The organism is Actinoallomurus sp. NBC_01490 (assembly GCF_036227085.1).
GTDB lineage: Bacteria > Actinomycetota > Actinomycetes > Streptosporangiales > Streptosporangiaceae > Actinoallomurus > Actinoallomurus oryzae.
Window position 1 is genome coordinate 7,496,776 of sequence record NZ_CP109433.1, and the last position, 57,438, is coordinate 7,554,213.

Here is a 57,438-nt window from a genome sequence, read left to right on the forward strand (position 1 = left end):
CCTTAATAGGATTCTTGTAGCCTGCCCGCCAACAATGCACGACGGGTAGCCAGTTCACCCAACTTGCCATGCGGCAGGCCATTGACCCGACAGTTGTTGTTGTGGACGAATACCAGTTTATCACCCACCGAAACATAGAAAGTGTGGAAGTCGGCGACCGTTAGGTCGCGAACTACAGGGTGTCCAGGTCGCCGAGACACATGGATGACCCGGACGACCTTACCGACGGGCGTCCTCAACTTCACACCCGAAGTCAACTGATCGGCGCGCACCCAGACGTGACGCTGCACATCCCAAAAGAGATGGTGTTCCGTGGCGACGACGACACCAGAATCGCCACCCTGCCGGCCATCCGTATCTACAACTACTCTGACGAGATGATCGTGGTGGTCTTGGAGACAGTTCGGTCGAGTGGGTCGTAGGTGTACTTCGTCGCGATCAGGGCGCCGGTCGAGTTCTGCTGCTCATCTTCGGCGATGCGGTCGAAGCCGTCGTAGGTGTTGCGTTCGATGACCTTGCCAGCGGCGGTGACGGTGTCGAGGCGGCCGAATGGGTCATAGTTATAGTTCTCGGTCGTGCCACCCGTGATGGAGGTGAGGAGCCGGTTTCGGTCGTAATTGAATGCTGTCGTGACACCCTTGATGGTTTGGGAGACGACATCGTTGTTGGCGTCATGGATATAGGTTTCGGTTTCGGTGTCGTCGCCGGTTTTGGTGACCTGGGCGATGCGGTCGAGGGGGTCGTAGGTGTAGTTGGTGGTGGTGTTGAGGTACGCCGCATGATTGTCGGCGTTCATTTTCTTGGTGACGTCTTGGGTTTTGTTTCCGTTCGGGTCGTAGCTGTAGGTGTGCTCCGACACGAGCGTGCCGTAGGGCTGTGGACTTTTAATCCGCAGCTTCGTTACCCCAGGACCTCCCAGAGAGTCGCAGGTCAGGACGCCCTGCGGGTGGGTGCGGCTTCGTCCGGGCGATTCTCACTGCCGCCCTCGCTGAGCAAGCAACGGTCGTCCGGCTCCGGAGGCGGAGGCTGCTTCGTCGCGACGCGGCTCCAAAGACCTGCCCATCTTGCTGGCCAGCAGGACAGACATGGATGCCGCAACGACCATCCCATCCACACTGAGCGCGATGAGCGTCGCGCTCCACCGCGCCTCGCCGTGCCGGAGCGCGAACTCGCGCATATGGCCAAAGCTCACCACAGCCGCGATCACAGCAAGCAGCACGACACTGATCACGGTCACGAGGCGGACACAGCGGTCAGAAGAACGCATTGGGTCTCGTTCGTCGGCCATCGTCGTCACCTGCTTCCCAGCAGGAACGACTTGCTGAGGACGAAGGCATGTGCGTTTGGTTCGTGAGTGCTCGACGATGCGTCAAGGTGTACGGGATGGCGATGTACGTGTCAGCACCAGATACACCCCAGGTTTTCCCGTGAACGCCTTGACGATCGCCTCGTCATCGGCCGGTCTACGGACCGTCACTGTGAATGAGGCCGGGAAGTCACTCACCGTCAGGGTGTCGCCAAATTCGGTATGCGCGAAGCGCTTCTTGGCCCTGGCATATGCCTGTCTCGCTGAGATATAGACGCTGTCGCGCACCTCTGCCCGCTTCTTCAGATCCCGGGCGACCGCGGCGCGCTGGGCCGGTGTGACGGACCGCCGGTGGCACCAGTGCTTATAAGCAGGATCATCAAGGTTGGGGTCGAAGTTGCAAAGGAAGATCTGCACCTGATCGTCGCGTTCGGGCCGCATCATGGCGATCGGGGACATCACGCTGGGCGCCGGGCCCGCGGATGCGGAGTGCGTGGGTTTCTGCATGCGATTGCCGGGTGGGGTGTCTACCACAGCCGCGATCAGTACGCCGGCGGATATGGTCGTGACCGCCGTCAGCGGCACGGCGAGCCGGAGCATGCGGCGGCGTGCCGTACGGCGCATGGAACGGCGTAGTGGCGGGGCGACAGCGGGGCCCCAGTCGTCGACGAGGGTGTAGGCGTCGCGGACGCGGTCTTCGATGTTCATGACTTCTCCCCAAGAAGTTCGGCGAGGGCGGTGAGGGCTCGTGATGTGGTGGCTGACACCGTGCCGCGGCTGATCTTCAGCGTGCGGGCGATCTGCTCTTCGGGCAGGTCGCAGTAGAAGCGCAGGGCCAGGATTTCGCGCTGCCTGCGGGAAAGACGGCCGATCGCGGCCAGAACCTTCCGCCGATCCTGCTCATCGATCGCGCGATCCTCGGCCGAGGATGCCGGAGGCTGGTACGGCTGGCGGAACCGGCCGGCCACCGCCCGTCGCCGCAGGACCGAACGACAGCGATTCAGCACCGCCGACCGCAGATACCCCAACGCTGCCGCCGGGTCACGCAAACCTTTCCGTTTGCTGTGCAGACCCAGAAACGCTTCCTGGACCACGTCCTCGGCGGTTGGGACATCACCCACCATGAGCATCGCCAACCGGATCAGCCCGAGGGCATGCTCGCGATACAACTCACCCACGTCCGCCGGTGTCCGCACGGGAGCCGTCACGTCAGTGTTCATACTCCAGAGACGCCTCAGAGCCCAGAATGCTGCGTCTCTCGCCGTTCTGAGCACGGGGGTCTGTCAATTCAACGACCCATATCTGTGGTAACACTGAGTGAACCTTTTCCACTATGCATTGGCTTCGCGGGTCTGTAGGACGTGGATGGCTTTGGCGAGGTGGCCGGCGCGGTGGGGGCAACAGCGGAACTTGGTCAAGATCTTCCATGACTTGAGCTGAGCGTTCGCTCGTTCGCCGGGTCCGCGGAGGCGGGCGTGGGAGCGGTCGGCCGCCTTCTGGGACTCGGGCTTGTTCCGGCCCTTGTAGGGGGTGGCGATGTGCCGGCCCGCGCCGATGTAGCCCTTGTCGGCCAGCACGAGCAGACCGGCGCCTGCCGGGCCACCGGCGATGCCCCGGATCCGGGCGGCCCGCAGGTCATGCACCGAGGCGGGCAACGCGCCGGGCACCCAGCGGATCTTGCCGTCGGGTGCGGCGATGACCTGCAGGTTCATCCCGTGTTTCGGGTGCTTGCCGGAGTAGAAGGGCCGGTCGGCCCTGAGGCGGTCGATCGGGATGAGCGTCCCGTCCAGCACCACGTACGGCACCGCGTCCTTCTTGGCTTTGCTCAGTGCCGCTGCGAGCTTGGGCGAGCGGGTCGACAGGAGTTTCACGGCCTCGTTCACGTACCGCCTCGCGCCACCAGACGTCAACGTTGACCTGGGCGCGCCGGGCAACATCAACCGGGTCATCGCCGACCTGACAACCCAGGCCGCCGCGATGCCCGACCACCGGTGCGACGGCCTGCAGGCCGCTGTCCGCTACCTATCGAACCCCCGGGAGTTCCTACGTTACGACCACGCATTGGAGCAGGGCTGGCCGATCACCACCGGCGTGATTGAGGGAACAGCCCACGATCTGGTCGGCGACCGGCTGGAGATCACTGGGTCCGCTGGGGACTGAACGGAACTGATAACCCTCACCCCCAACCACGCGACTTTCCTCCAGGCCAGGACCATCGACCATCTGCCCGCCTCGGTTCCTCGGTCGTACCCGGCTCATCAGGAGGCGGCGGATGGCGCCGTAGCTGCATTCGAACCGGTCGGCAACCTGACGGATGCTCCACTGGCGCGTCACAAGACCACGGACGATCACTGACGGCCAGCCGACTCCCCGCGCCGCCGCAGCCGCCCGCTCCGGCACGCCCCACGGGCGTGCGGCGTGGGCGCCGGTCCCTCCCGCCGTGGGGATCGGGCGGCCTGGCCCACGATCACCTTCCTCCGACCCTGTACCGGCGTTGGCCGTCATGCCATCCGGCAGTACACCTCGTGCCCCTCCTGGACGGCCAGCCGTGCCAATCCGGCGACGTCATCGAGGATGAGCCGCGCCATCTCCGGGTCGACGGCACCGCCGTCGCCGGCATCTCGCCGAACCCACTCTGAAACAACACCGTCGAGCCGGGCATCATCGGCCGCAGCCAACTCGGCACGAAGAGCAGGAGAGAACGCGAAGACCAGGCACGAGCTCCCGTCCCCCGCATCGGCGACGATGCGTGGCATACCGAGCGCGACAAGGTCGGCGAAGGCACGGCCGGTCAGAATGCTCTCCCACTCGATCACAGCCGTACCGGCGACGAAGTTGCCGAACGGCGCCGACTCGAAGACACCCTCCGGTCCGGCATCCAACACCCCGGCCGCCGCCGTGTCATCCGGCGCGACAAAGAACTCGACGATGATGCTCACCGCCGTATCCTGCCTGCCATCCCAGGCCATGTCATCCGCGACGCCCGATGCAGACGGTCGATCGCCCGCCGACGTGATTGCGCCTCCGGCGGGGGCCTCCGCCTCGGGGATAGCCCGAAGGTGGTCACGGGTTGGGGTGGAAGCCTGCGCGTCCTCTTCCAGCCCGAGTACGGCGTCCACGCCCCGGGTCGAGAGGCGCACGATCGTCGAGAAGCGCTCGATCCGGTGCTCGACCCGGAGGGTCGCCGACCCCCGTCTCGCCCGGGGCACGACCAAGGTGGCGAGGCGCGGCGTCGCTGACCTACCAGGTCACGTTCACCGACGGCCGGCAGACGGCCAGGAAACCGGTGCGCAAGGTGGTCGCCCGGGCGCCGGTCAGCCGGGTGCTCATGGTGGGCACACGCGCGGTACGGCGGTGCATCCGAACCCGTACACCAACTACGGCGGCTGCGTGCCGGTCGCCGGTGACGTCGACTGCGCGGGCGGCGGCGGCAACGGCCCGGCCTACGTCAGCGGCACCGTACGCGTGATCGGCTCCGACATCTACGACCTCGACCGCGATGGCGTCGGCTGCGACTGATGCGCTCAGCCCTTGTGCTGGACGCGGTAGGCGCTCGGGCTGACGCCGTGGATCCTGCCGAACTGCCGGGAGAAGTAGAACGGGTCGGCGTAGCCGAGGGCCCGGGCGATCTCGGCGATCGGGCGGTCGGTGGTGTCCAGCAGTTCGCGGGCGCGGGACATGCGCAGGCGGGTCTGGTACCGGAGTACCGACGTGCCGGTCGCGCGGCGGAACAGGGCCGCGAAGTGCGACGGGCTGAGCCGCGCCAGCGCCGCGAGTTCGGCGACGCTGGTGCGCGCGCCGACGTGCTCGCGCAGGTACTGCTGGGCCTGCCGTACGGCGTCGGCCCGGCCCGCGGGCGCGCCCGTCTGGCCGGCGGCGAGCAGCGCCAGCAGGTGCCAGGCCGCGCCGGCGGCGGCCAGGCGGCTGGGCACCGAGTCGTCGCGCTCCATCCGGCCCAAGGCCTCGTCGATCAGCGACACCGCCTGGTAGACGTCGCCGACCGGGACCACCGGCCGCTCCGGATCGGACAGGACCGCGCCGGTCAGCTCGCCGGCGTCGGCCCCGGCCACGTGCAGCCACCAGATCGTCCAGGGCCGGTCCCGGTCGGCACCATATTCGTGGCCGACGCCGGCCGGGATGACCAGGGCCTGACCCGCGCCGACCTCGAACCGTCCGGACGGCAACCGGCACCATCCCGCGCCGTCGGCGCAGACGATCACGATCACCTGCGGGCTGCCCTCCGTACGGCTCCGCCGGTGGTCAGCGGCCTGGGGGAAGTATCCGCAGTCGGTGACGAGCAGCCGTGAGGTGAGCGACAGCCCGAGCGCCTCGCGTACGAGCGGGCGGGCGAGCACGCTGATGCGCTCACCGGCGAAACCGTGCATGCGGGGCATGCCGCCATGCTGACGGCTGATCGTTGTTTCGTCCAGGGAATCCGTTCCTTCGCACATTCCGGCCTGTCCGCGCGCCTCCGTACGCTCGAAGCATGCCCGAGGACCCGAGGATCGAGCTGCCGCCCGTGCCCGAGGACCAGCGCGGAGAGGCGGTGGCGGTCTGGCGCGAGGACGTCCCGATCGAGACGTACGCCCCGGCGGCGCCGGACGCCTACCCGGCCTTCCTGGAGGCCCGGGTGTACCAGGGCTCGTCGGGCCGGGTGTACCCGCTGCCGTTCTACGAGCGGATCGCCGAGACACGCGCGCCGGTGCGCTGGGACGCGGTGCACCTGGAGAACCGCTGGCTGCGCCTCATGGTGCTGCCCGCGCTCGGCGGGCGCATCCACGTCGGATACGACAAGACCGCCGGCTATGACTTCTTCTACCGCAACAACGTGATCAAGCCCGCGCTCGTCGGGCTGGCCGGCCCCTGGATCTCCGGGGGCGTGGAGTTCAACTGGCCGCAGCACCACCGGCCGGGCACGTTCCTGCCGGTCGACGTCGAGATCGAGCGCGAGCCGGACGGCGCGGTGACGGTGTGGTGCTCCGACCATGACCCGCTGAGCCGGATGAAGGGCATGCACGGCGTACGGCTGCGGCCCGACCGCGCCGTCGTGGAGCTGCGGGTCCGGCTCTACAACCGGACCGAGGACGTACGGACGTTCCTGTGGTGGGCCAACGTCGCCGCGCACGCGAACGACCACTACCAGTCCTTCTTCCCCACCGACGTGCACTTCGTGGCCGACCACGCCAAGCGGGCGACGACCACGTTCCCCCGCGCCTCGGGCCGCTACTACGGCGTCGACTACCCGGCGCGCGCCGACGACGCCCGCCCGGACGGCGACCGGCTCGACTGGTACCGCAACATCCCGGTGCCCACCTCGTACATGTGCGTGGGCAGCGAGGACGACTTCTTCGGCGGCTACGACCACGGCGCGCAGGCCGGCTTCGTGCACTGGGCCGACCATCGCATCGCCCCCGGCAAGAAGCAGTGGACCTGGGGGAACGCGCCCTTCGGCTGGGCGTGGGACCGCAACCTGACCGACGGCGACGGCCCGTACGTCGAGCTGATGGCCGGCGTCTTCACCGACAACCAGCCGGACTTCTCCTTCCTCGCGCCGGGCGAGACCAAGAGCTTCCGCCAGTACTGGTACCCGATCCAGCGGATCGGCCCGGCCCACCAGGCGAACCTCGACGCCGCCGTGAGCCTGTCGGCCGGCGGGGGCACGGCGCGCGTCGGCGTGGCGGTGACGGCCGTACGCTCCGGCTGTCTCGTACGGCTCCGAGCGGGCGGTGAGACCGTCTGGTCCGGGCGTCACGACCTCGCGCCCGGATCGCCGCTGGTCACGGACGTGCGGCTGCCCCGCCCGTACGCCGCGGAGGACCTGGAGCTGACGGTCGAACACGAGGGCGCGACGCTGCTGACCTGGCGTCCGCGGCCGGCGCCCGCCGAGGTGACGCCGCCCGCGCCGGCCACCGAGCCGCCCGCCCCCGACGAGATCGCCGGCACGGACGAGCTGTACGTCACCGGGCTGCACCTGGAGCAGTACCGGCACGCGACGCGCTCGCCGGAGCCGTACTGGCGAGAGGCGCTGCGCCGCGACCCCGGCGACGCGCGGGCGGCGATCGCGCTCGCCGCGCGGCGGTACGGCGACGGACGGTACGCCGAGGCGGAGGAACTGCTCCGGCGCGCCGTGGGCCGCCAGACGCTCCGCAACCCGAACCCCTACGACGGCGAGGCGTACTACCGGCTGGGCCTGACGCTCATCCGGCTCGACCGCGCCGCCGAGGCCTACGACGCGCTGGCCAAGGCGGCCTGGAACGCGGCCTGGCGCGCCCCGGCGCACTGGGCGCTGGCCCGGCTCGACTGCCGCGCCGGACGCTGGACCGCCGCGCTGGAACACCTCGACGCGGCGCTGGCCGCCGAGGCCGGGCTCCTCCAGGCCCACGACCTGCGGGTCCTGGTGTTGCGGCGGCTCGGCCGTACGGAAGAGGCGGACGCGGCGCTGGCGGCGGTACGCCGGCTCGACCCGCTCGACTGGTGGGCCCGCGACCTGGCCGGCCTCCCGCTCGACTGCGACGCCCCGACCTGTCTCGACGTCGCCCTCGACTACGCGGCCGCCGGGTTCGCGGCCGAGGCGCTGCGCGTGCTCGAACGCGCCGAGGAACGGCTCGCCGACGAGGAGCCCGGGGCACCCGGCGAGTGGCGGCGGCCACGCTCGGGCGCCGGACCGCTGCTCGCCTACCACCGGGCGGACCTGTTGGCCGCCCTCGGCGAGGACGCCGGCCCGGCCCTCGACCGGGCCCGTACGACCGACGCGCGCTACTGCTTCCCCGGCCGGGCCGAGGATGCGCTGGTGCTGGCGCGTACGCTGGAGCGCGACCCGTCGGACGCGCGGGCGGCGTCGCTGCTGGGCCACTGGCTGTACCACCACCACCGGCACGACGAGGCCGTGGCCTGCTGGCGGCGCGCGGTCGAGCACGACCCGGCCGACGTCGTCGCCTGGCGCAACCTCGGCGTCGCGGCCTTCAACGTGAGGGGCGACGCGGCCGAGGCCACCGCCTGCTACGACCGCGCCCTCGCGCTCGCGCCGGACGACGCGAAGCTGTGGCACGAGTCCGACCAGCTCGCCAAGCGCACGGGGACGCCGCCGGAGGAACGTCTCGCCCGGCTCGAACGGCGGCCGGACGTCGTCGCGGCCCGCGACGACCTGACCGTCGAGTACGTCCTCCTGCTCGTGGCCACCGGCCGGGCCGCCCGCGCGCTGGAGGTGCTGACCGGCCGCCGGTTCCAGCCCTGGGAGGGCGGCGAGGGCCAGGCCCTGTACGCCTGGGAGCAGACCCGGCTGGCCCTGGGCCGCGCAGCCCTGGCCACCGGCGACGCCGCCGCGGCCGGCACTCACGCCCGCGCCGCGCTGGATCCCCCCGAGTCGCTCGGCGAGGCCCGCCACCCGCTGGCCAACTGCGCCGACCTCCTTCTCCTGCTCGGCGACGCCCACGCCGCCGCCGGGGAGACGGAGGCCGCCCGCGACGCCTGGACGCGGGCGGCGACCGCCGACGGCGACTTCCAGGAGATGAGCACCCGGCCGTACAGCGAGATGACCTACTTCTCCGTACTGGCGTGGCGCCGCCTCGGCGAGGAGGAGCGCGCGGCCGGCCTGGTCGCGGGCCTGGAGGCGTACGTCGCGGAGCTACGGGCCACTCCCGCGCGGGTCGACTACTTCGCCACGTCCCTGCCGACGATGCTGCTGTTCACCGACGACCTGGCGGCACGCCGCGAGACGACCGCGGCCTTCCTCGCCGCCCAGGCGGCGGAGCTGCGCGGCCGGAGCGACGAGGCGCGGGCGCGGATCGCCGAGGTCCTCACCCGCGACCCGAACCACCTGGGCGCGCTGACCTTCGGCCCGCAGGCCTCCGCTCAGGTCCGATCGGCCAGCCAGGGGTAGCGCTCGGTGTCCTGGGCGGCGTAGTCGGGGTCGAGGTAGATGAAGAGACGCTGGATCTTCCAGTCGCGGATCTCGAACACGTCGCACCAGCGGCCCGCGGCCCACTCCGGCACGCCGGCGCGCCACGGGCCGTCGCGGTGCTCACCGTGGCTCGTGCCCTCGACCACCACCACGTCACTGCCGGAGAACACCCAGTTGAAGTGCGAGTAGTGGTGCTCGATCTTCTTGATCGTGGATCCGACGTCGCCGAACATCCGGCCGATCTCCTCCTTGCCGTTGGCAAGGCCCCACTTGGGGAAGTACGCCTGCGCGTCGTCGGCGAACAGGTCGAGGATGCCGTCGCCCGTCGAGGTGACTCCTCCGTTGTCGAACGCCTTGAGATATTCGAGGATGACGGACTTGCGCTGCTCGTCGGTCATCGTCTCTCTGGTCAGGGCCACACCGTCTCCGATCGTCGAGCGAGAATTCGCACATCCAAGACATCGGCGAAGACGGGTGGCCCCGCTACACCCCTCCGGCCGCGCCGGGCCGCACAAACTCCAGGACGCGGTCGAATTCCTTGATCAGGTCGGCGGGCACCTCGTCACGGGTGTTCAAGAGTTCCGCAAGCCGGGCCACAAGCCTGGGCTTGCGCACGGGCTCCCCCGACCGCGTTGGAGGAGCTCGACCAGTCTCTGGCTGAACTTTCCGTTCCCCCGCAGAGCCGTTATCGCTGCAGGTGTCCATGGTTTCCCGTCAGAACGGGGCCAGAATTTGTCTGCGGTTTCCGCCCACTGCTGGTCGGTGAAGAGTTCCTCCAGCTCATTGGGAGCGCCGATGTAGGCGATGTGTTCGGCGAGGATGCCGTGCTTCTCAAGATTCTCGCGCTTGAACAGGCTCTGTTTGCGACTGTCCTTGTCGGGGCCTCCCCCTGAGGTGTGGACACCCTGAGCGCCCTGGATCATGGAGGTCTGGGGGTGAGAGGGGTCCTGCGTGGCGATGAAGGTCTACTCAGAGGAGTTCAAGGCCGACGCGGTGGCGTTGTATCTGTCGGATCCGACCGCGACGTACGCGTCGGTGGCCAAGGACCTGGGCGTCAACCGCGAGACGCTGCGGTTGTGGGTCAAGCAGGCCCGGCGGGCGGGGCAGGCCGGCGACCAGGCAGTGGACCGGCGGCGGGAGGCCGATGCCGGGCCGGTAGCCTCCGACGCCGTGCTTGAAGAAGAGAACCTGCAGCTCCGCAAGAAGGTGCGGGAGCTGGAGGCCGAGCGGGACATCCTGCGCCGGGCGGCCAAATATTTCGCGGGAGAGACGAACTGGTGAGCCGCTTCCAGTTCGTTGATGACCACCGGGAGCTGTTCAGCATCAAGCGGCTGTGTCATGTCCTGGACGTCTCTCGCTCGGGCTACTACCGGTGGCGTGAGACCCGTGCTGCCCGGGACGAGCGGCGTCGTGCCGATGAGGCGCTGGCGGAACAGATCTGGCGGATCCACGCCGCACACGATGGGACGTACGGGTCGCCGCGCATCACGGCCGAGCTGCGCGATGCCGGCCAGAAGGTCAACCACAAGCGCATCGAGCGGGTGATGCGGATCTTCGGGATCGTCGGGGTGTATCTGCGCCGCAAGGTCCGCACCACCGTGCCGGCCCCGTCGTATCAAAAGGTGCCGGACCTGATCAGGCGGGACTTCACTGCCCCTGCGCCGAACCAGCGGTATGTCGGTGACATTACTTATCTGCCGGTCGGTGGTGGCGAGTTCTTGTATCTGGCCACGGTGATCGATCTGTGCTCCCGGCGCCTGGCCGGCTGGTCGATCGCCGATCACATGCGCACGGAACTGGTCATCGACGCGCTGGAGGCCGCAGCCCGCACGCGGGGCGGGGGCCTGGATGGCGCGATTTTCCACTCGGATCACGGGGCGCAATACGCCTCGGCGGACTTCGCCGCCGCCTGCGCCCGGCTCGGCGTCATCCAGTCGATGGGCGCGGTGGGCACCAGCGCCGATAACGCCGCAGCCGAGGCGTTCAACGCCAGTCTGAAGCGAGAGACCCTGCAAGGCCGGCAGCGCTGGTCAACGGCCCGCGAGGCGCGGCTGGCGGTGTTCCGGTGGGCCACCCGCTACAACACAACCCGTCGGCACTCTGCCCTTGGCCAGACCAGCCCGATCAACTACGAACAACTGTCCTATACGGTGACACAAGCCGCATAACAACCGGTGTCCGCACTTCGGGGGGAAGCCCCGTCGACGAGCACGAGTACCGGCTTGCCCATCCCCCGCAAATGCTCGACCAGCTTGAGGACCGTACCATTGCCACCGGAGTCGAACAGAACGATGCCGACTTCCTGAGTGCGGCGCCCGGTGACGAGCCGAAACAGCCGGGGAAAGGCCGACTTTTCGGACTCTCCCTCTACCAGGAGGAAGCATCGCTCGAACAGAACTGTGCTGGTGCTCAGCCCGAGTTCCTCGGCGAGCTGGCTGATGAAGGTGTCGCAGTCATCCGTCGCGTCCCCGGACAGCTTGTGAACGATCGTCACCCCGTCCTTGAGCTCAAGGTGGACGACGTTCTCCAGTGGAATCTGGTCGATCATCTGGACGGAGTGCGTCGCGACGATGCTCCGGATACCGGGATTCGTGCACTGGTCGCGGACGAGCTCCATGAAGCCACGTTGGCGGACGTAGTCAAGATGCGTGTCCGGCTCGTCGTACGCCACGATCACCGATGCGCCCCGGCCGGTCGCGGAACGCAGCTGATCCTGAGACCACTCCCAGATGGCTTGGACCAGCTGACGACGCCTTCCCGCGCCCACCTCGTCAAAATCGATCGGGCGGCCGTCTCGGCGCGCGATGACCTGCACGTCGGACAGCGCATCGCGAAACGACACCTGCGGTTTGATCGATACCTCGCTAAGGCCGTCGCAGCGTCGCTCGATCAGTTCACAGAGTTCATCGGCCTTCCCTGCCAACTCCGCCTCGGTCGAAGCCTGAAGTTCCTCCACGCGCTGGACGAACTTGTCGTCCTTCAAGATGCCCTGGTACGTGAACTTGAGCGCCGTACGCAGCTGAGCCCTCGTGTCCGTCACGTCGACACCGGACAGATAGCGGTACTTCGGCAGGCATCCGATCATCTCGTCGGACGCCTGGACCCAGTCGAGACACTGCTCACCGTCTGCGGCCAAAGGCCGCAGGCTGCGCAGGAAGCTCTCCTTGGCGTTGGCCGCGCCATCCGGCGCGACACCGAGTGCCTGCGCGGTCTCCCTGAGCTTCGGCAGGTTCATGAACTCCAGGTCGCGCAACCGGACGTCTACAGGAACCTGGCACTCGACCTGGTAGTCGGTCCGGGCGGAGTCCCGGACCGCGACGCGACGGATGCGGACGGTCTCCGGAAGTCCCAGGTTCCGCTGCTCTTCCAGACTCAGGAGGAACTCGCCGGTGACGCTGAACTGCTCGCATGCCGCGCTGCCCACGCCATCCAAGAAGTCCGCCTCCAGAGCTCGGTGAGCGCCGAGCAGAAAGGCCAACGCATCGAGAGTCGCACTCTTCCCGCTGTCGTTCCGACCGGTCAGGACCGTCGGCGTACGCACAGGGATCCCACCGATTTCATGAAGCGACCGGAATCCATTCACCGAGAAGGAACGCAGCTGCATCGGATCGGCCCCCAACCATCGTCACGGCCTGCAACGCTCCCTCCCCAGCGCCACGGGCCCCCCGTCCTCTCACATGGTGGACTGTCGCATCCGCCACAAGCAACCCGTTTGCCTCATCAGTCACAGCGGCGACGGACTGGTTTTTTCGCCTCTTTTGGACAGTGAGAGCTTTTGCGAGGTAATACCGGTATGTGGGGATTGGCGCCGTGACACGCGGCGCTATCGGTATCCGCGCTTGAGCAGGTACTTGGCGCCGGCATCGAAGCCCTCCGGGCTGAGCATCGCGAAGCCGAAGGCGTCGCCGAGCCGGCCGGTCGTGTCGAACGCGGCGCAGACCGCCAGTGCGTCCTCGATCTGCCGGGGTGAGACGCCGGTGGCGAGCACTTCCCGCACGTCCTCGGGGCTCAGCGTGCCGTCGGCGGTCAGCCGGCCGAGCATCCGCAGTGTCGCCCGGAGCGGCTCTTCGACCGGGGCCGATTCGAGGTCGGCCAGCACCGCCGCGACCCGTGGTCCGTCCTGGTACGCCCGGCTCGCGGTCGCGGTGTGCGCGCCGACGCAGAACGCGCTTCCGTTCACCTTGGACACGTAGGCCGCCATCAGCTCGCGGTCGCCCATCGACCAGGCGGACGGGCCGCGCATCGCCTCGTGGGTGAACTCCTTGGCCCGGGCGCCGTAGAAGTCGGGGCGGTAGAAGACCAGCCTGGCGGCGTCCGGCATCGGGTGCCCGGAGAACAGCCGGACGAGAGCGAAGAGCAGCTTGGTTCCGGGCCGGTAGCCGCGGTTGAGGATGTCGAGTCGCATGGTCAGGCCTCCCCGTCGGCGGTCGCTTCGGCCAGGGCCGCCAGGCCCGCTTCGTACAGCCGGGCGGAATGACCGACCGCGGCGCACACCACCAGCTCGAAGAGCTCGTCCTCGGTGCAGCCCGACGCCTTCGCCACGGCGAAGTCCTCCTCGGTGACCTGCGCCGGCCCGTCGACGACCTTGCCGATCAGCGCGTCCAGCGGCGGGGCGAGGCCCTCGCCCGCGAAGGCACGCGCTCGCTGCTCGGCCGATGCCCTGCCCGGCCCGTTCAGCACGCGATCCACCAGGGCCTGGTGCGCTGCTCGCTTCCTGTCATCCGGCACGGCTTCCTCCGTCTCCTCTGCGGCTCGGTCGTCCCGCCCTCATGTACCTGACGATCGGCGGACCGCCGGACAGGACAGAGGGCGCGGGAACCGGGCGAATATTCTCCTGGCTGTTGTCCCATACTCCGTTCCGCCGATCGTCTTACTGGTGAACGGCGGCGTCCGAGCCGTGCTGAGAGCGCCGCCGGCCGGCGACACAGGCAGGGGAAACGAGATGAAGTACGTGCTGTTGTTCGTGGAGACCGAGCAGTTCGCCGCCGACCTGGACGCACTGAGTCCGGCCGAGCGGGAGCGGGCGTACGCGCGGGTCGACGAGTGGTTCGCCACGCACGCGGACAAGATCCGGGGCGGCGCCAAGCTTCGGTCGGCGGAGACGGCGACGACCGTACGGCTCGACCGCGGCGAGCCGGTCATCGTGGACGGGCCGTTCGTGGAGGGCAAAGAGGTGGTCAGCGGCTACACCGAGATCGAGGTCGCCGACCTGGACGAGGCACTGCGCATGGTGGAGACCTGGCCCGCCTGCCCCGTCGTCGAGATCCGCCCGATCGAATCCTGAACCGGTGACCGACGCCTCGCACGACCGGCTGGCCCGCGTGATCCGGCAGCACGCGGGACAGTTGGCCGCCTCGCTGATGCACGTCACCGGCGGCGACTTCGCCACCGCCGAGGACCTGGTCCAGGACGCCGTGCTGGCGGCGCTGCAACACTGGCCGGCGGAGGGGATCCCGGAGCGGCCGGGCGCGTGGCTGTTCACCGTGGCCCGGCGCCGTGGCCTGGACGTGCTGCGACGCGAGGCCAACTACCGGACCAAGCTGGCGCAGCTGCGGTGGCCGGTCCAGCCCGACCCGGATGAGCGGTTGCGGCTGATCTTCACCTGCTGCCACCCCGCGCTGCCCCGGCCGGCGCAGATCGCGCTCACCCTGCGGGTGGTGTGCGGCCTGACCACCGCCCAGATCGCCCGCGCGTTCCTGACCGGCGAGGCCACCGTCGCCCGGCGGATCAGCCGCGCCAAACGAAAGATCACCGACGCCGGGATCCCGTACCGGATCCCCGAAGACGACCAGCTGGCGGCGCGGCTGGCCGAGGTCCTCACGGTGATCTACCTGCTGTTCAACGAGGGCTACCTGTCCACCGCCGGGCCCGCGCAGTCGCGCGACCTGGCCGAGGACGCCGAATGGCTGGCCGGCCTGCTGCACCGGCTCATGCCGAACGAGCCGGAGGTCGCCGGGCTGCTCGCGTTGATCCGGCTCCACCGCGCCCGGGCGGGAGGCCGTTTCGACCCCGCCGGCGGGCTGGTGCTGCTGGAACACCAGGACCGGTCACTGTGGGACCGGGAGGCGATCGTGGACGCGACGCGGCTGCTGACCCGCACCGCACGACGCCGGCGCCCCGGCCCCTACCAGCTGCAGGCCGCGATCGTCGCCTGTCACGCCGAAGCCGAACGCTGGCAGGACACCGACTGGGAACAGATCGTGCTGCTGTACGACATGCTGCTGCACCTGGCGCCCTCGCCGGTCACGCGCCTGCACCGGGCCATCGCCCTGCGCTACGCGACCGGGCCGCACGCCGCCCTGGCCGAGCTGGACGCCCTCGACGGCGAGCTCCGCGACTACCACCTCTACCACGCGACCCGCGCCGAGCTCCTGCGCCGGCTCGGCCGCCCCGACCAGGCCCGCGCCGCCGACCGCCGCGCTCTGGAGCTGACCGCCAACCCGGCCGAACAGGCCCTGCTCCAGCGGCGGCTCACCCTGTAGGGCGCTCCGGTCTCAGGTCATGAAAGTTTTCACGCTCCCGCGAGGGGCGTGACCTTCGTCGGCGATGCCTCTGACCTGGGGGAAACCCCTGTCGGCGAGAGCGGTCCCGACACATCTCCTGACGGTTCGTTGACGCCCTCTGTCCGGGAGCGCACGATGGGCGCCGTCGGAAAAGCGCGGCACGACCGGCGGCACCGGCGGCACAACGGTGACCGTGACCAGCGCGTCCCAGCTCACCGACTACGCGGGCCGCAGCGGCTCGTACGTCATCCGGGTGAACGGCACGATCTCGCTCTCGTCGATGACGAAGGTCACCTCGAACAAGACGATCATCGGCGTGGGCACCGCCGGCAGGATCACCGGGTACGGGCTGAACGTCAATCGGGCGAACAACGTCGTCATCCGCAACCTGACGTTCACTGACGGCACGGTACAACGCAACCCGCGCGTGCGCTTCGGCACTCCGGTGCACGTGCTCAACAACTACTACGACGGCAACAGCGGCTACGGCGTCGCCTCCACGTTCAACGCGGGCGTCCTCGTCGAGAAGAACTACTTCCAGGACGTCGAGCACCCGACGGTCGTCCAGACCGGTGACTCGCCCGAGGGCAACCTGCGGTTGGCCGACAACTACCTCACCGGCTCCGGCACCGCGGAGTCGCGCAACGCCTCGTCGGTGCCGAACGTGCCGCACTCCTACTCGGCGGACGCGGCCTCGAACGTGAAGTCGATCGTCACGGCCGGCGCGGGCGTCGGCAAGATCTGATCCCCCTCAGGACGAATCCCGGGCGGACGCGGTGTCCGCCCGGGTTCGCGGTCGAGAGATCACTCGGTCCGGGCGACGGGGACCGCCCCCGTCTCAGTGCCGGCCCTTGCCGTCTTTGCCGTGCTTGGCCCGCTTGGCTTTCTTGCCCGGGTTCCGCCGGTGGGGCGGGGCGTGGGTCGCGGGCCGGGGGCGCTTGGCCACCGGGCGCGGACTCGCCTTGGTCGGAGTGGCCGACGGATGCCGGACCGCCGCCGACGGCGACGGCACGGCCGCCGGCCGATGGTCGGAGGCCGGCCACGCGGTCCAGGTGACGAGGCCCGCGAGCAGGGCGAGGCCGCCCCCCAGCGCGAGCGGGAGCGCCCACCGGCGCCGTACGGGTGGGACCGGCTGGTCCAGGACCTGCGTGAGGCCCTCGCGCCGTACGCCCGGAACCGCCTGGTCGAGTGGCGTGTCGCCCGGGACGGGCTGGTCGAGTGGCGTGTCGTCCGGCCGCCGGGTGCCCGTCCCCGGATCGGCCCTCAGCAGGGTCGCCTGCTCGGCGACGGCCGCCGCGGGGTGTGGCCGCGCCGCCGGGTCCTTGGCGGTCAGCGCCCGGACCAGGCCCGCGAGCCCGGGTGGTACCGACGAGGGAAGCGGCGGCAGCGGCGTATCACGATGCGCCAGAACCACGGCGGTCGGCGGCCCCTCGTACGGCGGCCGGCCGGTCAGCAGCTCGAAGGCGATGATCCCGAGCGCGTACAGGTCGCTGGCGGCCGTCGCCGGCCTGCCGATCGCCTGCTCGGGCGCGAGGTAGAGCGGCGTGCCCATCAGCGTGCCGGTGCGGGTCAGCGAGCTGGCGTCCATCGCACGGGCGATGCCGAAATCGGTGATCTTGATCGAGCCATCGCCGCCCAGCAGGACGTTCCCCGGTTTGACGTCACGGTGCACGAGCCCCGCGGCGTGCGCGGAGGCCAGCGCGGACGCCACGGCGGCGACGATGTCGAGCACCCGGTCGGGGCTCATCGGCGCCTCGCGGGCGATCGCCGCGGACAGCGACTCGCCCGCCACGTACTCCATCACCAGGTAGGGCGGCTCCCCGCCGTCCCCCTCGCTGTAGTCGAAGACCTGGGCGATGCCGGGATGGGACAGGCCCGCCGCGTGCTGGGCCTCGCGGCGGAACCGCTCACGGAACTCGGCGTTGTCGGCGTACTCCCCGCGCAGCAGCTTGACCGCGGCCGGACGGCCGAGCCCGATGTCCTCCGCGCGCCAGACCTCACCCTGCCCACCGGCGGCGATGCGCTGCACCAGCCGGTAACGGCCGCCGAGTAGCCCGTTCGAACCCAGTGTCGAAGTCATAATCCGCGCACGATACCGACCTCGGCGGCCTACGGCCACGCGGCGTATGCGCTCCGCTGGGCGGTCACCGCCAGGGAGCCGGCACCGGCGGAGCCATCGGTGCGTACGCGGGCGGCGGGCTCGTCTCCTCCGGCGGCCGGTTCCTCAGCAGCAGAGCCGGTCCGGCCGCGACGATTCCGATGACCCCGGCCACGAGCAGCGGTGTCCCGGCGACCCGGAACAAGGGCACCGACAGGGCGCTGCCGAGCACCAGCCCGGCCTGGATCAGGCCGCCACCCAGTCCGGCCAGCCCGTCCGGTGGCTCCCCGAGGATGGCCGTGGCCGCGCCGGTCACCAGCGCACCCAGGCCGGCGCCGAGCAGCGCGACCACCGGAAGAAGCAGCAGGTAGGTGCCGCCCTTCGCCGCCGGGTACGCGGCGAGGGCGGCCACTCCGGTGACCGCACATCCGCCCGCCAGTACCGGACCGGGGCCGAGCCGCCCGGCCAGGGCGCCTCCCGCCAGCGCGCACACCAATGCCATCAGCGCGAGCGGCACCAGCCGCGCACCGGTGCCGATGAGGCTGAATCCCCAGTTCACCTGCAGGCGGTAGCTCACGTACGTCATGGTCAGGAAGGCGGGGCACACGCCGAGCGCGAGCACCGCGGCCCCACCGGACGCCCGCAGCGGGAGCGGCGACGGCCGTACGGTGAGCGCCAGGACGACGCAGGCCACCCCGAGGACGACGGCGACCGCCAGTGGCAGGAGAGTTCTGACCTGGAGCCATCCGATGCCCTGGTGCCGGAGGCCGTAGGCCAGCAGCGGCGCCATGAGGGAGAGCAGCACGACGCCGAGGGCGCCGTTCTCCGGCCCTCGCGACCGGGACTCGCGCGTGCCGATGAGGCCCAGCACCCCGGCGACCACCAGCGGCGCGAGCAGCGCCAGGAACATGATGCGCCAGCTCAGGTACTCCACGATCACACCGCCGACGAGGCCGCCGCCGGTCATGGGCACGACGACGGCCGCCGCCCACGCCCCGAGGGCGAGCAGGCCCCGGCGGCCGGGGAACATCTCGCGGACCATCCCGAGCCCGACCGCCAGCACCACCCCCGCGGCGATCCCCTGGAGGAGCCGCAGGGCCAGGAGACTCGTCTGCCCGGGCACCAGCGCCATCGGCACCGTCGTGACCGCGTACGCGGCCAGACCGGCGAGGAAGACCTTCTTCCGGCCGACGGCGTCGGCGATCCGGCCGGCCGGGAGCACCGCCGCCACGAGGGCGAGCTGGTAGTAGTTGCCGAGCGCGGACAGGAAACCGGTGCTGCCGTGGAAGCCGGCGGCCAGGGCCGGATAGGCGGCCGACAGCATGGCGTCGCCGAGGATGACGGTGAACGTCGCGAGCGCGACCGCGAGCAGCGCGAGGCCCGGCACGCCGGGCTGCTCGCGCCGGGGCGAGGTCACCGGCCCCGCCCAGGGCGCGAACGCCGGGGGCGGCGGCATCCCGGCCGGGGCGGGCGGGGCCCACCCGGGCGGCCGGGTCGACGGCAGATACTCGGCGGTGACGGCCGATGCCCCGGCGGCGAGGATCGGCGAGGTCTCCGTCGTGGCGGCGGCCTGTCCCGGGACCGCCCGGCCGAGCAGGCTCAGCAGTACGTCGGTCGCCGCCGGGCGGCGGGCCGGGTCCTTGTTCAGGCAGGCGTTCACGAGTGAGGCGAGGGGCTGCGGCAGCATGCTCACGTCCGCGTCGACGTGCAGCACCCGGTGCATCACCGCCGGAATGGAATCCGCGCCGAACGGCGACCGCCCGGTCGCGGCGTACAGGATCGTGCTGCCCCAGGCGAACATGTCGGCGGCCGGCCCGAGCGGCGCACCCGCCACCTGCTCGGGCGCCATGTACGCGGGGGTGCCGACGACCTGGCTGGTCAGCGTGCCCGGGGCGTCGAGAGCACGCGCGATGCCGAAGTCGATGACCCGTGGCCCGTCCGGGCTCATCAGCACGTTGGGCGGCTTGAAGTCGCGATGCACGATCTTGGCCTCGTGGATCGCGGCCAGCGCCGTGGCCGTGGCGATCGCCAGCCGCAGGAGATCATCGCCGGTCCGCGGTCCCTGCTCGCGGACGAGCTCCTGCAGCGACGGGCCGTCGACGTACTCGCTGACGATGTAGGGCGTGTCGCCCTCGGCATCCGCGTCGAGCACCCGCGCCGTGCAGAACCCGGCGACCCGCTCGGCCATCGACAGCTCGCGCACGAACCGGCGCCGGGCCGCCTCGTCACCACCCTGTCCGACGCGCAGCAGCTTGACCGCGACCTGCTTCCCGTCGGGAGCGCGTCCCTGGAAGACCACGCCCTGGCCGCCCTCCCCCAGCCGGCCGACGAGTTCGTAGCCCCCCAGGCGCTGAGGATCTTCCGGCCGCAGAGGACCCGCCATCCGCCTTCACCTTTCATCCGGCCCGTCCCATCCCGCCCCGATTCGATCACATTCGGGGTGGTCGATGGTGCTCGTTGGACCGAGCCGGCGGCCGACGGGGACAGCCCGTGCCCGCGCGTCGCGATGACACGCGTTCATTCGGCGGAGCGCACCGCCGCGCCGCGGCGGTACTCCTCGACCGCCGCGGCGGTCTCCTCACGGACCATGTCCCGGTTGACGGCCGCCGCCGCCACCGCGCCCATGCTCGTCGCGACGATGACGGACGCGTGGTCCCTGACGACGTTGCCGGCGGCCCACACTCCCGGCACGCTCGTCCGCCCCGCCACGTCCACCAGCACGGTGCCCCCCTTACCGAGGTCGCAGCCGAGCGCGGTCAGCAGGCCGTCCTGCGTTATCCGCCGAGGCGACGTGAACAGCACCTGCCGCGATACCAGCCGGCCATTGGCCAACTCGACGCCGGTGAGCCGTCCCGCGTCGGTGACGATGCGCGCCACCGGACCGGGCGCCACCTCGACACCGCGGGCCGCGAGCCGCTCCTGCTCGGCATCGGTGAGGTCTTTGTCATGCGGGAAGAAGATGATGTCCTCCGACCACTGCCGCACGAGCAAGGCCTGCTCTACCGACGCGGGCCTGCCGCCCAGGACGCCGAGCGGCTGGTCGGATGCCTCCCAGCCGTCGCAAAAGGGGCAGAACAGCACATCGATCCCCCATCGTTCGGCGAGTCCGGGAATGGGCGGCAGTTCGTCCCGCAGCCCGGTGGCCACCAGGATGTGGCGAGCCATCAGCACCGAGCCGCCGGCCAGCCGGACCTGGAAGTGCCCACCCTCTCCCGCGGGATCGATCGCCAGGACTCGATCAGTGATGCGGGTGACGCCGTAGCGAGCGAGTTCCGCCTCACCCCTGGCCAGGAAGTCCGGGGGAGATATCCCGTCCCGCGTCAGGAATCCATTGATCTGCGTGGCGCGCGCGTTCCGGGTCGGTCCGGCACCGACCACGGCCGTTGGCCGCCGCGTCCGGCCGAGCACCAGCCCCGCACTGAGTCCGGCCGCGCCGGCGCCCACCACCACGACGTCGTAGGATCCGCCGGTGGGCCGGTCGGTACCTGTGGTCATCGCACCCACCTCCATGCTGTTGAGCTCTATGTGGTCGAGATCGCCGGCCGCCGTGCGGCGGCCGCCAACGCCTCCTTTTACGCACGACCTGCCGTCATCGCGACGGAAGTCGCCACCGCCTCGGCGCTGTAGCGGAGCATCCGCCGTTCGTAGTCGGCCTTCGCCGTGACCAGATCGTCCGCGCCGCGGGCCACCGCCTGGAGCGTCGTGGTCAACAGCGCGGCGTCGCGGAACGTGGTGTTCGCGCCGAGCGCCCGGCCCGGCGGCATCACGTGCACGGCGTCGCCGAGCATGGTCACGCGCGGTGCGCTCCAGCCGTCGATGGCGGGCGCCGCCCGGACCGTGATGGCCAGCAGCGTCGAGACGTCGGCCCCGCCGACGATGCCGTGCAGCACCGGATGCCAGCTCGCCGTCTGCTCGCGGGCGATGCGGTGCAGCGTCCCGGGGTCGGCGTCGCGTAGCTCCTCCAGGCCCAGCGGAGCCCGCGCGATCGTCCCGCCGAGCGTCCACATGAGACAGTCGGGCAGTTCGGTGATCGTCAGGCCCGGCGCGATGTCGGCCGCCGCCTCGCTGAACGCCCGCCGTTTGCGGAATGGGCCGATGCTCATGCCGATTCCCTCGGGGCTGAGCACCCGGCTGAAGCCGGCAAGAACGCCACCGGGGATCGACCTGCCGATGTCCCGGTCGATCGCCGTCCGGCCGTAGATCGCCCACCGCAGCTCGGCGGGCCGCATGTCCGGCAGGACCTGGCCGCGCACCGCCGAGGCGACGCCGTCGGCGCCGACGAGCAGGCCGGCCGCCACGGCGCCGGGATCGCCCGCGATGTCCACGGCAACACCGTCGTTCAGTTCGCGAAAGCCCGTGACCGGGCGGCCGAACGCCACCCGGTCGGCCAGTTCGTGCAGGAGAATCTCGCGCAACGTGTGGCGGCAGCAGCTCAGCGATCCGCCGGCGGCCGGGACCGACTGCCGCTTCAGCGGCCGCAGGTTCGCGTCGTAGACGGCACTTCCCTGGTAGGGCCGTGCGGCGGTCGCCGTCACAAGGGTGAACAGCCGATCCGGCAGTAGCGATCGCAGCGCCGCCAGGCCGGCCGGGCTCAGGCTGATCCGGTGTCCCTGATAGCGCGCGTTCGCGGTCGTCTCCCGCTCGTAGACCGCCACGGGGATGCCCGCGGCAGCCAGGCCGTGCGCCAGCGCGAGCCCGCCGAGCCCGGCCCCGGCGATCACCACGGTCCCGTGCGCCCACCCCGCCACGGCGGTCACCGATATCCGAGCAGCGCGGCGAGCCGGGCGTACTCCCGCCAGGTGGTGTGATCGAACCCGACCTCGGGGTCGTAGCGCATCGGCGGCGGGGCCGGCACCGGACGCAGCACCGGATCGTCGAGAAAGCCCGCATCCCCACCGCCCAGCCGGCCCGACTCGCCGCCGCCGGTGAAGGGCCACCGTGACACCTCGCACATGTCCCGCAGGATGGTGTCGTCGACCTCGACCTCCAGCCAGCGCAGCACCCGCGGCAGGTGGCGGAGCGGATCACCGATCAGGTCTTCAGCGCGGATTCGCAACCATCGCTGTGGAGGCAGCGCGTCCAGCGCCACGACGGCGTTGGTGTGCTGGCGGTACCAGGTCCACCAGCAGTGCGTGAGGGTGCCGCGTCGCTCCGCGGCGGTCGGCCGGCCGCCGCCGATCCGTGCCCGGTGGCCGGCCATGGAGACCGCCGTGCTGTGCGGATGCCTCGTCAAGTGCAGGTACCGGGCTCGCGGATAGGCCTCCAAGCAGCGCTTGAGCGCGGTCGGTGTGTTGAGCGTGTCCGGCGACTTCTCCATCCCGATTCGCGGCCGCACCGCGTCGAGCAGATGGTCGAGCAGCCGCGTGGTGGGCCAGTCCACGCGGTCGGCCAGCCATGTGCGGGCCCGGTTGATCGCCGCCTCGTCCTGGCCGCCATCGTGGATTTCGGCGACGGCGCGCAGAATGCCGCTCTGCTGCGCGGACCGCCAATCGGGCGGCAGGTCGAGCTGTTCGTGCGGGCCGAGCAGCCCGCCGATCGTGTCGGCGGTGAAGATGAGCAGCTCCGGGAATCCGTACAGCAGCGGATGGCCGGACAGCAGGGCGATCGCGACGGTGGAACAGGACCGGGCGGGGGCAAGGATGAAGACGACATCGCGGTCGCTGCTGGGCGGCATCGCGGCTCCTTGGGTCGCTGGGCCAGAACGGGCGGTCGCCGGGCTGCGGGTCATGGCATCGGATGCGGATGGTGGTCGATCTCGGCCGCTGACAGCGGGCTCATTCGCCGGCCGAGCAACGCGGGCACCGACAGCAGCCGGGGCAGACCGTGCAGGCGACGGTTGTCATGCCCGAAGGTCATCGGCAAGGTGCCCGGCGCCAGCACCCGCACGCACGCCAGGTCGGCGGCCCGGTGCTCGGCGGTCGTCTGATCCACGACGATGACGTCCAGGCCGGCCGCGGCGAACCGATCGATCACCTCGAGCAGGTCGTCGCGCAGGTCCCCGTGCCGGATCAGCGGCAGGCCGCCCACCTTCGCCAGTTCCACCTCGGCGCCGTCGGCGCCCAGATGGTCGAGACGGCGGGCGATATCCGGATCGGCGAACAGCAGGCCATGGTCGGCCATGCGCCGGACGTAGGCGGGACGTTCGGCCATGAGCGGGATCCGCCACCGGCGCGTTGCGTAGTCGGCCGTGACCAACGGGATGAGCATCGCCAGTTCGCCGGCGGCCTTCACGACCGCCGCACTCGGGTCCAGGTGCGCGGCCGCCGTGCACACGACGCTCGGACGGCCGGGCCGATCGGTCCGGGCCACCGCCCAGATCGACGGCACACCGGTGTCGACGGTGATGTCGAACAGCTCGACCCGGTAGCCGGTCCGGGCCTGGAGCACCTCGATCGCCGCCGCTGCCGCCGGGTCGGCACGGGCGTCCAGACGTATCCGCGGCACCGTCAGCCGAGTGTGCCAGGCGATCAGGAAGGCGTCGCGCTCGGCCACTTCGACCAGCGCGTGCAGGATCGCCTCCGTCACGTTGGCGCCGACGGCGCAGCCGCTGGAGGCGGTGAGGGCGAGCAGTGGCCCGCGGCGCAGCCGGTAGTAGGCCAGGGACTCGGGTATCAGGACGGTGCGCTGCTCGCCGAACGAGTACCCGGGCACCCAGCCGAGTTCCAGCTGCTCGGTGAAGGGCTCGTAGGGAAAGTCGAGCTCGGTGTAACGGTCGGCCGGGTAGAGGCCGAAGAGCTCTGGCGGGACCGCCCGGTCGGCGACCTCCCGGTAGCTCGCGCGGATCGCTCCGGTGGGCCGGCCCGCCGCCATGCCACCGAACCGCTCCATGGCTTCGAAGATCGCGGCGGCGGCACTTGTCGCCGCGTCGCGGTGGTGCCCGAACCCGGAGATGGATTCCGACTCGCCGACGGCGGCGATCGCCTCGGTCGTCACCATCCCGCCGTCGGCCACCGGAGCACCGAGCCGGATGAGGCCGGCCGGGCCGGTGACATAGCTTGCGCGGAGCCGGTCCAGTTCGGCGGCCGCGGGCCGCAGCCGGTATGCGGTAGGCGACCGTTTCGGCCGGCCGGTCAGCTCTGGGGCGGCCGCCGGGGCCGGCGGCGGGGCGCAGAACGGGCAGGCCGGGTCCGGGATGAACGCGCTCCGTTCGACGGTCAGGCCGGCCAGCTCGACGAAGAGCATCGCGCATCGGGTGCGCGGCGGTCCGGCGCCGGGCACCAGTTGCCGGGTGGCCTCGTCGAGCACCACGGCGGCGACCGCGTCGGCGGCCAACGCGGTGAGCCACGACGCGGCCGCGGGCGCCGGCTCCCGGAGAAGGTCCAGTACCCGGGGGTCGTCGGCGGCGCGCCTGCGCCGGGTGTCGGCGCAGCGATGGCAGCCGGGCACGCCGGCCGTCACCAGGGGTCCCACCGCCACCCGGCCGCGCTCGGCGCGGACCGCGAGCACCGGGGTGGCGGCCGGCGACGGCGCGGCCTGCCCGACGGAGACGATCAGCTCCGCCGGATCGCTCCCCGGGTTCGAGAAGGTGGCGTGCAGCGCCGGCAGCAGCGGTCCGGCCCCGACCACGCGGACCGGCAGGTCAGTCATCGGCAGCCCCCGGTCGCCGGAGCCCGTCGCCCGGGTGACGGTGTTCGGTCGCGGCGAGACCGTCCAGATCGATGCGGCGGAACGTGGCCGGTGGCGCGCCGTGATGCGCCGCGGTGACCCGGCGCAACACGCGCTGCACCAGCTGAGCGGCCACGACCCGCAGTACAGCGGCCGTGCCCTGACCGCCGTCGGGCGACGCCGTCCCGGCCCACACCTTCGACCACGGCACCGTGTCGGCGGCCGGGCACACCGGTGCCAACCACGCCTGGCCGGGGCGAAGGGCGGCCCGCGCGACCAGCGCCGGCCGGCCCGGCGCGGCCCAGGTCAGGGTGTCGCGGCCGGTGACGTCGATGAGCAGATCCGCCTCCTCGCCGCCGGCGATGTCCGCGACGGCGGTCACTGACGTCAACCCGGCCACCCGGCAGGCATCGGCCACCGCACCGGCCAACGGTCCGGTCCCGGCCAGCAGGTAACGGGCGGTCCGGAACGCCGTCACCCGTGTGGCGGCATCGCCGACGAAGGAGCCCACGAACGCGGCCTCGGCCGAATCGGCGGCCGCACCGGGAGTGCCGTCCCGCAGCGCCCGCGCGCCGGCCAGTGCCGCCAGCACACGCTCGGCTTCCGGCGCCGCCGCGAGGATCCCGGCGCGGTCGAGGTCGCCGGTCAGCAACGTCCGCACGTGGTCGATCTGGCGGTAGAGGGCAGGGTCGTGGATCCGCTGCGCACCATGATTGGTGACGATCCACAGCCCTTCGGCGGTGGGCACGAACTCGGCGTCCGCGCGCAGCAGTAGGCCCATCCCTCACCCGTCCACCGGTCGTGAACCCAGCAGGAACTCCCCGACACTCGATTCCGCCGCCGGGTCCAGTCGGGCGGCGCGGCTGAACAGCTCGGCATCGCCGGCCCCGAGCGCGCACGGTGCCAGGTCCATCGCGGTGGCGACCAGGTACATCAGATGGAACAGCACACCGGTGTTCTTCAGGATCAGCCCGTAGCCCATCGTCTGGTATTTCCACATCACCCGCCCGAAACGGGCCGAGATGATGACGAGGACCTGTGGTTTGGCGGCCACGCCGGCCGAGTCGGCCGCTCTGCCCAGCAGCTCGCGGACCGCAGGCTCCGGTGCGGCCAGCGGGTGCAGCCGGTGGGCCGCCCCGTCATAGTGGTAAAGGCCCGGCGACAGGCCATCCACAAGCCGGACCACCGCATACAGTTCGAGGCCGCCGGTCGAGCCGGCGGTCGGATACGGCAGGGTGACCTGGCGGCCGTCCGCGGTGACGTGCGCGACCCGCCCGCAGCGGTCCAGGAACTCGCCGAACTGGCCGACCGTGATCGGATTGGCGTCGTCGTGTTCTCGGATGGAACGGCGCCGCCGCAGCACTTGGCCCAGGCTCGGATCGGTCTTCGCCACAAGCGCGGGGTCGGCGGCGGCGAGCGGGATGCCGTCGCCACGCGGCGCGGCCGTCGGCGGCGGCTGGTCGAACAGCCCGTCCGCCCACCACGTGGCGCCGAAGTCAACGCCGGCGCGGGCTCGCCCGGTCAGCCGACTGCGGTGGTGGAACCAGAGCTCGTGTGGCTGCCACTGGCGCAGTCGCAGTTCCTCGTCCTCGCCGTCGGCGGTGGTCAGGCCCGCGTATTGCAGGTCGGCGAGCAACCGGGCAGCCGGTCCGCTCGCCCCCGCACCCGCCAGGCCGGCCAGCCGGCCCAACTCACGGCCGACGGCGTCATGGTGCAGCCGGAGATCGGCCCAGGCCAGCGGCGACTCCAGCAAGAGCCCGCCGGCGACGGCCCGTAGCACGGTGAACCGGGACAAGGCGCGGCCGGGTGACGGCGGAGTGCGTGGCCGCACCGGCTCGATCGAGTACAGGTGGTCGGCGCCGGCGTACACGGCCTGCCGGACCCAGCCACCGTCGAGCAGCCGGTCCACGAACGAGCCACCGCCGGCCATCAGGCGCAGCACCGGCAGCCGGCATTCCTGGCTGGACAGGCGCTCCAGCACGGCCACCTGGCCGCCGGTGAGCCCGGTGAGGATCTCCTCGTGCCGCCGGTCGGTGAGCTGGGCGGCGCGGGCGCGGGCGCTGAGCCGGCACCGGACGCCCGGTCGCAACGCGGCGGTGACGTGTGGGTCCGGCGTCACGCCACCACCGGATTCCGCATGATCGACCGGGCCCGCCAGACCTGCTCCAGCAGCGGTCGCAGGCTGTCCAGGTTGGCGTCCTGCTCCAGGATCGAGGCCTTCAGATCGATCCGCCCGCAAAGCTCGGCCAGCAGTTCCCATACCTCCTCGGGGACCGGATGGGAGTGCCCGTCGATGAGCACGCCGTGAGCCCAGAATCCGCCGGCGAGGTGCACCTGCACCACGTGGTCCAGCGGCAGCCGCTGGAGGTACTCGAGCGGGTCGAAGAGATGGTTGACCGAGTTGCTGTAGACGTTGGTGAGGTCGAGCAGGATGCCACAGCCGGTGCGCTCGGTGAGCCGGTGGAAGAAGTCCGGCTCGCTGATCGGCGAGTCGAAGTCGACCAGATAGCTGATGGTCTCCAGCACGAGTGGCTTGCCGAGGGTCTGCTGGATGGTGTCGACCTTGCCGATGATGCTCTCCAGAACCTCCTCGGTCCGCCAGAGCGGGGCCAGATGGTGCAGGTCGATGCCCGGCACCTTGGTCATGCACAGGTGATCGCTGTAGTACGGGGCGCCGGAGACGTCGCTGACCCGCCTCATGCCGGCCAGGTAGTCGGGCGGCACCGGGCCGACGGTTCCGATGGACAGCCCGACGCCGTGCGGGATCACCGGGTACAGGTCGCGGATCTCGCGCAACTCGTCGAGGAGTTGTGGCTGGGAGATGTATTTGTCGGCCAGGACCTCGACGAAGTCGATCTCGTCCCGGGCTGCGGCGATCCCGTCGGCGAGTTCCTCGCGGTAGCCCAGGCCGGACCCCAGGTACGGTATCGAGGCGAGATTCACCGGCATGCGCTCGCTCCTTACATTGACTGGTGGGCCAGGCCGATCGTCGGGCCCGCACATGGTCGTCGGGTGGCCGTCATGTGGCAGTGCCGAGGCGGAAGCGGATGAACCCGCGAGCGTGGCAGTTCCGCAGCGCCCCGTCCACCGCGTCCGGGGTGAGGTTCGCGGCGGGGAAGCGCGCCGCCATGGCGGCCCGGATGTCCTCGACCGTCTGGTCGCCGGTGCACTCGCCGAGCAGAGCCGCGACCGCCGGGGAGATGCCGAACGGCGTGGGCGCGCCGCCGGTCCCGGGCCGCAACACGACGTTGGTCGGCTTGGCCGCGGGCTCCGGCACGGGACCATCGGCAAGCGCGTCGGCGATGGCCGGGATGTCGTAGCCGAAGGCGAGGACCATCACGCCGTCGGCGGTTCGCGGCCGGGCGGTGGGCAGCAGCGGTCCGTCCGCCGGCGGTTCGGCCGTCGCGCCGAGCAGCAGCAGGTCGTCGGCGTCGACCGTGCTGTGGCGAAGCTGATTGATGGCCGCCTCGTATCGAGTGAGGTCGCCGGCATAGCCGGGCAGGTCCGGGTCGACCTGAATGCACTCTGTGAGGAAGCGGCCGAAGGCGATGAGGGCCGTTGACGTGGTCTCTCCCGGCATGGCGGGATGCAGGTCGTAGAAGCGGTCGAAGTAACGGACCACCGTCTCCTCGCCGAAGGCCAGGGCGCAGAGCGGGAAGGCGGCGATGATGCGTTCGCCACGCTTGACCCGGAGGCTGTCGGCGAAGATCGCCAGCATCTTGCGGTCGATCGAGGCGAGGATGCTCCGTTCCTGCTCGGTGAGCGTGTACTTGGCGAGAGCATCGTCCGGGGCGTGCTGGAACCAGCCCCGGAACGCCTCGTCGACGTAAAGCCGGGCGAGCGCCGCCTGGGTCTCCGCCATCGTCATCTGCATCCTCCGTCGAGTGATGTCCTCGCCGATCTGAGTGAAGGTCTCCGCCAGATGGCGGCGGTAGCGTGGCCAGTCCTCCAGATCGCGCGTCATCTGGTGCCCGGCCGACCCGATCCGGGCCGCGGCGGCCGGGTCCGCGAGGACGTGGTGAACCGCACCGGCCAGCGCGTCGGCATCGCGCGGATCGACCAGCAGGCAGTTCTGTCCGGACCGCAGCCGGTCGCGGAAGTGCTGGTATTCGGCGACGTCCGCGGACAGGATCAGGCACCGCCCGGTGGCGAAGGTCTCCCGCGGTGCGGCGGGCCGGTGCGTCGCGACGGGGAAGTCATGCTCCAGGTAGGCGATCGCGGTGCAGGCGGCGATGAAGTTGGGCACCAGCTGTGGCGGCATGAACGGCAGGATGGCCACCGAGCCGGCCACGTCGAGGTCCTCGGCCATCCGGCGGAGTGCGGCGAGAGCGTGTTGCGGCCCGCTGGACACGAGTACCAGGTTGCCGGCGCCGGTCCGGCCGCGCGCGCCGGCGAAGGCCCGTAGCAGCCGGTCGGTGCCCTTGCCGAGGCCGAGCTTCCCGTAGCAGCCGATGGTCGGTGCCGTCGGATCGAAGCCGGGGCCCGTACCGACGGTCGCGCCGAGCGACTTGATGACGGCCGCCAGCTCCAGTGGCGTGGCGTCCGGGTGGAAGTGGTCCGTCGGCACGCTGTGCGGGCCGGTCGTATAGATCAGCTCATCGTCGACGCCGAGGTGACGGAGGCCGCGGCGGGCCAGGTGTCCGGTGAGCCAGAAATCGGCCGACTTGGCGATCTCCTGGTAGGTGGCGGTCAGGCCCGGGTGACGGTAGAGCCGTCCGATGTCGCTGCCCGCATGGCGGAGGCCGAACGGTGTACCAGTGTGAACCGCCGCGATCGAGGCGGCGACTCCGTAGGGCTCGAGGTAGTACCCGTACAGCAGGTCGAGGGGCCGCCGCCGGTGCAGGTCGATCGCCAGGCCGGCAAGCTTGCTCACGAACGGATTGGCCGCTGGGATCAACCGCAGCAGAGCCGGGTCGCTCACCGTTCCATGCAGCGTTACCGCCCCTGTCCCAGCTGGTCCGGCGGCTTCCGCGTACGCTTCCTCGGCCATCCGGTATTCGACTTCCACCTCGTCGGCGTTCGTCACGATATGGACCTCGTGACCCGCGGCCGCCAAAATATGAGCGTCCCAATATGTATTGACGCTGACGCCGCCCTGGATGGGCGGATACTTGCCCACGATGGCAATGCGCAATGCCCACCGATCCTGTCCGGCGAATGACGCCGATTCAAGAATTGAACGGACCAGTGACCTGAATCGAGCCACTGGCCCGCCTAGTGGCTACTTCGGGTGGCAGTTACCGGCAGCTTGTGGCGCAGCCGTGGCAGGGAGTCAGGTCGACGGTGCCGACGTCGCTACGGTCCGCCTGGGCTTGGGGCAGCTCAAGCTCGTCGATGTCGAACATGGATTCCGGCATTCTCTCCTCCTTCCGCGAGAGTGAGAAGGGAGCACGGCGGATTTACCGTGCTATGACCCGCGTTCGCCCAATCTCGTGGGACCCGGTTAACGCGGATACTTTGCATGTTTTTACAACCCTCCACAGATGTCAATATCCCGCAGCGACGCACAAAGGATTGCCGGGCTCGAGTGCGAGAGTCGGTCTCCCGCCGCATTCAGGGTCGCCGTTTGGGTGATACTGGTCCCACCCATTCAGGGTTTACGGCCTGTGAGGCGGTAATCAACGGTCGTGCCTCGATCTCCCGCGCGGTGGCGGCCAGGCATGAGTGGCCGTACTTACCGGGGTTTCTCGGCGGTCGTGGTCCAGATGAAGGTGGCGGTGCCGGACGCGCCGGAGGAGTCACTCGCGGTCACGGTGACCGTGTGGGTGCCCCTGTGGTCGGCGCGGCCGGTGATCGTGCCCGACGGAGTGATGGACAGGCCCGCGGGCAGGCCCGACGCCGTGAAGGTGAGCTTCGCCGCCGCGGTGCTCACGGCGCCGATCCGCAGGGACACCGGGGCGCCCACCCGGCTGCTCATGCCGTGCGGGTTGGCGACGATCATCGAGCCGCCGCGGCTCGGGGTGCCGGACACGTTGCTCCGCGGCGTGCGCGTGACGTTCAGCGTGCCGCTCAACGGCAGGTGCCGCGAGGAGTCGCCGACGAGGATCCGGTACGCACCGGGTGTCGTCGTCCATCCGCCGGTCGCGTCGGCCCAGTGCGCCAGGTCGTGCGCGGTCAGGGTGAAGCGGACGGTCCGGCTCTGGCCCGGTCGCAGCTCGACCCGCTGGAAGCCCTTGAGCTGATGCGGCGGCTCGCCGGTCGAGGCGGGCGCGCCGACGTACAGCTGGGCGACCTCGGCGCCGGCGCGGGTGCCGGTGTCGGTCACCGTGGCCGTCACCGTCGAGCCGTCCGGCCTGAGCGAGCCCACGTGCAGGTCGCGGAAGGAGAACGTCGTGTACGACAGGCCGTACCCGAAGGGGAACAGCGGCGTGATGTTCCGCGCGTCGTACCAGCGGTACCCCACGTTCAGCTTCTCGGAGTAGCGCACCCGGCCGCCGTTCCCCGGCCACTGGGCGATCGTGTGCGCGGGCACGTCGGCCAGGCGCGCCGGGAACGTCACCGGCAGCTTGCCGGACGGGCTGACATCGCCGAACAGGATCGCGGCCAGTGCGTTGCCGACCTCCTGGCCGCCGTACCAGCCCTCGATCACCCCGGCGACCCGGCCCAGCCAGGGCATGGTCACCGCCGACCCGGTGTGCAGCACCACGATCGTCTTCGGGTTGGCGGCGGCCACCGAGGAGATCAGCTGGTTCTGCCGGCCGGGCAGGTCGATCGAGGCGTTGTCGCCTCCCTCGCTCTGCGGGTACGTCGCGAAGACGATCGGCACGTCGACGGTCCTGGCCAGGGCGACGGCGCGATCGATGCCGCCGAGGCCGTCGGCCGCCTCGTACCGCACGGTCGCGCCGGAACCGGCCCGGTTCGTGATCCCGGCATGCCCTTGGGTACGGGTCCTCAGTCAACTACTCGGTTTTTAAGGATCGAGTTCGTTGACTCAGATCCTTGAGGCCTCGTTTATGCTCCCCGGGCGCGGCTGGCTGACGTGTCCGGGGGCACATCTACCCGTTCGCTTTTGCGGGGGCGGGTTCGGGCATGTTGACGAATACCCACGCCGAGCGTGCGCGTTGGCGCACGTTGACCCCGGCGACGTGGTCGGCGGGTCCAGCGAGGCCGCACCGACGACAGCGGAAGGTGTCCCGATCGGGCCGGTTGGCCCTTTCGGTATGGCCGCAGCGCGGGCAATGCTGCGACGTGTAAGCAGGGTCCACCTCCAAGAACGGCACACCGGCGCGGCGCGCCTTGTACGCCAGGAACTGCCCCAGTCGGTGGAACGGCCAGGACGACAGGCGTGCCCGCTGATCGCGAGGAACCGTGACCCGCCCGCGGATACCGCTCAATTCTTCGACGGCGATACCGCGACCGGTGCGTGCCGCGACGACAACGACCTGCTTGGAGACCGCATGGTTGATGTAAGTGGCGTGCCGCGCCTCACGGCGAGCGCGCTTGTGGAGGAGTTGTTTGGCCGAACGAGTCTTCTTGGCCTGGAGTTCGGCCCGCTTGCGGGCCTGCCAACGCCGATACCTGTCCAACCTCCGCCCCTGATAGTTGTCTCCATCGGAGGTAGTGGCCAGATTGACCACACCCCGATCCACCCCGATCCAGTCCTTCGGCGCGAACTGGGGAGCCTCGGGCACCTCACAGGTAGCGGTCACGAACCACTTGCCGTCCCGGAACACTAAGTCGGACTCGCCTTGACGAGATTCGACAAGTTGCTTGAGCGCTCCCGGCGAGCAGGCGAACCGGACATTTTTCATCCGTCCGTCCAGCGTCCAGATCGACACGGTCTGAGCATCGTAGTTCCACGACAGGCAGCGATCGTCATAGGTGTGCGCCGCGTACCGGCGGAACCGGACCGGTTCGGAGGTGGCCTTGCGGCGCCGTGGGGAGCCTTCCCCGCCGAGCCTGCCGTTACGGATGTTCGCCCGCAGGGTGGTGTAGGCATCGACCGTTCGTTTGATGATGTGCTGCGCGGCCTGCGCCCCGAACCCCTGAGCCTTCAACTCGCCGTAGCACAGCTTCCGCAGCGGCAACTCCCGCGCCCTGAGCCCAAAACGCTCGAACGCCACCACCGAAACCCGGTTCGCGGCCTCGTTCGCCGCCGACAGGGTCCGCTCCAACGCCGAGGCCTGCCCGGCATCCGGCATGAGCTTCACTCGCACGACGATCTTCACAGTACGCAATCGTAGCGTTCTTTTGCGTCACCAAGATGGAAATCCAGTCGGATGCACTCAGAGGACGAAGCCTCGCACACAAGCCTCCACCAGGAGTTGCCGAGCCACATCCGCATGCGTCGGCGTGGCGTGGCTCGGGGGCAAACGAGGCTGAGATCGGGGGAAGACGTGGGCATCTCCCGCAGAAGGTTCCTGACGTCCGCGATGGCCGGTTCGGTCGTCGCCGCGGCCAGTGGGTCGCAGATCGTGTCGGCGGTGCACAGCCCGGCGAGCGCCGCGAGCGGGCCCGGTGACGTCGTCGGCAAGATCACGGTGGGTCACCAGGGCTGGTTCGCCTGTCCCGGCGACGGCGCGCCGATCAACGGCTGATGGCACTGGAGCCAGGACTGGGGACGCCCGCCCTCACCGGGCAACACCGCCATCAAGGCCTGGCCGGACATGCGGGAGTTCGCCCACGGATACCAGACGGCGTACGCGAACCTGAACAACGGGCAGCCGGCGACGCTGTTCTCCTCCTACGACCAGCAGACCGTGGACACGCACTTCGCCTGGATGCGCGACAACGGCTGCGACACGGCCGCGCTCCAGCGCTTCGACCCGACCGGCGGCGAGGGCCCCACCCGCGACGCCATGGCGGCGAAGGTGCGCTCGGCCGCCGAATCGACCGGCCGGAAGTTCTACATCATGTACGACGTCTCCGGCTGGACGAGCATGCAGCCGGAGATCAAGGCCGACTGGACGAACAAGATGAAGGCGCACACGGCCTCCTCCGCGTACGCCCGCCAGAACGGCAGGCCGGTCGTGGGCATCTGGGGCTTCGGCTTCGCCGACGACAACCACCCGTGGAGCGCCGCGGCCTGCCTGGACGTGGTCGACTGGTTCAAGGGCCAGGGCTGCTACGTCATGGGCGGCGTGCCGACGAACTGGCGGACCGGGGTGAGCGACTCGCGCGCCGGCTACCTCGACGTCTACCACGCCTTCAACATGATCTCGCCGTGGATGGTCGGCCGGATCGGCACCGCCGCCGACTCCGACCGCTTCTACACCGGCTTCACCGTGCCGGACCAGGCCGACTGCGACGCCCACGGCATCGACTACCAGCCGTGCGTGCTGCCCGGCGACGTGTCGGCGCGCCAGCGGACGCACGGCGACTTCATGTGGCGCCAGTTCTACAACATGGTGCGGGCGGGCGTGCAGGGCATCTACATCTCGATGTTCGATGAGTTCAACGAGGGCAACCAGATCGCCAAGACCGCCGAGACCGCCGCCACGGTCCCGTCCGGGTCCGGCCTGTGGGCGCTGGACGAGGACGGTACGGCCTGCTCGTCGGACTACTACCTGCGCCTGACCGCCGACGGCGGCCGCATGCTCAAGGGACGGCTCGCACTCACCCCGACCCGGCCGACGCGCCCGGTGGTGTCCGGCGGCGGGAACGGGAACCCGAACCTCGCGGCGGGCCGGGCCACGGCCGAGAGCAGCCACACACAGAGCTACGGGTCGGGCAACGCGGTGGACGGCGACCCGGGCAGCTACTGGGAGAGCGCGAACAACGCGCTGCCGCAGTGGGTGCAGGTGGACCTGGGCACCGCGACGAGCGTCGGCCGTGTCGTGCTGCGGCTGCCGCCGTCGTGGGGCGCGCGCACCCAGACGCTGTCGGTCCAGGGCGGCACCGACGGCTCCTCGTTCACCACGCTGAGCGGCTCCGCCGGTCACGTCTTCGACCCGTCGTCGGGCAACGCGGTGACGATCACCTTTCCGCCCTCCAGCGTCCGGTACGTCCGCGTGAACGTCACCGCCAACACCGGCTGGCCGGCCGCCCAGGTCGCCGAACTGGAGGTGTACGCGACCTGAGCCTTCGCCGGCCCCGGCCCGTGCGGGTCAGCGTCCGGGCTCGCCGGCGGAACGGATCGCCGCCCGGACCGTGCGCCAGGCGGTGAACAGCTCGTCGTAGCGCGCGCTGCGCCGCGGATCGGCTTCGTAGCGGCGTACGTTCGGGCCGAGGGCCCGGTGGGCGGCCCGCAGGTCGGGGCACTCCCCCGCGCCGACGAGAGCCAGCATCGCCGCGCCGCGCGGGCTGACATCGGGTTCGGCCGAGACCAGCACCGGCCGGCCCAGGACGTCGGCGCGCAGGCGCGCCTGCCACGGGGCGCGGATCGCGCCGCCGCCCATCAGCACCGGAGCGGTGTCCGCCCCCGGCGTGTCCAGCCGGGAGACGGCCTCGCGTACGAGGTAGGCGGCGACCTCGTGCGCGGCGTGGACGACGTGTTCGGGCCGGTGCGCGGGCGTCAGCCCTCACAGCGCGCCGCGTTCGGCCGGGCACTGGTCGGGGAACCGGCTGCCGGTCAGCGACGGGAGAACGAGCAGGCCGTCGCTGCCGGCGGGCAGGTCCCCGGCACCGGCCAGACCCGGATCGCCGCCGGTGAGCCCGGCCAGCGCGGCGACCGCGCCGCCGGTCATGCCGGTCGGGCCGCCCAGCGTCCACAGGCCGTCCACCAGGTAGGGGTTGAGGATCGCGTCGGGGGCGGCGTGCGGCTCGGCGTGCAGCCGGGCGATGACGTCGGTGGTGCCGGCGACGTCGACGATCACACCGGTGCCGGTGCCCGCGACGGCCGCCACCCCGACCGTGCCGTCCGGGCGCCGTGCTTCGGTGTCAGTCACTCGCGATGACGATCGCCTCGGCCGCGTCGGAGCGGCCCGTACGCCGCCGTTCGAGCCAGGTGACGCCCGCCGCGATGTGCCGGAACAGGTCGCCCAGACCGGTTCTCCGCCGGATGTCGGCCTCGACGGCGAGACAGAGCGCGCCGAGCCGTATCGCGGTGGCGGTCGTGTCGGTGAGGTCGTCGCTCCGGTCGAAGACCGGGCCGGCCACGCTTTCGAGGGTCTTGGCCATCTCCGCCGCCCACAGCGTCGACGGCAGGAGGTTCGGCGCCTTCAGCAGAACGCTCTGGATCTCCGCGACGGCGTCCGTGACCAACCGGTGGCACTCGTCGGGCGACACCGTGAAGCCGGTGCCGCCGACGCGCGCGGTGTCCGCGAACCGCTCCGCGAAGCCGTCGACGACGGCCTGCGGACGCTGGTGGTCGTCCCGCAGAGTGCGCGAGAGGCTCAGGGAGAGCGCACGGCCGATCGCGAGATCGTGCACGCGCTCGTGCGCGCTCGCGAGATCGCCGGCGCCGGTGCGCTGTCTCGCGCGCGCGGACCTGCGCCGGTCGCGTTCGAGATCGTGCCGGAGGGCGAGCAGCGCGCCGCGGATGCGCGCCAGGTCGCCCGCGTGCGGGGACTCTCCCCCCTGCGCGAGTTCGAGTCCGATCGTGAGGTCGGCCACCAGGTCCCAGGCCAGTTCGCGGACGAACTCCGCGATCGTCCGGGGCATCTCCGCGCTCAGCTGGTCGACGACCTCCCGGACCCTCGCGTTGTCGCGATTCAGGCCGAACTCCAGGTTGAGACCGATGTCGAAGGCGCCGACGAGGTTGTTGGCCAACGCCGCGTTGAGAGCGGTCGCCAGGTCCGTGAGCTGGGCCAGGGTCCGGTCGAGACCGGGGTCGGAGGCGGTGTCGAGCAGGCGGAGAAGAACGCCGACGGCCGACTTCGCGCGCACCAGGAAGATCGCGATCAGGGCCGGCGTCTGACGGCGGAGATCCGCGACGACGTCGTCCCGGAGCAGGCCGCCCTCCACGGAGCCCGGATGGGGTGTTCCCTCCGGTATCCAGAGCGCCGGGCTCGCCCCGCGATCGGCGGGCTGGGTCCAGTAGCAGACGCCGGGACGGCGGATGATCCGCTGCACTCTGCGGTCCTCCAGCTCCGCCGACGTGGGCAGGCGGTGGAACAGCTCACCGCCGAGCAGCTCGTTCACCCAGGTGACGAACGCTGCCGCGTCGCTCGCGCGGGTGCCCAGCGCGATCTCGCGGCCGGCCCGGGGCGTCACCGCGTCGTCCGGCCGCCGCTTCCGCTGCGCGTCCCGGAGGAAGAGCTCATAGATCTCCCAGTTGACGGGCAGGGCGCAGATGCGGCTTCCGTTGGAGGCGTACACGAGCTGGTGGAGGTGGCGCGCCACCAGAACGCTGGCGACGAGCCGGTTGTGCTCCACGCTGTCCGAGTCGGCCTGCTCCAGCACGTGGTTCAGCTCGTCCTGAAGCTCGGGGGCGAGTTCGCCTGCGTCGTCGGCACAGTAGAAGGCCAGGGCGAGCGCGGCCGGGCTGCGGGATCGAAGACACGCCTCGACGATGGGGCCGGGGTCGCTACGAGCGGCGTAGAGAAGCGTGCATTCGCGCCACCAGTCGTCGTCCACCGCGTCGACCAGCACCGAGACGAGGCCCTTGTCCTTCAGGCGCGCCGCGGCCAGGTATTCCTGGAAGGTGAAGTGGGTGAAGGCGTAGACGCCGTTCTCCCGCTCGATGACCAGGCCGTTCATGCTGACGTCGTCCAGGAACGACTCCGCGGACAGCTCCTGGGACACGCGCCGCACCGCGGGCCGGAGGATGGCGACGCACTCGGCCCTGGTCAGATCGCGTACGCGACGCTTCATCATCTCCAGCGCCAGCACCCGCAGCAGCATCTCCTTCTGGTCCCCGCGGGGCTCGACCGCCAGCTTCTTGGCCTCCAGCCTCCGGTAGAGCATCACCTGGCAGATCTCGCTGTACAGGTCGAACCGCCTGCCCGGCAGGGACCCGCGGAAGCGATGCACGTTGGCGATCATCGTCAGCAGCAGCGGGTTCGCGGTCAGCTCGTACAGCCCGGGTGACTCCCGCAACCGCCGGCGGAGATCTTCCGCGCCCTCCTCGGCCGAGCGCGCCAGGAGCTCGTCGTTCTGCCCGGCGGACGCCTGGCGTTCGATGGTGGCGTACCACGAACTGATGAACCGGGACATCTGCTCGTCGGTGAACCGCCGCGTCTGCAGGACGGTGGCGCCCTCGATCGGCGTGGCCTCATAGCCGCGGGGCCGCGACGTGATGACGTAGTCGTTCTCCGGATACTCCCGGATCTGGAGCTCGATCCAGTCGGCGACCCGCCGGCGGTCCGCCTCGGAGGCGACCTCGTCGAGGCCGTCCAGCAGCACGAGGCAGTTTCCGTCGCGGATCTGCCGTTCGAACCAGCCGGACGGCTCGTCGGGGCCGAGCCGGCCGAGCGTGTCGTGCACGACCTTGTCCAGCGCGATCCGCGGTGTGGTGTTGATCGTGTGGATGTGGTCGCGCAGGTACAGCAGGATCGGGACCGTCCGTCGCCGGCCCCTGCGGTGCTGGCAGATCCGGCGCGCGGTGTACCGCAGCAGCGTGGTCTTCCCGCTGCCGGGCGCCCCGACGACCGCGATGACGGCCGGGGTCACCCCGTCGAGGAAGTCGGTGATGGAGCGGCGTTCGGTCGACTCGGAGGCCGCGTCGGCCAGCAGGTCGCCGCGTATCTGGTTCGGCGCCCTGACGGCCAGGCTCACGTCGATGTACACGTCGTCGAGGTCGGGCGTGTAGAACCCGGGCGTCGACAGCCCCTTCTGGTCGATCTTCTGCAGGTTCTGCGCGAGATGGTGGAGGTACTTCCCCTTGAACCGCGTCAGCCTGATGCCCAGCGCCCGGTCGGCGCCCTCGATCCACGACGCGCGCCGGCGCTGGACCAGGTCCCGGACCATGCCGGCGACGAACCGTCCGACCGTGACCACCGCCCAGTAGGCGATGACCGAGAGAACGGCGATCACCGGATGCTCGTGGACGAGGCCGTGCGCCAGCGCGGCCACGGCCGACGGAGGGAGCAGCAGCGTCACGAGCCACGCCAGCTTCGGCAGGCCGGACCAGAGGTTGCCGTCTTCCTTGCCGGGCATCGATGTGAGTCTCTCCCTGGAGGCCATGTCCGGGCTACACGTCGGTGGGCGTCTCGAGGGCGCGGCCGACGCCGCCCGGCTCTCCACCGGCGTACAGGGCGGTCTGGACGACGCGGGCACCCGTCCGCCGATCGGTGAGAACGCCCCGGCCCGTAGGGAACCGGCGGGGTCTGACGCCGGCGAGGACGCCCTCGTCCCCGCCGCCTGACATGATCAGTGCGGGTGACGCCATATCGGTGACGCGCTGGATGATCGGGTCGAACATGCCCCGGCCCGCGCCCCCGATGCCGCGCGCCACGATGACGTGCAGGCCGACGTCGCGCGCGGTGGAGACGAACTCGGCCAGCGGCAGCAGCGGGTTGCCCGAGGGCGCGGCCACGAGCTCGTAGTCGTCGGCGAGCACGAACACCTCCGGCCCCTTCCACCATGACCGGGCCCGCAGCTGCTGCGGCGTGACGTCCGCCGACGGCAGCCGCCGGGCCAGCGAGTCGCCTACGTCCCGCACGAGCCTCTCCGCCGCCGACACCGACGCCGCGTAGCCGATGCGGTGCTCGCTCTCGGTCGCCTGCAGCAGGCTCTGGCGGTAGTCGAAGACGACGAACCGGGCCTCGTCCGGGGTGTACCGCTCGGTGAGCGCGCTCGCGATCTGCCGCAGGAGATTCGACTTGCCGCACTCGCTCTCGCCGATGACCAGGAAGTGCGGCGCGACGTCGAAGTCCAGCAGCACCGGCGCCAGCGCGTCCTCGTCGATGCCGATCGGCACGCGGCGTCCGGTCTTCTCCGCCGCCGGAAGCGCGGACGACGGGAGCACCGCCGGCAGCATCCGGACCTGCGGCGCGGCCGGGCCCGTCCAGGACTCGCTCACCGCGTCGACCAGCCGCCGCACGCCGTCGGCGAGGCCGTCGGTGCCGGACACGCCGTCGATCCGCGGGAGCGCGGCGAGGAAGTGCAGGCCGTCCGGGGTGATCCCCCGCCCCGGCCGTCTCTCCGGGACGTTGGCCGCCGCCTTCCGGTCGAACGCGGAGTCGGCCGGGTCGCCGAGCCTGAGCTCCAGGCGGGAACCGAACATGTCGCGGATGCTCGCCCGGAAGTCATCCCAACGGTTCGCGGAGGCCACGACGTGGACGCCGTAGGCGAAGCCGCGTGTCGCCAGGTCGGTGATGGCCGTCTCCGCCTGCTCGAAGTCCTGGCGCACGCCGATCCAGTTGTCGACCACGAGGAACACGTCGGCGAGCCCCGTGCCGTGCGCCCGCCGGTACGCCTCGATGCCGTCGACGCCCTGCTCGGCGAACCGGCGCTCCCGCTCGGCGAGGACGGCGGCGACCTCGGCGAGCGTGCGGTGGACGCGGTCGGGATCCAGCCGGTCCGCCACGCCGCCGACGTGCGGCAGCGCCCTGAGGCCGCCGAGGGCGCCGCCACCGAGGTCGAGGCAGTAGATCCACACCTCCTGGGGCGTGTGGGTCAGCGCCAGTGAGGCGATCAGCGTCCGCAGCACCGTCGACTTCCCGCTCTGTGGCGCGCCGACCACGGCGACGTGCCCGGTGGAGCCGGACAGCCCCAGCCACAGCGTCTCGCGGCGCTGCTCGGACGGCCGGTCGACGACGGCGACCGCGGCGTTCAGCCGGCCGCGCCCCTCCCAGTCCGCCGTGGTCAGGCCGAGGTCCGGTGTGGTGCGCAGAGGAGGCAGGAGCCGGTCGAGCGTCGGGGACTCCTCGAGCGGCGGCAGCCAGATCCGGTGTGCCGGCGGACCCTGGTCGGCGAGCCGTTCGACGACGACGTCGAGCACGCTTCGCTCGTCTTCCTCGTCGTCCCGCACCGTCGGCGGGCCCGGACTCTCGGTGGCCTCCGGGTCGACGCGACCGGTCACGAACGGCACGACCTGTGCGGCCCCCGCGCCGTCGCGGCCCTGCCGCGCGTACGGGCCAAGGGCCCCGGACCGCCCCGGTTCGTACGCTGCGGAGACGCTCGCCGCCATGAAGCGGACCATCGAGTCGTTGTTGATCTTCAGGTATCCGCTGCCGGGGGCCGGTGGAAGCTCGTACGCGTCGGGGACGCCGAGGACGGCCCGTGACTCCGAGGCCGAGAAGGTGCGCAGGCCGATGCGGTACGACAGGTAGGCCTCCAGCCCGCGGAGCTTGCCCTCCTCCAGGCGGTGCGACGCGAGCAGCAGGTGCACACCGAGCGACCGGCCCAGGCGGCCGATCATCACGAAGAGGTCGGCGAAATCGGGCCTGGCCGACAGCAGCTCGGAGAACTCGTCCAGCACCACGAAGAGCGCCGGCATCGGCGGTATCCGGGCGCCGCGCTCGCGCGCCGCCTCGTAGTCGCGCAGCGAGGCGTAGTTGCCGGCCGCCCGCAGGAACTCCTGCCGCCGCACCATCTCGCCGCGCAGCGCGTCGTACATCCGGTCGGCCAGCGACGGCTCCTCCTCCAGCCCGCTGATGAGGCCCGCGACATGCCGGAGCCGCTCCAGGCCGAGGAAGGTCGCGCCACCCTTGAAGTCGACGAGCACGAAGTTGACGGCCTCCGGGGAGTGCGTCATCGCGAGGCCGAGGACCAGGGTGCGCAGCAGCTCGCCCTTACCGGAGCCGGTCGCCCCGATGACCAGGCCGTGCGGGCCCATGCCGCCCTCGGCGAACGCCTTGAGGTCGAGCTCCACCGGCCGGCCGTCGGTGTCGACGCCGATGGGGACCCGCAGCCGGTCGCGGTGCGCCCGCTGCCTCCAGAGGACCTCCGGGTCGGCGCCGCGGGCGTCCGGCACGCCGAGCAGCGACGGCAGCGCCGTGCTCGCGGCCGTGTAGTCCTCGCCCGGCGTGCGCACCGGGCTGATCCGCAACGGCGCGAGCTGGCGGGCCAGGGCCTCGGCCTGGGGAAAGCCGACGTGGTCGGGTGTCCACACCGGCTCGCCGGCCGGGTGATCGCGCATGCGCACCTGGTCGTAGGAGACCTCCAGCGCCAGGGTCGTGTCGTCCGGCCACCCGCTCGTCGCGCCGCTCGTCGCGCCGCCGAGGTCGATGACGCACACTCCGGCGAGGCCCTCGGCGCCGAGGGAGGAGTCCGGCGTGACGACGCCACCGTCCAGGATGACGACGTGGAACGGCGTCTGGAACGGGTCGCCGTGCCGGCTTCTGCGCGGGCGGTAGCCGAGATCGAGGAGATTCTCCAGCTCGGTGAGATCGTCGGCGAAGAGCCGGGTGGGCCCGGCGGCGTCGCGGGCGGTCGGATGCGACGCGTGCGGAAGCCATTTGATCCATTCCCAGTAGGGGACCCGGTCCGTCGACGCGCAGACCGATATCCGCAGATCCTCGGGAGCATGGAATGCGGCGAGCTGCATGATCGCCGCGCGAAGCATGCCGCAAACGGCGTCTCTTTCTCCGGACAGGACAATGCGGCCGAACGCCTGAAGAGCGATTCCCACCGGGGCGTCCGGCAGAATGGAATGGCTGGCGAGGAGACGGCGGAGGGCTTCCGCGCTGACCGGTTCGAGATCATCGACCGGCGGTGTCTCCGGCCGGACGAGTTCTGCCGCGAGTTGCTGCGGGCCGGTGCCGAAACGGGCGACGCCGAAATCGGAATCGTCCGGGCGCCTCTCCCAGAGCCGTGAGCTCGTGACGAGCGACCACAGGCGTTCGGGGGCCGGATGCATCCAGGTCAGCGCGGCGCGCTGATCCCGGGCGATCCTGCTGAGCCTCGTGTGTATTTGCCGCAGGTAGCGCAGATAGTCGCGCCGGGCGGCGGCGGGACGCATGCCCGCCGATGGCTCGGCGGCGCTCCTCCGGCCCAGCTGACCCGCGACGGCCATCATCACCGTCAGCGCCAGGACGAGAATCGTGATCTTCAGCAGGCGGTCGGCCCGGTCGTCGACCAGGACGAGGACCATCGTGGCGCAGCCACCGGCCAACGCGAGATAGGTCAGCGTGTTGCGAAAGCCCGTATCCGTGGTTCTCGGGAGTTCGGGAGGCGCCTCGAGGAAGATCTCGTCGCGCGGCATCGCGGGAGGAACTCTCCGCGCCTTGCGCCGGACGAGGACGGTGCTCGGCAAGCCACCACTCCCGATGCGTTGGATTCTCGAGTCAACTTCCGCCAGTCTAGGAACAGATCGCCCCGGGTCGCATCAGTTCGGCGATCCTGCTCGGTGACGGTAATACGGCAATGCGAGGCCCTGGTGAATCTTGCGGAAGACGAGGAGCTGTGCCGGGTCACGGTCGAAGGACCCCAGCGCCGGGTCGACATGGCCCTTCCGGTCGACGTGCCATTCGCCGATCTCCTTCCGGTGATCCTGAGTTACTCGGGCCGGGATCTGGCCGAGGTGGGGCTCGAACACGACGGCTGGGTCCTGCAGCGGCTGGACGAGACCGCCATCGACGCGAGCATGACGCCCGCACAGGTCAGCCTCACCCACGGCGATGTGCTCTACCTGCGCCCGGCGATGCGGCAGCTCCCCGAGTTCTCCGCCGGCGAGGCCGACGCGCCCGAGAGCGCCGACTCCGGCTCGGCGGAGGGCCTCTCCACCCTCACGGTGAGCGTGACGGGCGGCGTGTCCGCCGCCGCGGTGGCGGTTCTGCTGCTCGGCGGATTCCCCTGGATCGCGGCGACGGCCGTCGCCGGCGCGCTCGCCCTCGTGTTCCTCGGCCTGGGCGCGGTCGCGGCGCGCCGGCCGTGGGCCTCCGGCATCGGCCTCGCCTGCCGGCTCGGCGCTCTTCCTCTGGCGTTCCTGTCCGGCCTCCACACCACCGACCTCGCCCACCTCGACCTGCTTCATGCCCTGACGGGCCTGGGCGCGCTCGCGTCGACGGCCCTGGCCGGCGCGGTGCTCGCCGACGGCGCGGTGCCGGTGTTCTCCGCGGTGGCCGGCGTCGCGCTGGCCGGTACGGCCGCCACCGGTCTGGGCCTCATCGTGCCCGAGCTGTCGGTCGCCGCCGCCGTGGCCCTCGTCGCCACCGTCGTGCCGGCGGTCCAGCGGACCGTCCAGTGGACCGCGCGGCGGATCAGGGCCAGGACACCGCACGTGCCCATGCAGCTGGAAGAGGCACCGCCCGAGCCGCGGGGCGCGTGGTCGTACCGGGCGGAAGGCGTGGTGACCGGGTTGGCGCTGTCGACCGGCGTCACCGGTGCCCTCGCCGCGGGGATCCTGGCCTTCTCCGGTGGCGGGTTCGCCTGGGCGGCGGGTGCGGCGCTCCCGTTGGTCCTTCTCATCCGCGCACGCGACACCCGGAGTGACCTCACAGGTCACACGCTGGTGCTGTCCGGCACGGCGGGCCTCGCGCTGCTCCTGATCGGCCTGTCCCGCGCGTCCTTGCCTCTCGCCGCGGCGCTGCTGGCCGTGCTGATCGCCGGAGCGGCCACGCTCGTCGCCGTGTGCCTGTGGCGCAGCCGCCGGCCACGGGAGCCGTACCCGTCCGTGATCCGCCGGCCCGCCCCCTGGAGCCGGACCCTGGGCGTCACGGAGGCGACGCTGACGCTCGCGAGCGTCCTCCTGGCACTGGCGCTGGCGGGCGTCTTCGCCGGTCACGGCGGGCTGTAGTCCTCCCGCGCGTCCCCGGCGTCATACGCCGGTGCGGGACGGGCCGGCGCGGGACGGGCCGGGCCGAGCACGGCGACGAGCACTCCGGCGACCGTCGCGCCGGACAGGCCCAGCACCTCGTCGCCGATCGTGTCGCGGTAGATGCCGATCACCTCGTCGGTGTTCATGATGAACGTCGCGTACTCGGCCAGCTCCCACAGGATCGCCGCGATCGCGCCGAGACCGGCGCAGGCGAACGCCGGCATCCACCGCGGCAGCGCCGGCCCCCGCCGCAGCGCGGCGCCGAACGCGGCGCTCACCAGGGTCCAGTCGGCGAAGTGGCAGAAGTCGTCGAACCAGGTGAGGGTGTCATCGACGTCGCGGCGTTGCCCGCGACGTCGATGACGAACGGGGCGACGACCAGCGCGTCCACGTCCCACGGGTACCGGGCCGACCCGCGCAGGCGGCGGACGATCGACCAGACGACGGGGACGAGCACCGCCGCGATGGGGTAGGTCATCGCGCGGATGCCCATGGCCTTGTCCGCGAAGCGGTCCCAGTGCGGGTGTGCGAGCGCGAACAGCAGCAACCCCGCCAGCGCCGCCTTCATCGCGAGGGACAGGGCGGCCCACCACGTCGTCGCACGGTTCACAGCCGCCATTATCCGGTCGGCGGCCGGACGGTCCCCGATCCTCGGAGAAGTTCCCCGCCGCGGTCCGCGGTGCCGACGGCCAGGCGACACTCCACGCGGTGCCGGCGGTCAGGTCACGAGCCGTGCGATGCCGGCGGTCAGGTCACGAGCCGTGCGATGCCGGCGGTCAGGTCGCGGGCCGCGATGGCGGCGCCGAGGGCGACCGCCTGGTCCGGGTCGACGGTCGTGTCCGCCACGCCGCCGAGCCGGCGTTCGATCATCCGCCGCACCATCGGCATCCGCGTCGACCCGCCGACGAGCAGGATGCGGTCGATCCGCGACCAGCCCACGCCCGCCCGGCCGAGGACGTCGTCGGCGACGTCCGCGGTCCGCTGCAGCAGGTCCCGCGTCATCTGCTCGAACCGCTCGCGGCTGACCTCGACGGTGTAGCTCCGGTCGGGGCCGCCGAGGAACAGCCGTGTCTGGAACGCGCGGCTGAGCGCGTGCTTGGCCTGCTCGCACCGCTCACGCAGCTCGGCCTGGCGGCAGCCGCCGTCGAGCAGCTCGGGCCCGGCCAGTTTCCGCACCTCCGAGGCCACGTGCTCCATGAGCCGGCCGTCGAAGTCGAAGCCGCCGAGCCGGCGGTCGCCGCCGGTCGCGACGACCCGGGTCTCCTCATCGCCGACCGTCATCACGGTCACCTCGAGCGTCCCGCCGCCGAGGTCGTACACCATCACCGTGCCCGGCGTGACCCTGAACGCCAGGCCGGCCGCGACGGGCCCGTCGACCAGCCCGGCCACGGTGAGGCCGGCCGCCTCGGCCGCGCTCCGCAGTGCCCGCCGGCCGGCGTCTCCGGCGCGCGCGGGTACGGCGAGGACGAGTCCGCCGGCCGGTTCGCCGAGCGCCGCCGCGGCGTCCTCGGCGAGCCGTCGCAGGATCAGGCCCTGGATCTCCGCGGCGCCGCGCACGCCGCCGCGGGAGCCGGTGAACGTCCAGCCGGGGGCGTCGTCCCGCCGTTTGACCAGTTCGACGCAGTCGCCGGGGACGTTCTTCGTCGCGTGCTTGGCGGTCTTGCCGACCAGGGCCTCGTCCGTGCCGGAGAGGAGGACGACGGAGGGTGTGAGCAGGTCACCCTCGTGGTTCCACAGCAGCTCCGGCCGGCCGCCCGGCCGGGCCGCCGCGACGGCGGAGTACGTGGTCCCCAGGTCGATGCCGATCGCCGGTGCCATCACGCCTCCCGGTCCCGGTCCCGGGCCGTACGGGCGCCGGGCGGGCGCGCCCCCGCGCTGCGCAGCCAGGCCAGCACGGCCAGGACGCGTTTGTGGTCATCGGGCGACGCCGGGATGTCGAGGGTCTTGAACACCTCGCTGAGGTACGCCTCGACGGTCGGGACGGCCACTTTCATCCGCTCGGCGATGGCCTTGTTCGTACGGCCCTGGGCGAGCAGTTCCAGCGCCTCGCGCTGCCGCGCCGTGAGCAGGGCGATGGGGTCCTGGACGCGGCGGGTCCGCAGCATCTGCTCGGCCAGCGCACCGTCGATGACCGTCTCTCCGGCGGTGACGCGGGCGAGCGCGTCGACGATCGTCTGCGCGTCCTTGATGCGCTCCTTGCCGAGGTAGCCGATGTGCGTGCCGTCGCCGATGGCGGTGATGCGCCGCAGGTACGCGGGCGTCATGTGCACCGAGAACATCACGATGCCCAGCCGGGGATCGTCCGCGCGCAGCCGCTCGGCGGCGTGCAGCCCGTCGTCGTCCTGCGGGCGTCCGAGGTGCCCGCCGAAGTTGATGTCCACCAGCACCGCGTCGGGCCGGTGACCGCGGACCTGGACCAGCAGCTCGGCGGTCGTGGCGGCCTCGGCCACCACGTCGACGCCGAGGGCCTGGATGCTCTGCCGGTACAGGTCGCGGAGCATCGGCACGTCGTCCGCCACGATCACACGCACGGGATCCTCGCGATCACGTGCGTGCCCGCGCCGCGCGGGCTGCGGACGTGCAGGCGCCCGCCGTACGCCTCGATGCGGTCGCGCAGCCGGGCCGGCCCGGGCCCCTCCCCGTCGGCTCCGCCGACACCGTCGTCCCTGACCTCGGCGACGATGACACCCCCGGACCGCCGGACGTCCACCTGGACGTGGACCGTGCCGGCGTACTTGTGCGCGTTCGTCAGCGCCTCGCTGACGAAGAAGTAGACGGTCTTCTCCACCGTCGCCGGCAGGCGGTTCTCCGGGACGGTGAGGTGCACGATCAGGCCGAGGCCGTCGGCGGTCTCCTCGACCGCCGCCGCCAGGCCCGCGTGCGTCAGCGTGTGGGGGTAGACGCCGTGGGCGAGGTCGCGCAGCTCCCGCAGGGCACCCGCCACGAGCCGGTCGGCCGTCTCCACGAGCGCCGGAACCTGGCCGGCCTCGGCCTGTTCGATCTTGGGCCACGCGCAGCGCGCACAGGTCCTTCTGCGCCCCATCGTGCAGGTCGGCGACGATGAGCTGGCGCGCGTCGTAGTCGGCGGTCAGCAGGCGCCGCGACAGCATGAGGTTCTCCAGCGCCAGCTTGCTGATCGCCACCGCGGCCCCGGCCAGGTCGCCCTCTCCGGCCACGCCGGCGTCGACGACCAGTAAAGCCAGCCGCCGGCCGCCACGGCCGTGCACCGGGATGGTGCGGCGGTCGCGCGAGGAGGCCGCGACGTCGGCCGATTCGCCGTCCACCGTCAGGTAGCCGCGATCGGCCTCGGACCAGACCAGCAGGTCCAGGCCGGGATCGCGCAGATTGTGCCGCAGCAGCTCCCGCAGCAGGTGCGTGGTCGGATACCGGGTGTCGAACACGGTCATCAGCGAGGACAGCCGGGTCAGCCGCCGCTGCGCGAACGACACCAGGAACGCGAGGGGCACGCCCAGCTCGGCCATGCCCTCGATGGCGAACACCTCTTCGTGCCGGCCGGCGAGCGAGGTGATGCCATGACCACCATGAAGCGGCGCCGGTGCCGTCCCAGCGACGGCGCGGGATAGCGCAGCAGCGCCCACGCGGTGAGGGTGATCGGCAGGTACTCGAAGACCTGCGCGTACAACGGGCCGGGGCCCGACGCCCACTCATGCGCCCATTCCAGTGGTCGCGTGACCCCCGACGCGATCAGGACGTACCCCGTGACCCGCTGTTCCGCATCCCCTGCCAGGAGCGCCCCCGCTCCGATGGCCCCAGCGGACACCAGCAGGTTGACCACGGTCGGGAGTGGGTGCCGGACCCAGAGCCTCCCCTCGGCCACCGCGGGGACGAGCACGGCTGCCACCAGCGCCGCCTGGACCGTCACCGATCTCCACCGCGGCGAGCCCGCCATCCAGGCCCACGGCCGGTACCGTCCGGTCCGGGTGGAGGGAACCGCGGCTGTCATGACACTCCCCTTTGCCAATCCACCGGCTGACGGTCCCCGGTTGCCGGGCACCAGCTTGCCGTCGGATCCGACCATTAGATACCGGGCTACCCCGGTAGAAGTACCGAGAGCTATGCGCTAACCCCACACAGCGGGGCCGTCACCCCTGCTCACGGCCTTCCGGACGGTTCTCCGCGACCCAGGCGTCGATGGTCTCCCACCAGTCGAAGAGCCAGCGTTCCCGGCCCTCCGCCGGAATCTCCTCATGGGGAATCCTCCACCAGCGGGCGCGCAGAGGCTGGAACATCGGGATGTTCCGCCAGACGTCGGACGGGGAGAGCAGGTCGTCCGCGCCGGTGTGCGCGACGAAGACGACGTCGGCGTGCGGCGCGGCGGCGAGCGCGGTGAGAGTGCCGGTCGCGCGGGGCGGCAGGACGTTCGGCATGGCGCGCGCCCGTTCCGCCGCGGCCCGGCGGCCCCTCCGGCGCAGGCTGCGGATCGCGCGTACGCGGCGGCGCGGGGTGAAGTTGCCGCCTTCGGGGAAGATCAGCAGCGCGTCGCGGCCCTCCAGCCCGGCGGCCAGCCGTTCGATCTCGGCCACCGGTCGCCCGCCCGGCTCCTCGTCCCCCGTGACGAAGACGTTGGGCAGCCGTCCCAGCACGACGTCGACCGCCGGATCGAGCCGCAGGGCCGCCTTCATGACGATCCGTGGCCGGCGCCCGTACACGTTGAGGAGGAAGTGCACGATCAGGAACGAGTCGCCCGGTCCGGCATGCCGGCTCAGCACGATCACCGGCCGGTCCGAGGAGGCGTTCAGCGGTTCCTGAACCTCGATCGTGAGCCCCAGCGCGCGCGACCCGACGCCGTACATCCGGCCGAGGAACCAGGCGCACAGCGCGTAGTGCCGCTCGCGTACGGTCTCGGCGTCGCCGCGGGCGGGCCACAGCGCGAGGGCGGCGCAGAGCACGGCGCACTCCATCACCAGCCACGACACCACGATGACCGTCACCCGCGCGACGCGGCGACGGCCACGCGAGGCGACCAGCCCGAGCAGAAGGAGCGGCGTGCCCACCGCGACGGCGACGGCCGTGAGCACGACCAGCAGCGGGATGAGGGCCAGTCGCCGGGCGAACCGTGGCGGGATCATGAGCCCGCCGCTCAGTCACCCGCGAGGTACGCGCTGGTCGCGCGGTACGCCCGCTCGATGTTCGCCTCGACCCGCGAGGCGTCGCGGTAGCGCAGCTGCGACAGGCCCGCGCCCGCCCCGGCCCCGCCGGTGGGGAGCACGTGGACGGTCACGTCGTCGGGGAGTTCCGCCATCTCCTCGGCGAACCGGTGCCGCCGCGCGATCTCGAAGGCGACCAGGCCGACCTGCCAGGGCCGGGTCGGCCTGGTGAGCGGGGTCTCGATGCGGCCGACCTGGAGGACGTAGATCGTCCGGGCGCCCTGGCGCAGCGCGCGGCCGATCGGAATGCTGTGCACGAGCCCGCCGTCGTAGAAGTGCTCGTCCCCGATCCGCACCGGCGGAAGGACGCCGGGCACCGCGCAGGACGCGAGCACCGCGGGAACCAGCGGCCCGTGGGTGAACCACCGGGCCTCGGCCCGCTCGATGTTGGCCGCCACGCAGTGGAACGGCACCGCCAGGTCCTCGATCAGGTCGACCGAGATGAGCGTGTCGAGCGCCGTGGCCAGGAGGCTCGTGGAGTGCAGGTGAGTGCCGGACCGGATGAGCGTCGACATGCGGGTCAGGAAGGAGCCGGAGAAGACCGAACCCGCGCCGTCCCCCAGCCACGCCGTGGTGAGCAGGCCGGCCGCATCGGCCGGGTCGGCGGCCACGAACGCCCCGTTGAACGCGCCCACCGAGGTGCCGACGACGAGGTCGGGCCGGATGTCCGCCTCGGCGAGCGCGCGCAGCATGCCCACCTCGTGGGCGCCCAGCAGACCACCGCCACCCAGCACGAACGCCGTTTTGGGACCTTCCACATCGTCTCCCGTCGAACGACCGCGGCTTGCTCCTCTTACCCAATCGGGACGATCGATCACCGGCTCGCCCGGCCCGGCTCAGGGGCTCAGGCCCGTACGGGGACGCGCGACGGCTTCCGGCGGGCCAGCTCGGAGTGGTAGTCGCGGCCGATCCGGTCGGCGTTCTCGCGCAGGTAGTCCGTCAGGCGGGTCGGGCAGGTGGCCTCGCCCTCGACCATGATGAGCTCGGCCATCAGCCCGTCGATCTCGTCGCGGGTCAGCACGACGTCCCTGGTCAGCAGCGACAGCCCGCGCAGGAGCAGCGAGACGGCCGCCGGCGGGAGGTGGACGGGCCGGAACCGCCGGCCGATCGCGCCGGCGATGGCGCCGACCAGGTCCTCGAAGGTGAACCACTCGGGCCCGACCGCGTCCACCACCGTGTCGTTCTCCTCCGCCCCGAGCCGGACGCACAGTTCGGCGAAGTCCTCGACGTACACCGGGCGCAGGCGGTACCGCCCGTCACCCGGGATGCCGAACACGCCGAACCGGCGCAGCAGCCAGGCGATGTTGTTGAGCAGGATGTCCTCGCCGCCGAAGATGACAGCGGGCCGGACGATGGCGTACGTCATGCCGCTCTTCGCGACGAGATCCTCCACCCCGGCCTTGCCGCGGTAGTAGTCGTAGAAGGAGTCGGCGTCCGGGTTGGTGATGCTGACGTGGACGACGCGCTCGACGCCCGCCCGGGCTGCGGCCTCCAGCAGCGCGGCGGTGTTGGCGACGGCCTGCCGGTGGCTGGTGCCGCCCGGCGCGTACCGCACCCAGTAGGTGTTGTAGAAGGTGGTGACACCCGCGAACGCCTCGTCGAGCGCGCCGGGCTCGTCGAAGCGGTAGGGGAACACCGCGATGTCCGCGTCGGCGGGTGCGTGCCCCGTCAGCGTACGGACCGTGTGGCCTGCGCTCTCGAGGCTCCGCCTGAGATAGGTTCCGGTGTATCCGTACGCTCCGGTCACAAGATCGGTCGGCATGACGTCACCTTTTCTCCCTGGAGGAATCGCGTCCATGGAATCATACATACGTATGAGTGAACGGCAGGAGATCACGCGCGCCCGCCTGTTGCGGGCGACGCTGGAGGTGCTCGGCCGGGGCGGCGTCGCGCGGACGACCTCGCGGGAGATCGCCGCCGCGGCCGGGGTGAACCTCCAGGCGATCACGTACCACTTCGGTTCCAAGGACGACCTCGTCGCCCAGGCGCTGGTCGACGCGGTCCGCACCTGGATCGAGCCCGCGCGCACGGCGCTGACCGGCATCGCGGGCGACCCGCTCGGCGGCCTGTTCGCCACGATCGAGGCGTTGCGGGAGGCGCTCGACGAGGCGCACGCGCACGTCCCGGCCTACCTCGAGGCGCTGGCGACCGCGGCACGCGACGAGGCGGTCCGCGCCCCGATCGTGGCGCTGCTGACCGAGCTGCGGGAGGCCCTCGCCGCGAGCATCGGTGAGCTGCGCGACGCCGGGCTCCTCGCCTCGTGGGTGGAGCCGGAGCCGATGGCCGCCCTCATCGTCGCGGCGGGAGACGGGTTCGTGCTGCACACGACCCTGGACCCGGAGGCGCACGCCCCCGGCCCGGCACTGGACCAGGTCACCCGGCTACTGCTGGCCGCGATGCGCGACCAGCCCGAGTGACCCGGGGTGCGCCCGAAGGCCCGACGGGAGCGGAGCGGGCGCCGACGTGACCGGCCCGCTCCCCCGTCGACCGGGGAAGCGGGCCCAGTGGTTCGGTCCGATCCGGCGCCCTCTCTTCAGCGGTCGCAGGCGGACCTGATCCGGTCTCCGGCACTCATCAGGCTGGTGCCGGTCGCGGGGTACTGCGGTCCGCGGTCGCCGCGGTCCATCGCCGTGAGCTGCTGGCTGAGCTGCTCGAGCGCGGAGGCGGCGTCGTTCGCCGCGCTCTCGACATCGCTGTCGCCGGAGTCCCGCCCTTCCTGCCTCATCGCGGTGGCGCTGTTGTAGTAAGTGCGAGCGAGCCCGTTCGGATCATTGTTCTGGGAAATGCCACTCTGGCTCACCTGCGAAATCGTGTCCTGCAGCTTGTCACAGGCGGATTTCTTGTCATCGTTGCCGCACGCGGCCGCGGACGTCGCCAGTGTCGCGGCGAGAGCACACGCTCCGGCGATTCGTATCGGTGTTCTTCGCATCGAACTCGACTCCTTTCGGGGGGCCGGCGACGAGCTACCGCCGCCCGTCGTGGTGCCGTGTCAAGATCTTTCGTTCACCTCCTTCGATCTGGAAACATCATGCATCACTCTACGTGTTCGTCCCATCACTTTCGGGTTAGGTCTCAGGACCGGTGAATCCGCGCCCTTCAAAAAGGGCTGACCTGCGGAAATGCGAAAGGCGCCGAAGGAAATACCGGCCGGTCCGGCCGTATCGATCACTCCGCGGCCGCGAGAAGGGCCGCGGACCCGGCCTTTCCCTCACCCGGCAGACGGAAGATCGCGATGCGGCGACGCGACAATTACGGCGATCCGTCGCCGCGGCGGAGACGAGCAGCGCGCCCCGGCGACCGGTGTACCGCTTCCCGGCCGGTGGACATCCGGCGCCGCCGGCCACGCTCCGGGGCGGGTGTCGCATGAGACCCGCTCCCGCGTTCGTAGAGTAGGCGATCGCTCACCGTTCGCTGGGTACGGAGGAACTCTATGGACATCGATCTGAGCGGACGCACCGCCCTTGTCAGCGGATCGACCAAGGGGATCGGCCGGGCCATCGCCGCTCGGCTGGGCCGCGCCGGCGCCGCCGTGGTCGTCAACGGACGGAACGCCGACCAGGTGGCCGCGACCGTACGCGACCTCGCCGGCGACGCGGGCCCCATCCGGGGCATCGCGGCGGACCTGGCGTCCGCCGAGGGCGCGGCCCGGCTGTTCGACGAACTCCCCGAGGTCGACATCCTCGTCAACAACCTCGGCATCTTCGGGCCCCGGCCCGTGCTGGAGATCGACGACGACGAGTGGCGCCGCTACTTCGAGGTCAACGTGCTGTCCGGCGTGCGGCTCACGCGCCACTACCTGCCGAAGATGACCGAGCGGGGCTGGGGGCGCGTGCAGTTCGTCGCGAGCGACTCGGCCGTCGTCATCCCCGAAGAGATGGTGCACTACGGCATGACGAAGACGGCGCTGCTGGCGGTGTCGCGCGGGTACGCGAAGGCCGCCAAGGGCACGGGGGTCACCGTCAACGCGGTCATCGCCGGGCCGACGCACACCGAGGGCGTGGAGGACTTCGTCGCCCAGCTCGTGGGCGCCGACGTGCCGTGGGACGAGGCGCAGCGGCGCTTCATGACCGAGCACCGGCCGAGCTCCCTGATCCAGCGCTTCATCGAGCCGGAGGAGATCGCCGACATGGTGGTCTACCTCAGCTCGGAGAACGCCTCGGCCACGACCGGCGGCGCGCTCCGGGTGGACGGCGGCTACGTCGACAGCATCCTGCCCTGACGGACCCGGGCCGCCGCCTCACGGCTTGGTCTGCGACCGGTACCGATCATCACCAGCGGTGGCAAAAACGCGCGTCCGGCTCTCCACGCGGGCCGGACGCGCGTGATGACGTCTCTCCGAACACCAGAACTCGGAGGACTCTTGATGATCAGATCTCTGGCCGGATACGCGGTGACGGCCGCCACGCTCGTGACCGGCGGCGGCCTCGCTCTCGTCGCCGCGCAGGCGCCCGCGTACGCCGGCGGCTTCTCCACGGTCTACTCCTGCGACGTCCCGATGCTGGGATCCACGACCGTCGTGCTCGACGGGTGGCTCTCCTCGCCGGGCCAGACGGCGGTCACCCGGCCGACCGGCGTCCGCCTGCACCTCTCGCGGCTCGCCGTCAACGCTCCGGTGCCCATCGGCTCCTGGAGCGCCTCGGCGTGGATCAACGTCGGCGGCGCGGAGAACACCGCCTTCCGCGTGGCCGGTGCCGGCGGCTACGTGCCGGTGGGCCAGCCGATCCGCGGCGACCTCACCGGCGACTGGACCCCGGCCGTCGGCGGCACCGACACGCTCAGCGTCGGCCGCCTCAAGATCACAACGAACAGCCCGGCCATCGGCACGGTGACGGCCCGCTGCGTGCCGAACGACCAGTCGGCGGCCGAGACGCTGGCGGTCCTGCCGTCGTACCACCCCGGCTGGAGCGGTCCGATCGTGCCGCCCTACGCGGGCTGGGCGCGCCCCGTCGCGCCGTACCGCCCCAGCTGGAGGGGCCCGCTGGCGTGACACCGCACCGGGACCTGGCTCACGGCTCCCGTCCGTGGGACAGGTCCTGGTCGGCCGCGAGGCCGGTGAGCATCCGGTCGATCTCGATGAGGAGCGGTCCGTGGATCAGCCATCCGTCGAGCCGGAACTCATCGGCCCGCAGCCGTTCGTGCAGATGGCCGCTGCGCTCGCGCGCGGACTCCAGAACCTCCGGCAGGTCCGGGGCCCCGGTGCCGAGGAACCGGCGCCGGTAGGCGCGCACGACCGTGGCGCCGTGGCGCAGCATCTCGGCGTAGACGGCGAGGAACCGGGGGTCGGGATCGGGCATGCCGTCCGCGCCGGCGTCGACGAGGGTCCGGCAGATGCCCTGCGTCTGCTTGGCCACGACCTCCAGGGGCAGCAGCACCGGCGACAGGTCCTCGCCCCGGCCGCCGGGCCGCGGGCGCGGGTTCATCCGCATGCTCTCCCGGCCCCGCCGGATCGCCGCCCACGCGTCCTCCGTACGGGCCCTCAGCTCGTCCGACCGGCGCAGCCAGTCGCGCGCGTCGTCCGTGTCCCACTCGCCGGCGAGGCCGTCGCCGAGCCGGTGGAGCTGACCGGCGATCTCCTCCGCCACGCCGGTCACCGACTCATGGGCGTCGCGCAGGTGCGTCGGAGGCAGGATGAGGGCGTTGACCAGCACGCCGACGGCGATGCCCAGCCCGGTCTCGACAAGACGCCAGGCCATGGCGTGCCCGGTCGGCTGCCCCGAGGTGATCACGAGCACCGCGGTGAGCGGGCCGTAGATCCCCTGGTCGCCGAAGGTCCGCCAGTTGACCAGCGGCATCGTGACGAGCAACACGACGATGAGGGCCGTCGTGCGGTCGCCCGTCACCGCGTACCCGCCGGTCGCCACGACCACGCCGAAGACCACCGCCAGGGCCTGTTGCAGGCCCTTGACCACCGAGCGGTACACCGTCGTGTGCACCATGACGAGGGCGGCCCACGGCGCGAGGGACGCCAGGGGCGCGTGCAGCAGCTCGTACGCGACGACCCACGCGAGGGCCGCCGCGACCGCGGACTTGACCGACTGGACGAGCAGGTCGCGCTCGCGGCTCGGGCCGCGCAGGGCGCGCCGCAGCGACCGGAGTCCGTATCCGGCGTGCCAGCGCAGCCACTCGACCGGGCGTACCACCATGGAGCACGACTGCCCCGGCGATCGGCCCGCTAACGCGCGATATTCGCGATTCCGGCCGTCACGGCCGATCGTTCGTGCCGCTGCGAGCGTCGAAGAGAGACGTACCGCGGAAACAGATCCGGGTTTTCCCGCATATCCGGGCGGGTGCTCCGCGGAGTACGGTCGAATTCGGCACGAAGAAATGGGCTGCGGGTGGACGGTCAACGACGTGCGGGTGCGAAGACACCATTGCGGCCCGGCGATCCCGAGCGGGTGGGTCCGTACACACTCCTGGCGCGGCTCGGCGAGGGCGGCATGGGCGCCGTCTACCTCGGGCGCGGCCCGGACGGGCGCCAGGTGGCGGTCAAGGTGGTACGCCCGGAGCTGGCGCAGGACGCGGGGTTCGCCGCGCGCTTCCAGGACGAGGTGAACAACGCCCGGCGGGTCGCCTCGTTCTGCACCGCCCAGGTGCTCGACCACGGCGAGTCCGGCGGCCGGGCGTACATGGTGACGGAGTACATCGACGGGGTCTCGCTCAAGGAATACGTCAGGCAGAACGGCGAGCTGTCGCCCGGCATGCTCCACGGCGTGGCCGTCGGGGTGGCCGCCGCGCTGGTCGCCATCCACGCGGCCGGGCTGATCCACCGCGACCTCAAGCCGGCGAACGTCATGCTGTCCTACTCCGGCCCGCGCGTCATCGACTTCGGCATCGCGCGGGCGCTCGACGCCGCCGCCGGGCTCACGATGACGGGCCGGCTCGTCGGGAGCCCGGGCTGGATGGCGCCGGAGCGCATCCTGCGGCAGCAGGTGACGACCGCCGCCGACATCTTCTCGTGGGGGTGCGTCGTCGCGTTCGCCCGCACCGGCGTCAATCCCTTCGGCACCGGCGACTTCTCGGTCATGTCCGCGCGGCTGGTGCACGGCGAGCCGATGATCGGCGACCTGCCCGCTCCCCTCGACCGGCTCGTACGGGCGGCGCTGGACAAGGACCCGCACAACCGGCCGACCGCCCGGGACCTGCTGCTGGCCCTGGTCGGCGGTGAGACCGGTGAGGCCGGCGAAGCCGCGGTGCTGGGCACCCTGACGGCCTGGCAGGACCCGGTGCCGCCGGCGGGCCCCGACCCTGTCTCCGGTCAGGGCTCCGTGCCACCCGCCGGGCCGGGCACGCCCGACGGGCCCGGTCACACCGTCGCGGCCGGGTCCGGCCTGCCCGG

The 57,438-nt window shown here is 71.3% G+C and carries 52 protein-coding genes and 3 pseudogenes (1 of these 55 only partly in view); 15 read left to right on the top strand and 40 right to left on the bottom strand.

From position 1 onward, the window contains the following. Positions 1 to 2: 2 nt before the first annotated feature. The 6 genes and pseudogenes from OG417_RS54525 to OG417_RS34660 all read right to left on the bottom strand — a co-directional run. Positions 3 to 326: pseudogene (locus OG417_RS54525) on the bottom strand (polymorphic toxin-type HINT domain-containing protein); the annotation flags it as partial. A gap of 38 nt (positions 327 to 364) precedes the next feature. Then, positions 365 to 859 (bottom strand): hypothetical protein, encoded by a 495-nt coding sequence (locus OG417_RS34640; protein WP_329237766.1) that lies wholly within the window; start codon positions 857 to 859, stop codon positions 365 to 367. 114 nt (positions 860 to 973) lie between these two features. Then, a complete protein-coding gene (locus OG417_RS34645; RefSeq protein WP_329237768.1) occupies positions 974 to 1,288 on the bottom strand; it encodes a DUF2637 domain-containing protein in 315 nt (104 codons plus the stop codon). An 81-nt stretch (positions 1,289 to 1,369) separates the two neighbouring features. After that, positions 1,370 to 2,014, bottom strand: coding sequence for a permease-like cell division protein FtsX (locus OG417_RS34650; RefSeq protein ID WP_329237772.1), 645 nt, complete (start codon positions 2,012 to 2,014; stop codon positions 1,370 to 1,372). Then, positions 2,011 to 2,526 carry a SigE family RNA polymerase sigma factor gene (locus OG417_RS34655; protein ID WP_329237775.1) on the bottom strand — a complete coding sequence of 172 codons (516 nt, stop codon included), beginning with the start codon at positions 2,524 to 2,526 and terminating at the stop codon, positions 2,011 to 2,013. The genes OG417_RS34650 and OG417_RS34655 overlap by 4 nt, the downstream gene beginning before the upstream one ends. Before the next feature lie 111 nt (positions 2,527 to 2,637). Beyond that, positions 2,638 to 3,195: pseudogene (locus tag OG417_RS34660) on the bottom strand (transposase family protein); the annotation flags it as partial. Here OG417_RS34660 and OG417_RS34665 point away from each other — a divergent pair. Then, positions 3,149 to 3,466 (top strand): hypothetical protein, encoded by a 318-nt coding sequence (locus tag OG417_RS34665; protein WP_329263166.1) that lies wholly within the window; start codon positions 3,149 to 3,151, stop codon positions 3,464 to 3,466. The pseudogene OG417_RS34660 and the gene OG417_RS34665 overlap by 47 nt on opposite strands. A 341-nt stretch (positions 3,467 to 3,807) precedes the next feature. On the opposite strand, the gene OG417_RS34670 is transcribed toward OG417_RS34665, so the two are convergent. After that, on the bottom strand, positions 3,808 to 4,245 hold the full coding sequence (locus OG417_RS34670; RefSeq protein ID WP_329237778.1) for a hypothetical protein: 438 nt from the start codon (positions 4,243 to 4,245) through the stop codon (positions 3,808 to 3,810). Positions 4,246 to 4,376: 131 nt separating this feature from the next. Between OG417_RS34670 and OG417_RS54530 the strand changes: the two are divergent. Beyond that, positions 4,377 to 4,592, top strand: a pseudogene (locus tag OG417_RS54530) (hypothetical protein); the annotation flags it as partial. A 68-nt stretch (positions 4,593 to 4,660) separates the two neighbouring features. Beyond that, positions 4,661 to 4,825 (top strand): hypothetical protein, encoded by a 165-nt coding sequence (locus tag OG417_RS34675; protein ID WP_329237781.1) that lies wholly within the window; start codon positions 4,661 to 4,663, stop codon positions 4,823 to 4,825. Between the two features lie 5 nt (positions 4,826 to 4,830). Here OG417_RS34675 and OG417_RS34680 read toward each other — a convergent pair whose 3' ends face one another. Continuing rightward, positions 4,831 to 5,700 carry an AraC family transcriptional regulator gene (locus OG417_RS34680; RefSeq protein WP_329237784.1) on the bottom strand — a complete coding sequence of 290 codons (870 nt, stop codon included), beginning with the start codon at positions 5,698 to 5,700 and terminating at the stop codon, positions 4,831 to 4,833. Positions 5,701 to 5,792: 92 nt separating this feature from the next. Here OG417_RS34680 and OG417_RS34685 point away from each other — a divergent pair, with 92 nt between their 5' ends. Next, positions 5,793 to 9,185 (top strand): DUF5107 domain-containing protein, encoded by a 3,393-nt coding sequence (locus OG417_RS34685; RefSeq protein ID WP_329237787.1) that lies wholly within the window; start codon positions 5,793 to 5,795, stop codon positions 9,183 to 9,185. On the opposite strand, the gene OG417_RS34690 is transcribed toward OG417_RS34685, so the two are convergent. Then, on the bottom strand, positions 9,158 to 9,625 hold the full coding sequence (locus OG417_RS34690; protein ID WP_329237791.1) for a nuclear transport factor 2 family protein: 468 nt from the start codon (positions 9,623 to 9,625) through the stop codon (positions 9,158 to 9,160). The two genes, OG417_RS34685 and OG417_RS34690, sit on opposite strands and share 28 nt — an antisense overlap. Before the next feature lie 64 nt (positions 9,626 to 9,689). After that, a complete protein-coding gene (locus tag OG417_RS34695) occupies positions 9,690 to 9,821 on the bottom strand; it encodes a hypothetical protein (protein ID WP_329237794.1) in 132 nt (43 codons plus the stop codon). Between the two features lie 336 nt (positions 9,822 to 10,157). Here OG417_RS34695 and OG417_RS34700 point away from each other — a divergent pair. Next, positions 10,158 to 11,374 (top strand): IS3 family transposase gene (locus OG417_RS34700; protein WP_329237797.1). Its coding sequence is split into 2 segments (ribosomal slippage): positions 10,158 to 10,467 and positions 10,467 to 11,374, totalling 1,218 coding nucleotides; the frame shifts between segments, so codons are not numbered across the junction. On the opposite strand, the gene OG417_RS34705 is transcribed toward OG417_RS34700, so the two are convergent. The 3 genes from OG417_RS34705 to OG417_RS34715 all read right to left on the bottom strand — a co-directional run bounded on the left by OG417_RS34705 (position 11,350) and on the right by OG417_RS34715 (position 13,934). Continuing rightward, a complete protein-coding gene (locus OG417_RS34705; RefSeq protein WP_329237801.1) occupies positions 11,350 to 12,684 on the bottom strand; it encodes an ATP-dependent nuclease in 1,335 nt (444 codons plus the stop codon). The two genes, OG417_RS34700 and OG417_RS34705, sit on opposite strands and share 25 nt — an antisense overlap. A 345-nt stretch (positions 12,685 to 13,029) precedes the next feature. Then, complete coding sequence (locus tag OG417_RS34710; protein ID WP_329237804.1) at positions 13,030 to 13,611, bottom strand: carboxymuconolactone decarboxylase family protein; 582 nt, start codon at positions 13,609 to 13,611, stop codon at positions 13,030 to 13,032. A 2-nt stretch (positions 13,612 to 13,613) separates the two neighbouring features. Further along, positions 13,614 to 13,934, bottom strand: a complete 321-nt coding sequence (locus tag OG417_RS34715) for a hypothetical protein (protein ID WP_329237807.1) — start codon at positions 13,932 to 13,934, stop codon at positions 13,614 to 13,616. 214 nt (positions 13,935 to 14,148) lie between these two features. On the opposite strand from OG417_RS34715, the gene OG417_RS34720 reads away from it, so the two are divergent. The 3 genes from OG417_RS34720 to OG417_RS34730 all read left to right on the top strand — a co-directional run bounded on the left by OG417_RS34720 (position 14,149) and on the right by OG417_RS34730 (position 16,454). Next, positions 14,149 to 14,490: a YciI family protein gene (locus OG417_RS34720; RefSeq protein ID WP_329237811.1), complete on the top strand. Its 342-nt coding sequence runs from the start codon at positions 14,149 to 14,151 to the stop codon at positions 14,488 to 14,490. A gap of 4 nt (positions 14,491 to 14,494) precedes the next feature. Next, positions 14,495 to 15,688, top strand: a complete 1,194-nt coding sequence (locus OG417_RS34725; RefSeq protein WP_329237814.1) for an RNA polymerase sigma factor — start codon at positions 14,495 to 14,497, stop codon at positions 15,686 to 15,688. A gap of 214 nt (positions 15,689 to 15,902) precedes the next feature. After that, entirely contained in the window at positions 15,903 to 16,454 is a 552-nt protein-coding gene (locus OG417_RS34730) for a right-handed parallel beta-helix repeat-containing protein (protein WP_329237817.1), read from the top strand. 93 nt (positions 16,455 to 16,547) lie between these two features. Here the strand turns inward: OG417_RS34730 and OG417_RS34735 are convergent, their stop codons facing one another. The 12 genes from OG417_RS34735 to OG417_RS34790 all read right to left on the bottom strand — a co-directional run bounded on the left by OG417_RS34735 (position 16,548) and on the right by OG417_RS34790 (position 33,580). Beyond that, positions 16,548 to 17,789: a serine/threonine-protein kinase gene (locus OG417_RS34735; protein WP_329237820.1), complete on the bottom strand. Its 1,242-nt coding sequence runs from the start codon at positions 17,787 to 17,789 to the stop codon at positions 16,548 to 16,550. Positions 17,790 to 17,853: 64 nt separating this feature from the next. Then, on the bottom strand, positions 17,854 to 20,190 hold the full coding sequence (locus OG417_RS34740) for a bifunctional serine/threonine protein kinase/MFS transporter (protein WP_329237824.1): 2,337 nt from the start codon (positions 20,188 to 20,190) through the stop codon (positions 17,854 to 17,856). 134 nt (positions 20,191 to 20,324) lie between these two features. Then, positions 20,325 to 21,302, bottom strand: coding sequence for an NAD(P)/FAD-dependent oxidoreductase (locus OG417_RS34745; protein WP_329237827.1), 978 nt, complete (start codon positions 21,300 to 21,302; stop codon positions 20,325 to 20,327). 77 nt (positions 21,303 to 21,379) lie between these two features. Beyond that, on the bottom strand, positions 21,380 to 22,564 hold the full coding sequence (locus OG417_RS34750) for an FAD-dependent oxidoreductase (RefSeq protein ID WP_329237830.1): 1,185 nt from the start codon (positions 22,562 to 22,564) through the stop codon (positions 21,380 to 21,382). Continuing rightward, positions 22,561 to 23,481, bottom strand: a complete 921-nt coding sequence (locus OG417_RS34755; protein WP_329237833.1) for a sulfotransferase family protein — start codon at positions 23,479 to 23,481, stop codon at positions 22,561 to 22,563. Before OG417_RS34755 ends, OG417_RS34750 begins: the two co-directional genes overlap by 4 nt. A 50-nt stretch (positions 23,482 to 23,531) precedes the next feature. Further along, positions 23,532 to 25,394: a TOMM precursor leader peptide-binding protein gene (locus OG417_RS34760; protein WP_329237836.1), complete on the bottom strand. Its 1,863-nt coding sequence runs from the start codon at positions 25,392 to 25,394 to the stop codon at positions 23,532 to 23,534. Then, positions 25,387 to 26,193, bottom strand: coding sequence for a hypothetical protein (locus OG417_RS34765; protein WP_329237839.1), 807 nt, complete (start codon positions 26,191 to 26,193; stop codon positions 25,387 to 25,389). Before OG417_RS34765 ends, OG417_RS34760 begins: the two co-directional genes overlap by 8 nt. A 3-nt stretch (positions 26,194 to 26,196) precedes the next feature. After that, positions 26,197 to 27,531: a SagB family peptide dehydrogenase gene (locus OG417_RS34770; RefSeq protein ID WP_329237842.1), complete on the bottom strand. Its 1,335-nt coding sequence runs from the start codon at positions 27,529 to 27,531 to the stop codon at positions 26,197 to 26,199. After that, positions 27,528 to 28,361 (bottom strand): DUF692 domain-containing protein, encoded by an 834-nt coding sequence (locus tag OG417_RS34775; protein WP_329237844.1) that lies wholly within the window; start codon positions 28,359 to 28,361, stop codon positions 27,528 to 27,530. The genes OG417_RS34770 and OG417_RS34775 overlap by 4 nt, the downstream gene beginning before the upstream one ends. Before the next feature lie 70 nt (positions 28,362 to 28,431). After that, positions 28,432 to 30,546: a glycosyltransferase gene (locus tag OG417_RS34780; protein ID WP_329237847.1), complete on the bottom strand. Its 2,115-nt coding sequence runs from the start codon at positions 30,544 to 30,546 to the stop codon at positions 28,432 to 28,434. Between the two features lie 540 nt (positions 30,547 to 31,086). Next, positions 31,087 to 32,247: a glycoside hydrolase family 3 C-terminal domain-containing protein gene (locus OG417_RS34785; RefSeq protein ID WP_329237851.1), complete on the bottom strand. Its 1,161-nt coding sequence runs from the start codon at positions 32,245 to 32,247 to the stop codon at positions 31,087 to 31,089. A 160-nt stretch (positions 32,248 to 32,407) separates the two neighbouring features. Then, positions 32,408 to 33,580 (bottom strand): RNA-guided endonuclease InsQ/TnpB family protein, encoded by a 1,173-nt coding sequence (locus tag OG417_RS34790; protein WP_329237854.1) that lies wholly within the window; start codon positions 33,578 to 33,580, stop codon positions 32,408 to 32,410. A gap of 168 nt (positions 33,581 to 33,748) precedes the next feature. Here OG417_RS34790 and OG417_RS34795 point away from each other — a divergent pair, with 168 nt between their 5' ends. Next, positions 33,749 to 33,949: a hypothetical protein gene (locus tag OG417_RS34795; protein ID WP_329237856.1), complete on the top strand. Its 201-nt coding sequence runs from the start codon at positions 33,749 to 33,751 to the stop codon at positions 33,947 to 33,949. 69 nt (positions 33,950 to 34,018) lie between these two features. Continuing rightward, positions 34,019 to 35,431, top strand: a complete 1,413-nt coding sequence (locus tag OG417_RS34800; RefSeq protein ID WP_329237859.1) for a discoidin domain-containing protein — start codon at positions 34,019 to 34,021, stop codon at positions 35,429 to 35,431. 27 nt (positions 35,432 to 35,458) lie between these two features. On the opposite strand, the gene OG417_RS34805 is transcribed toward OG417_RS34800, so the two are convergent. From OG417_RS34805 to eccCa, 4 genes are read right to left on the bottom strand one after another with little or no spacing between them, the layout of a single operon-like run. Further along, positions 35,459 to 35,869, bottom strand: coding sequence for an FGGY-family carbohydrate kinase (locus OG417_RS34805; protein ID WP_329262796.1), 411 nt, complete (start codon positions 35,867 to 35,869; stop codon positions 35,459 to 35,461). A gap of 3 nt (positions 35,870 to 35,872) precedes the next feature. After that, complete coding sequence (locus OG417_RS34810; RefSeq protein ID WP_329237862.1) at positions 35,873 to 36,238, bottom strand: hypothetical protein; 366 nt, start codon at positions 36,236 to 36,238, stop codon at positions 35,873 to 35,875. Continuing rightward, positions 36,231 to 39,389, bottom strand: coding sequence for an NACHT domain-containing protein (locus OG417_RS34815; protein ID WP_329237864.1), 3,159 nt, complete (start codon positions 39,387 to 39,389; stop codon positions 36,231 to 36,233). The genes OG417_RS34810 and OG417_RS34815 overlap by 8 nt, the downstream gene beginning before the upstream one ends. A gap of 34 nt (positions 39,390 to 39,423) precedes the next feature. Next, positions 39,424 to 43,431: a type VII secretion protein EccCa gene (gene eccCa / locus OG417_RS34820; protein WP_329237867.1), complete on the bottom strand. Its 4,008-nt coding sequence runs from the start codon at positions 43,429 to 43,431 to the stop codon at positions 39,424 to 39,426. 123 nt (positions 43,432 to 43,554) lie between these two features. Between eccCa and OG417_RS34825 the strand changes: the two genes are divergently transcribed. Next, positions 43,555 to 44,913 carry an EsaB/YukD family protein gene (locus OG417_RS34825; RefSeq protein WP_329237870.1) on the top strand — a complete coding sequence of 453 codons (1,359 nt, stop codon included), beginning with the start codon at positions 43,555 to 43,557 and terminating at the stop codon, positions 44,911 to 44,913. Here OG417_RS34825 and OG417_RS34830 read toward each other — a convergent pair. From OG417_RS34830 to OG417_RS34870, 9 genes are all read right to left on the bottom strand, one after another. Then, complete coding sequence (locus OG417_RS34830; protein ID WP_329237873.1) at positions 44,898 to 45,212, bottom strand: hypothetical protein; 315 nt, start codon at positions 45,210 to 45,212, stop codon at positions 44,898 to 44,900. The two genes, OG417_RS34825 and OG417_RS34830, sit on opposite strands and share 16 nt — an antisense overlap. Further along, positions 45,209 to 45,544: a hypothetical protein gene (locus tag OG417_RS34835; protein WP_329237876.1), complete on the bottom strand. Its 336-nt coding sequence runs from the start codon at positions 45,542 to 45,544 to the stop codon at positions 45,209 to 45,211. Before OG417_RS34835 ends, OG417_RS34830 begins: the two co-directional genes overlap by 4 nt. A gap of 137 nt (positions 45,545 to 45,681) precedes the next feature. Continuing rightward, entirely contained in the window at positions 45,682 to 46,752 is a 1,071-nt protein-coding gene (locus tag OG417_RS34840; RefSeq protein WP_329237879.1) for an Hsp70 family protein, read from the bottom strand. Then, the gene (locus tag OG417_RS34845) at positions 46,752 to 47,465 is read right to left on the bottom strand and encodes a response regulator transcription factor (protein WP_329237882.1); all 714 of its coding nucleotides are present in this window, start codon (positions 47,463 to 47,465) and stop codon (positions 46,752 to 46,754) included. Before OG417_RS34845 ends, OG417_RS34840 begins: the two co-directional genes overlap by 1 nt. Further along, on the bottom strand, positions 47,456 to 47,977 hold the full coding sequence (locus tag OG417_RS34850) for a sensor histidine kinase (RefSeq protein ID WP_329237886.1): 522 nt from the start codon (positions 47,975 to 47,977) through the stop codon (positions 47,456 to 47,458). The genes OG417_RS34845 and OG417_RS34850 overlap by 10 nt, the downstream gene beginning before the upstream one ends. A 381-nt stretch (positions 47,978 to 48,358) precedes the next feature. Further along, entirely contained in the window at positions 48,359 to 48,898 is a 540-nt protein-coding gene (locus OG417_RS34855; RefSeq protein WP_329237889.1) for a hypothetical protein, read from the bottom strand. Between the two features lie 139 nt (positions 48,899 to 49,037). Then, entirely contained in the window at positions 49,038 to 50,024 is a 987-nt protein-coding gene (locus tag OG417_RS34860; RefSeq protein WP_329237892.1) for a 1-acyl-sn-glycerol-3-phosphate acyltransferase, read from the bottom strand. Positions 50,025 to 50,035: 11 nt separating this feature from the next. Further along, positions 50,036 to 50,860 (bottom strand): patatin-like phospholipase family protein, encoded by an 825-nt coding sequence (locus OG417_RS34865; protein WP_329237895.1) that lies wholly within the window; start codon positions 50,858 to 50,860, stop codon positions 50,036 to 50,038. A gap of 86 nt (positions 50,861 to 50,946) precedes the next feature. Next, positions 50,947 to 51,864 carry an SDR family oxidoreductase gene (locus tag OG417_RS34870; RefSeq protein ID WP_329237898.1) on the bottom strand — a complete coding sequence of 306 codons (918 nt, stop codon included), beginning with the start codon at positions 51,862 to 51,864 and terminating at the stop codon, positions 50,947 to 50,949. A 52-nt stretch (positions 51,865 to 51,916) separates the two neighbouring features. Between OG417_RS34870 and OG417_RS34875 the strand changes: the two genes are divergently transcribed. After that, a complete protein-coding gene (locus OG417_RS34875; RefSeq protein ID WP_329237901.1) occupies positions 51,917 to 52,519 on the top strand; it encodes a TetR/AcrR family transcriptional regulator in 603 nt (200 codons plus the stop codon). 116 nt (positions 52,520 to 52,635) lie between these two features. On the opposite strand, the gene OG417_RS34880 is transcribed toward OG417_RS34875, so the two are convergent. Then, the gene (locus tag OG417_RS34880; RefSeq protein ID WP_329237903.1) at positions 52,636 to 53,031 is read right to left on the bottom strand and encodes a hypothetical protein; all 396 of its coding nucleotides are present in this window, start codon (positions 53,029 to 53,031) and stop codon (positions 52,636 to 52,638) included. Positions 53,032 to 53,532: 501 nt separating this feature from the next. Here OG417_RS34880 and OG417_RS34885 point away from each other — a divergent pair. Beyond that, positions 53,533 to 54,321: an SDR family NAD(P)-dependent oxidoreductase gene (locus tag OG417_RS34885; RefSeq protein WP_329237906.1), complete on the top strand. Its 789-nt coding sequence runs from the start codon at positions 53,533 to 53,535 to the stop codon at positions 54,319 to 54,321. A 144-nt stretch (positions 54,322 to 54,465) separates the two neighbouring features. Then, positions 54,466 to 55,089: a hypothetical protein gene (locus tag OG417_RS34890; protein WP_329237909.1), complete on the top strand. Its 624-nt coding sequence runs from the start codon at positions 54,466 to 54,468 to the stop codon at positions 55,087 to 55,089. Positions 55,090 to 55,108: 19 nt separating this feature from the next. On the opposite strand, the gene OG417_RS34895 is transcribed toward OG417_RS34890, so the two are convergent. After that, complete coding sequence (locus OG417_RS34895) at positions 55,109 to 56,245, bottom strand: FUSC family protein (RefSeq protein ID WP_329237911.1); 1,137 nt, start codon at positions 56,243 to 56,245, stop codon at positions 55,109 to 55,111. A gap of 252 nt (positions 56,246 to 56,497) precedes the next feature. On the opposite strand from OG417_RS34895, the gene OG417_RS34900 reads away from it, so the two are divergent. After that, on the top strand, positions 56,498 to 57,438 hold the 5' portion of the coding sequence (locus tag OG417_RS34900; RefSeq protein ID WP_329237913.1) for a protein kinase domain-containing protein. Its footprint extends 1,057 nt past the window's final position; 941 of the gene's 1,998 nt are visible here — the first part of the coding sequence; the start codon lies at positions 56,498 to 56,500; its stop codon lies off the right edge, out of view.

Coding starts and splice junctions, on each gene's coding strand:
- OG417_RS34645 (WP_329237768.1), bottom strand. CDS start 1,288: ATGGCCGACGAACGAGACCCAATGCGTTCTTCTGACCGCTGTGTCCGC.
- OG417_RS34650 (WP_329237772.1), bottom strand. CDS start 2,014: ATGAACATCGAAGACCGCGTCCGCGACGCCTACACCCTCGTCGACGAC.
- OG417_RS34655 (WP_329237775.1), bottom strand. CDS start 2,526: ATGAACACTGACGTGACGGCTCCCGTGCGGACACCGGCGGACGTGGGT.
- OG417_RS34680 (WP_329237784.1), bottom strand. CDS start 5,700: ATGCCCCGCATGCACGGTTTCGCCGGTGAGCGCATCAGCGTGCTCGCC.
- OG417_RS34685 (WP_329237787.1), top strand. CDS start 5,793: ATGCCCGAGGACCCGAGGATCGAGCTGCCGCCCGTGCCCGAGGACCAG.
- OG417_RS34710 (WP_329237804.1), bottom strand. CDS start 13,611: ATGCGACTCGACATCCTCAACCGCGGCTACCGGCCCGGAACCAAGCTG.
- OG417_RS34720 (WP_329237811.1), top strand. CDS start 14,149: ATGAAGTACGTGCTGTTGTTCGTGGAGACCGAGCAGTTCGCCGCCGAC.
- OG417_RS34735 (WP_329237820.1), bottom strand. CDS start 17,789: ATGACTTCGACACTGGGTTCGAACGGGCTACTCGGCGGCCGTTACCGG.
- OG417_RS34740 (WP_329237824.1), bottom strand. CDS start 20,190: ATGGCGGGTCCTCTGCGGCCGGAAGATCCTCAGCGCCTGGGGGGCTAC.
- OG417_RS34745 (WP_329237827.1), bottom strand. CDS start 21,302: ATGACCACAGGTACCGACCGGCCCACCGGCGGATCCTACGACGTCGTG.
- OG417_RS34755 (WP_329237833.1), bottom strand. CDS start 23,481: ATGCCGCCCAGCAGCGACCGCGATGTCGTCTTCATCCTTGCCCCCGCC.
- OG417_RS34760 (WP_329237836.1), bottom strand. CDS start 25,394: ATGACTGACCTGCCGGTCCGCGTGGTCGGGGCCGGACCGCTGCTGCCG.
- OG417_RS34765 (WP_329237839.1), bottom strand. CDS start 26,193: ATGGGCCTACTGCTGCGCGCGGACGCCGAGTTCGTGCCCACCGCCGAA.
- OG417_RS34775 (WP_329237844.1), bottom strand. CDS start 28,361: ATGCCGGTGAATCTCGCCTCGATACCGTACCTGGGGTCCGGCCTGGGC.
- OG417_RS34800 (WP_329237859.1), top strand. CDS start 34,019: ATGCGGGAGTTCGCCCACGGATACCAGACGGCGTACGCGAACCTGAAC.
- OG417_RS34815 (WP_329237864.1), bottom strand. CDS start 39,389: ATGCCCGGCAAGGAAGACGGCAACCTCTGGTCCGGCCTGCCGAAGCTG.
- OG417_RS34840 (WP_329237879.1), bottom strand. CDS start 46,752: ATGGCACCGGCGATCGGCATCGACCTGGGGACCACGTACTCCGCCGTC.
- OG417_RS34850 (WP_329237886.1), bottom strand. CDS start 47,977: ATGGGGCGCAGAAGGACCTGTGCGCGCTGCGCGTGGCCCAAGATCGAA.
- OG417_RS34855 (WP_329237889.1), bottom strand. CDS start 48,898: ATGACAGCCGCGGTTCCCTCCACCCGGACCGGACGGTACCGGCCGTGG.
- OG417_RS34860 (WP_329237892.1), bottom strand. CDS start 50,024: ATGATCCCGCCACGGTTCGCCCGGCGACTGGCCCTCATCCCGCTGCTG.
- OG417_RS34870 (WP_329237898.1), bottom strand. CDS start 51,864: ATGCCGACCGATCTTGTGACCGGAGCGTACGGATACACCGGAACCTAT.
- OG417_RS34875 (WP_329237901.1), top strand. CDS start 51,917: ATGAGTGAACGGCAGGAGATCACGCGCGCCCGCCTGTTGCGGGCGACG.
- OG417_RS34880 (WP_329237903.1), bottom strand. CDS start 53,031: ATGCGAAGAACACCGATACGAATCGCCGGAGCGTGTGCTCTCGCCGCG.
- OG417_RS34885 (WP_329237906.1), top strand. CDS start 53,533: ATGGACATCGATCTGAGCGGACGCACCGCCCTTGTCAGCGGATCGACC.
- OG417_RS34890 (WP_329237909.1), top strand. CDS start 54,466: ATGATCAGATCTCTGGCCGGATACGCGGTGACGGCCGCCACGCTCGTG.
- OG417_RS34895 (WP_329237911.1), bottom strand. CDS start 56,245: ATGGTGGTACGCCCGGTCGAGTGGCTGCGCTGGCACGCCGGATACGGA.